This window comes from Marinobacter sp. G5_S1_61_S3 (assembly GCF_054968585.1).
The window spans coordinates 56,932-113,412 of record NZ_JBQKUK010000005.1; the positions used below are offsets into that span (position 1 = coordinate 56,932).

A 56,481-nucleotide genomic window follows, 5' to 3' on the forward strand; every position below is an offset into this window, starting at 1 on the left:
GGCGATTCTCGGTGGAAACCTGCTGGAAGGTGGCGCCATCAGCTCGCTGTTCAATGGCCCGGCCGCGCTGATCGTGATTGGTGGTACGCTTGCAGCCACTATTCTCCAGACCTCCTGGCCGCTGTTAAAGCGGGCCTTTTCCCAGGTGCGCTGGGTGTTCTTTCCCCCCTACATCAGCCTGGAAGATGGTATCGGCAAAGTCATCGACTGGAGCGTCAAGGCCCGTAAGCAGGGTTTGCTGGGGCTGGAAGGGTTGGCTGAGAAGGAATCTGAGCGCTTTGCCCGTAAAGGGCTGCAACTGCTGGTGGACGGCGCTGAGACAGAAACCATCCGTAGCATTATGGAGGTGGACCTTGAGTCCCGTGAACAGCGGGATCTGGAGTCCGCCCGGGTGTTTGAGGCCATGGGTGGCTATTCGCCGACCATTGGCATCATTGGCGCGGTGATGGGGCTTATTCAGGTGATGACCAACCTCGAAGACCCCCAGTCACTTGGCAGCGGTATCGCCACTGCGTTCGTGGCCACCATCTACGGTGTTGCTCTGGCGAACCTGCTGTTCTTCCCGGTTGCCAACAAGTTGCGAGGCATTCTGCGGGAACGCACCCGTTATGAAGACATGATGATCGACGGCATCATCGCCATTGCCGATGGCGAGAACCCTAAATCCATCGAGCTGCGCCTGCGGGGCTTCCTGTAGTGCCGGCACCTGGCTGAGGGGTAAGCTGATGAGACGACGCAGGCAGCAGGATGACGATCTTCACAACAAGGAACGCTGGCTGATTTCCTACGCCGACTTCATCACCTTGTTGTTCGCGTTCTTTGTCGTGATGTATTCCGTGTCGTCGGTGAACGAGGGCAAGTACAAGGTGCTCTCTGAAACTCTGACTGGCGTCTTCAATGCCCCCCAGCGCTCCTTTCAGCCTATCGAAGTGGGTGATCAGCCCCGACGTTCGACGCCGCAGGCGGCCGAGGATGTGATTAACCCGCCGGTGACCGAAGCTCCGCAAAATCCCTCCATGAGTGCAGAAGGGCGCACCGAGGCGCTGCGTGCCATGGCGGACCAGTTGGCTTTGGAGTTTGACGAACTGATCAATCAGGGTGTGGTTACACTGGAAACCAGCGACGAGTGGTTGGAGCTCAGTCTCCGCAACAGCCTGCTATTTGGTAGTGGTGATGCCGAGCCCCATTACGATGCCTTCGACGTGGTGGAGAAAATCGCTGCTGTACTCCGCAACCGGGATAACGCGATCCGGGTTGAGGGCTTCACGGATAACCGCCCGATAAACACCGGTGCCTTCCCCTCCAACTGGGAGCTGTCCGCTGCGCGATCAGCGGCGGTTGTGCGCATGTTGTCGATGGAGGGTGTTGAGGCCGAACGGCTGGCCGCTGTTGGTTACGGTGAGCACCAACCGGTGGCCCGCAACGATACCGAGGAAGGCCGCCATCGCAATCGACGCGTGGTCCTGCTGATCTCCCGCGACGCCAGTATCCGTGGCGCGATGCGATAACACCTTTCTGATCATCACGTTGCGGAGTCATGGCGGAAGGTGCCTATAGGCGAGTTGGCACAATATCTGTATTAACGTCTGTACATCTTTAGATCCCGGCAAGCGCTTGCCGGATTGTTTTCAAGTTGAACGGATCGTGGCCGATAACTCGTTATGCGTGCGACGTTTCCGGAACGGGTATTTCTGGAGAATCAGTGTGGTGACGAGGTTGGCGATGAATTTGGTGACGGATATGGAGTGCACAGCGTGCGCATCTGGGCAGTAGCCAATCAAAAAGGCGGTGTGGGCAAAACCACATCGGTTGTCGCCCTGGGTGGCCTCTTGGCCGAGAGCGGCAAGCGCGTTCTGGTGGTCGACCTGGACCCTCACGGATCATTGACCAGCTGGTTCGGGTACGACCCGGATACCATTGCCCACAGTGTGTTCGATCTGTTCCAGCACCAGGGTAAAGTACCGGATGGTTTGCCGGCCCAGTTGATTACCGAAACCAGCTGTCCGGGGCTATCCCTGTTGCCGGCCAGCACAGCGCTGGCAACTCTCGAACGGAGAATGGTCGGTGTTGAAGGCATGGGACTGATTGTATCCCGGGCCCTGACCCAGTTGTGGGACGATTTCGACTACGTCCTGCTGGACAACACCCCATCGCTCGGCGTGCTGATGGTGAACGCGCTTGCCGCCGCACAACACCTGATCATTCCGGTTCAGACCGAGTTTCTTGCCATCAAAGGCCTTGAGCGAATGCTGCACACGCTCACCATGATCATGCGCTCCCAGAAGAACCAGCTTTCCTACACCATTGTACCGACGCTGTTTGACCGGCGAACGCAGGCATCGGTAAAAAGTCTTAACCAGTTGAGAAAGACCCACAGCGATACGCTATGGCGCTTCGCCATTCCAGTGGACACCAAGTTCCGCGATGCCAGCCAGGCCGGGATTACCCCATCATCCATGGATGCTGAAACCCATGGTGTTCGGGGATATGCCCGCCTGCTGAGTGATCTACAGGAAATAACACGCTCGGTGGCGGAGCGTCGGCATGGCTGACAAAAAAATGACACAGGTGGCGGACCCTGGCTCCGCCATTGCCAGCTATCTGGACGAACTGCTGCATACGGCGACAGATAGCGCTCTGCGAGAGGAACCGGAACCGCCAAAACCGGTGGCTCGTGAACGCACTCGCATCGCGCCGAAGCCTGCGCCCATTGTGGCCCGTCCGGTCGCGGAGGCGAAGTCTGAGTTGCGAAAGCCGGTAACACCGGCCCCGGTGGCGGAAAAAGCACCGGAGGTGGAGTCGCCCCCGGTTGAGCACAAACAGGCCGCCGATATTCCGTCGCCTCCTGAGGTGGAGCCGCCGGGGCGGCCGGAATGGTCAGACAAACCGTTCGAATGCCTGATCTTCACGGTGGCAGGGCTGCAGCTGGCGGTGCCGTTGATACTGCTCGGCGCCATTCATCGAATAGAAGAGCCGGTGAAGCCGATCCCCGGCAGCCCCCGCTGGTATATGGGCATGCGCCCGGACCGGGAACGTAATCTCAGAGTGGTGGATACGGCGGAATGGATTATGGCGGGCCGGGCACCGGAGGACGCACGGGACAACTATCGCTTCGTGATCCGGCTGGACAGCAGTGAGTGGGGGTTGGCCTGTGACGATGTCGCGCAGTCGTTTACCCTGAAACCGGATGAAGTACGCTGGCGGACGGCCCGCAGCAAGCGACCTTGGCTGGCGGGCACGGTCATCGACCACATGTGCGCACTGATTGATGTTAAAACCATGGCGGACTTGCTGGTCCGGGCTGAGCGGGAACACCACCTCGACCTGAGTTAGCAATTTCCGGTTACCGAATGAAACCGTGCTCTGCTGGCACGGTTTGTGCCCTGAACTATAGTATTGGGCACTGATGATGAATTTTTGACGATCAGGCTGCCCGCCGGGCAGCCGAACAGGAGATACAAGGCTATGGCATCCCCGAGCGGACAGCAAAATCAGGCCCAGGATGATCAGGTACTGCAGTACGTGACCTTCAGGCTGGATGACGAAACCTATGGCATTGACGTCATGCAGATTCAGGAAGTGTTGCGATACACCGAGATTGCGCCGGTTCCAGGTGCCCCGGATTACGTTCTGGGCATCATCAACCTGCGGGGCAATGTGGTCACCGTTATCGACACCCGCCGTCGCTTTGGCCTGGCGGATGCGGAAGTCACTGACGCGACACGCATTGTGGTCATGGAGTCGTCCAACCAGGTGATGGGTATCCTGGTGGATTCGGTTGCCGAGGTGGTGTACCTGAAAGCCAGTGAAATTGAGACCGCGCCCAATGTGGGGAACGAGGAAAGCGCCAAGTTCATCCAGGGGGTGTGTAACAAGAACGGCGAACTGATCATATTGGTCGAGTTCGACAAGATGTTGTCAGACCACGAATGGGCTGAAATCTCCTCACTGTAATGCCGGCTTTGGCCGGACAGCAGGCTGGATGGACGCCCCGTGGTTTCAACTAACCGAGGACGTCCATCATGTTTGCAGAAATCTCTTCCCTGGCCCCGTGGCTTCTGACAGCCGCTGCCCTGTGCCTACTGTTCGCCCAGGGTATGATGCTACGCCGTGAAAACCGAAAACTTCGGGAGCAAATGAAAGAGCGCTGCGAAACCCTTGGCCGCGAGCTCCACGCAACAGCCAGTGGCAGTATGGGGGTTGGGCAGCGAGTGGTCACCTGCGAGCGCCAGCTTCATGAATTGCGGGGTATGCTTGACGAAATGCGCCAGAACGATCCGTTAAGGATTTCCTACGATGAGGCCTCAAGGTTAGTGGACCTGGGGGCGGATATCGACGACCTGATGAATACCTGTGGCATTTCACGGCCGGAAGCCGAACTGGTATCAGCGCTCCGCAAGCGCCAGGCGGCCTGACCTAAGGGTTTATCTGTCTAATCTTCACGGGGCCGTCCGGCGTCCTCTGGCGTACGGCCCTGAAGATTGAAGGCAAAGGCAAGAATTTCAGCCACCACCCGGTAGAGTGTCTCCGGGATCTCGTCGTTCAGTTCCAGTCGCGCCAGTATGCTGGCCAGCTCCGGATTTTCGTACAGCGGCACATTATGCTCACGGGCAATGCGGATGATTTCCTCCGCCAGTTCGTGGGTACCGCTCGCCGCAATGACTGGAGCCCGTTCGCCATCGTATTTCAGTGCCACCGCCGCCGGTGAATCTGTGTTCTGATGATCTTTGCTCATACCCGCGTGTCCACCAGCCGGTGCTCAAGACGGGTGTTTGCACCCCTTGGTGTCCCTCTCCGGCACTCCAGGTCCACCACATCCAGGCCGATATCCGAAAGGCCCTTTCGTAATTGCGGCAGATCTTCCCGCACCTGACGCAGCGTGGACTGCTTCTCCGCCCACACCTGCGCAGACACCTGATCCTGCCGCAGCGATACATCAAAATGCAAAGGCCCGGCCTCATCCAGATCCATGGCCAGTGAAAGACGCCATTCCGTTGCCCGGGGGGTGCCAGAGGTTTTCTGGCCGCTGTCTGCCGGATCCTGTTCGATTCGCAACTGGGCGATCCGTGGTTCGTTGTTGGGGTTCAGCCAGGGGAGCTCAAGCAGCATGGTTGATACCGGTGTTGGCGCCTCGGCGGTGGTCCGTGTGGAGAGTATCTGGCTGTGTAACTGATTCACGGTAATACGATTGAGCATGCCAGCCAGCAGCCTGAGCATTTGCCCAGCTGTGGGTTCGGCAGACCCCTGTGGTGGCGGAGGTGGAAACGTATTGGGGAACTGAAGCGGTGCCTGCACCAGTTCCGGACTTGCCAGCGGTGTAAAGCGGTTGAAGGCGTCGGGGCCGCTCCCCTGTTGTGCGAGCAAGGCGGTAATCACCCGGCCGATAGCCAGCTTGAGATCGGGTAGGGCGGCCTGGGGCGCCCTCGCCAGCCGCGATTCGGCGAACAGCCCGCTTTCCTCGACCCACTGCCGCAACTGGCCGGCCGCACCGGGTTGAGTTCCGGCACCTGGCGTCAGTGACTGGCTGGACGGCAGCCGTGATATCAGTTGTTCAATAGCCTGCCTCACCGGTTGGGGAAGTGGCTGTGGTGGATTGTTGATGAGGGTTCCAGTGGGCGCAACGCTGTCGGGTCTCGCACCGCCGGTCAGCGTTGTCAGAATTCTGGCAAGGCCGGCATCAACGGACTGTTGCCAGGGCAGGCGCTGCGCCAGCGCCCGGGAGATCGTGGTTTCCGGCGCCTGGGCCAGCTTCCCCATCAGTTGCAGTTCATTGCCCGCACGCATGATCTTGACCCAGTCACCGGTTTCCAGGGATGTGTCTCCAATAGCCGCCTGAACGGTCAGCGACTGGCCGCGAACTTCCAGCAACAACTGCGCGCCGGCAGAGGATTGTCGGTTGATCACGTCTGCCACCCGAGCGAGTGTTGCCTCGCGATTGGCAAGCTTGAGCTGGTCGAGCTGCACACGGGCAGAGGCCGCGTCCAGTACCGCCGAAGGTTGTCCGCTGGCTGGCCGCTGAGCGATCGGCACCGGTGACTCGGTTTTGGGTGGTGGTGTGGGGTTACCGTTTGGTAATTTCATTGCCACTGATTTGATGTCAGACAAGAGTATTCCTGAGGCGCTTTCGCTATAATACGCCCCGCCGGTAAGTATTGCCTTTCCGAACGTCTGAACCCTCCGGGTCAGTAAAGTGTACACCAGCTCTGGGGCCCCGATGTCTGAGCCGTTACTACAGGCTGTCAATCTGCAATGTGAGCGTGATGACCGGATACTGTTCCGGGATCTCTCTGTCTCCATACTGCCCGGTACTCTGACCCGTGTCGAGGGGCCTAACGGCTCTGGCAAGACTACGTTGCTTAGAATTCTTGCCGGACTGAACGACAGTTACAGTGGTGACCTGCTCTGGCGAGGAAGGCCTCGTCATACCTACCGGGAGGAATTCCTCCGCAATATGCTCTACCTTGGCCATCGCCCGGGTATCAAACCGTTGCTTACCCCCATGGAAAATCTCCGCGCCCTGATGGCCGGGCGTCGGTATGTGACCGATAAGGTGCTCTGGCAGGCATTGGAAGGCACCGGCCTGGGTGGTTTCCAGAACGTACCCAGTCGTAACCTTTCCGCCGGGCAGCAACGTCGGGTGGCACTCGCCAGATTACTGGTTGCAGATGAACCCCTGTGGATTCTGGATGAGATATTTACCGCCATTGATGCCCACGGTGTGGCTGCTCTCGAGCGATTGCTGGTGGACCGGGTCGCAAGTGGTGGCGCGATCGTAGTGACCACACACCACGACCTTAATCTGCCCTCGATGCACCGAATTACCCTGGGGGGCAGTCATGACCATGGTCTCTGAAGCCGGGCTTCCTGTTCGTACCCCAGATGAGTCAGTAAGCGTATTGTCGGCCATGAAAGCCGTATTCTCGCGGGATCTGAAAACCGCCTTTCGCCAGCCTCAGGATCTGCTCAATCCGCTACTGTTTTTCGTCATGGTCGTAACGCTGTTCCCCCTCGGGGTTAGCCCCGAAGTATCATTCCTGCGGGAGGCGGGTAGCGGTATCCTGTGGGTTGCGGCCTTGCTGTCCGTGTTATTGTCACTGGATCATCTTTTCCGTCATGATTTCGACGACGGCACGCTTGAGCAACTGGTACTGCAGCCCCAGCCGCTGTTTTTGCTGGTACTGGCGAAGTCACTGGCCCATTGGGTACTCACTGGCCTGCCACTGGTGGTGCTGGCGCCTGTTCTGGGGGTGATGGTGCATCTTGAGGGGAACTCTGTTGCCATTCTGTGTCTAACGCTGCTGATCGGAACACCGGTCCTCAGCTTGATCGGTTCCATTGGTGCGGCATTGACCCTCGGACTGAGATCGGCAGGCGTGCTCTTGTCCCTGCTGATCATTCCGCTGTACATTCCGGTGCTGATTTTTGGCACAGGCACGGTAATGGCTGCGTCTGAGAGCGCGCCGGTGGGTGGACAGCTCGCGTTGATGGGGGCGTTTCTGGTGTTGGCGCTGACACTGGCGCCGTTTGCATCGGCGGCGGCCCTGAGGATCAGTCTGTCCAACAGTTAAAGGTAAAAAGGTAACAACCTGATGTGGCAAATCTTTCACAAGCTGGGGTCGCCAAAATGGTTCTTCGGCATTGCCTCAACACTGATGCCCTGGCTGCTTGTGGTGGGGGCAGCCCTGTTGTTGACCGGTATTGTCTGGGGGTTGGGGTTTGCGCCACAGGATTACCTGCAGGGTAATAGTTATCGCATCATTTTCATTCACGTACCGTCTGCGTTTCTGGCCCAGTCGGTGTATATCATGATGGCCGTTGCGGCGTTGGTTACGCTGGTTTGGCGTATGAAACTGGCCGATGTTTTCGTCAAGGCCGTGGCACCGGTTGGTGCAGTGTTGACCTTCCTGGCCCTGTTTACCGGTGCGGTTTGGGGTAAGCCCACCTGGGGAACCTGGTGGATCTGGGATGCCCGGCTTACCTCGATGCTGATCCTGCTGTTTCTTTATTTTGGGGTGATGGCGTTGGGAGCGGCCATCTCCGATGAGAAATCCTCGGCACGTGCCGTTGCCGTGCTGGTACTGGTGGGAGTGGTCAATATACCGATCATCAAGTATTCCGTGGAGTGGTGGAATACCCTGCACCAGCCAGCGACGTTCAAGCTCACGGAAAAGCCCAGTATGCCCGCGGAAATGTGGGTGCCCCTGTTGCTCTCGGTATTGGGGCTTTATCTGATATTTGGCTGGCTCGCCTGTCTGCGTATGCAGACCAACATTTTGGCGCGTGAAGGCCGCACCCGCTGGGTAAAAGAACTGGTTCAGGCACGGGAGAACTGACGCAATGGCCTTCGACTCTTTTGGTGCTTTTCTGGCGATGGGCGGCCACGGCCCGTATGTCTGGGCATGCTATGCGGTGTTTTTCCTGCTGATGGGAGTCATGACGTGGTGGTCGCTGCGTCAGCGGCGGGTCGTAATTGCGCAACAGCGACGCCGTATGGCCCCCGCTCCGTCGGTGGACGAGCGCCCGGCGGCGGCCAGCTTTACCCGAATCGAATCTTCTCAAGACTGACTGGTAGATCAAACATGCACCCGATCCGAAAAAAACGGCTTACCATTGTCCTTTTTCTCCTTGTCGGGGTGTCGGTGGCCGTGGCCCTGACGACCTACGCGCTGCGGCAGAATATCAACCTGTTTTACGACCCAAGCCAGATTGCCGCTGGCGAAGCGCCGGTGGACGTCCGCATCCGTGCCGGGGGCATGGTGGAAGAAGGGACTGTGCAGCGTGATCCGGAAAGCCTGAAAGTGGAGTTCAAGGTGACGGACTTTACCTCATCGGTATTGGTGGAATACACCGGGATCCTGCCGGACCTGTTTGCCGAAGGGCAGGGCGTTGTCGCCATGGGGCGCATGGACGGCAATGGCCGTTTTGTCGCGGACCAGGTGCTGGCAAAGCACGACGAGAATTATATGCCACCGGAAGTGAACGACGCCCTGGAAAAGGCCGCCGGCAAGCGGGCCGCCATGCCTGCGACAGCCGGTGAATCCAGCGCCGGTTACTAGCGTTGCTGGCCCACGTTTAAGAGAGTTGGAGAATCCTGATGTATCCGGAACTCGGACAGATCGCCCTGATACTCGCGCTGTTGCTGGCAGTGCTCCTTTCCGTGGTCCCCCTGGTGGGCTCGGTGACGGGTCGTGACCAGTTGCTGGCCTTCGCCCGGCCGCTGTCAGCGGGCCTGTTCGTCTTCGTTGCCCTGGCCTTTGGTCTTCTGACTCACGCGTTTGTGACCGATGACTTTTCCGTGGCCTATGTCGCCAACAACAGCAATAGCATGCTGCCCTGGTACTACAAATTCAGCGCGGTGTGGGGCGGCCATGAAGGCTCGCTGCTGCTCTGGGTGCTGATGCTTGTTGGCTGGACGCTGGCGGTCGCCATATTCAGCCGGCGCCTGCCGTCGGTGATGGTGTCCCAGGTGTTGTCGGTGCTTGGTATGGTCACGGTGGGCTTCCTGTTGTTTACCATCATGACCTCCAATCCTTTCGATCGTACGCTCCCCAATGTGCCGGCCGATGGCGCCGACCTGAACCCGCTGTTGCAGGATTTCGGGCTGATCGTGCATCCACCCATGTTGTACATGGGGTATGTGGGCTTCTCCGTGGCTTTTGCCTTTGCCATTGCCGCGCTGATCAATGGCAAACTGGATGCGGCCTGGGCTCGTTGGTCCCGCCCCTGGACCACAGTGGCCTGGGCTTTCCTTTCCCTGGGCATTGCCCTGGGTAGCTGGTGGGCCTATTACGAACTGGGTTGGGGCGGCTGGTGGTTCTGGGATCCGGTCGAGAACGCCTCGCTGCTGCCCTGGTTGTCCGGAACGGCGCTGATGCACAGTCTGGCCGTCACCGAGAAGCGCGGCGTATTCAAGAGTTGGACCGTGCTGCTGGCCATCGTAACCTTCGCCCTGAGCCTGCTGGGAACCTTCCTGGTGCGTTCCGGGGTGCTGACCTCTGTCCACGCCTTCGCCTCAGACCCCGACCGGGGGACATTCCTGCTGGCGCTACTGGCGATTACGATTGTTTCGAGCTTGACCCTGTACGCGTTCAGGGCGCCGGTGGTGCATGTGCGCTCCCGTTACGGCAGCCTGTCCCGTGAAATCTTCCTGCTGATGAACAATGTGTTGTTGGTTGCCGCAACCCTGTTGGTGTTGGTGGGGACTCTTTATCCATTGGTTCTGGACTACCTGGACATGGGGCGGCTATCCATCGGTGAACCCTTCTTCAACCTGACCTTCAGCCCCCTGGGAATTGCCGCCGGCTTGCTGTTGGGGGCAGGTATATTCTCCCGCTGGAAGAAAACCGACGGCGGCTGGCTGGGCCGCAAACTGCTGTGGCCGTTGGCTGTCAGTATGATCGGGACCAGTGCTGTGCTGGTTGGGTACGGCAAGTTTGAGCCCTGGGCGTTTGGGGGCCTGTTCTCAGCGATGTGGATTACGGTGGCCACCTTTTGGGATCTCTGGGAAAAGTCCGGGTCACGGAAGGGGCGCCTCCATGGCCTCAGGCGTCAATCCCGCAGTTACTACGGCATGGTGTTCGGGCATCTGGGGCTGGCCATCACCATGGCGGGTGCGACGGTCGCGTCCAACTACGGTATCGAGCGGGACGTACGCATGTCGCCCGGGGACACCGCGATGGTGGGTGATTATCGGGTTGCGTTTGCCGAAATTGGCAACCGAAGAGGGCAGAACTTCACCGCGGAGTACGGTCGTTTTGACGTTTACGATTCGGATGGCGGTCTGATATCCACGCTATACCCGGAGAAGCGCCGATACATGGTTCAACGTAACACCATGACCGAGGCTGGTATTGACGGCGGTCTGTTCCGGGATATTTTTGTCGCCATCGGTGAGCGGGTGTCTGACGATGCCTGGGCGATCCGGCTTCAATACAAACCGCTGGTCCGCTGGTTGTGGTTGGGGGCGCTGTTTATGGCCGCTGGTGGCTTCCTGGCCATTTCGGACCGCCGCTATCGCATTCGCGACAAGGTTGCGGAAAACGGTAAGGCCAAGGCACCGAACGCAGGCGGTGAGCGCGGAGCAGACCCAGTAGGAGCGGCGTCATGAAGCGGCTGCTGCTGTTCACGCCGTTGATCCTCGCTGTGGTACTCGGAGTGGTCCTGTTCGCCGGTATTGGCAAAGACCCCAACAAACTCGAGTCGGCGTTGATCGGCAAACCGGTGCCCGAGTTTTTGTTGACGGATCTCCACAACGAAAGTCGCGAGCTGACTCGTGAGGTTTTTGAAGGGCATGTGTCCCTGCTGAATGTCTGGGGTACCTGGTGCCCGGCCTGCCGGGATGAGCATGGTGATCTGGTCTGGCTGGCGGAAGAGAAAGGCGTGCGTATCGTTGGCCTTAACTATAAGGACAACCGGGATGATGCCCTGGTCTGGCTTGATCGGTTGGGCGACCCGTATCAGGTGTCGATCTACGACCCCCGTGGCAGCCTCGGGTTTGACCTGGGGGTTTATGGCGCGCCGGAAACCTATGTCATTGATGCCGAAGGTATTGTGCGTTACCGCCATGTTGGCGTGGTCAACGAAAAAGTATGGGAGCAGGACATCAAGCCCATCGTCGACCGGTTCAGGGGGAAGATCTGATGTGGCGCCCGGTGTTTGCATGGCTGCTACTGATGACAATTGCGCCGATGTCGGTAGCGGATGCCCGCGACGTTTACGGGTTTGATACTCAGGCGCAGGAGCAGAGGTTCCAGACCCTGATTTCGGAGTTGCGTTGCCCGAAGTGCCAGAACCAGAACATCGCCGATTCCAATGCGCCGATTTCCAAGGACATGCGCGACGAGGTGTACCGGATGATGTCTGATGGCGCCAGCAACGAGGAAATTGTCGGAGCACTGGTCGACCGCTTTGGTGAATTCGTGCGATACAAGCCGGAGGTGGATAGCCGCACCATCCTGCTGTGGGCAACGCCAGCCATTGTGGTCCTGGGTGGCCTGATGGTGGTGGCCGGGATTGTCATCCGTTCCCGCAGGGCCGGCCAGGACGAGCCAGCCCTGACCGACGAAGAGCGTGCACGGGCATCCAGAATGCTCGATGGCGATGACTCCAGCCGCACCTGACTTCAAACAACACTCTTTCTCAACCGGATTAATGACCGTTCTATGACACAGACCTTCTGGCTGACGGCCGCTGTATTAATCGTACTTGCCCTGGCGTTTGTGGTGGCGCCGTTGTTCCTGCACCGTTCCGGCCGGCGCGCGGAAATGGATCTGCGCAACCAGAACCTGTTGGCATATCGCAGCCGAATGGCGGAACTGGATCGCGAGTTTGAAGCCGGCGCGCTGGACGAGGAAAGCTATCAACAGCTCCGGGAAGAGCTGGCCGGCAGTATGCTTGATGATGTCCCGGATGCTGAGCGTGGTGTTATTGCTTCACCGGATCGGGCCAGGGGCGGGAAAAGCGCCATCGTCATTGCGATTGCCAGCCTCGCGGTTATTCCCGCCGCTGCGGTATACCTGTACGGACAGTGGGGCGCCATGGACGACGTCGAGCAGTTCCGCGCCATGCAGGAAATGATGGCAGCCGACAGCGATCGCCTGGGCCAGATGCAGGAACTGACGGCCCAGCTTCGCGAGCGGTTGGAGGACAATCCGGAGAACACCGAGGGCTGGGCCATGCTGGGGCGTAGCTATATGCGCATCGAGCAGTATGAGGATGCGGCGTGGGCCTTTGAACGGCTGGCAGAGAGTATTGAGGACGATGAGAGCGGTAAAGCTGTCGCCTGGGGATTGTCAGCCCAGGCCGCATTTTTCCTGAGTGAGGGTGACCTCAACCCAGAGGTGTCGAACGCCATTGAAAAAGCCAGGTCGCTGAATCCCGACGAGGTCAATTCCCTCGGCCTGCTCGGCATCCATGCCTTCAGCCAGCAGAACTTTGAGGAGGCGATCCGGTACTGGGAGCGCATTGTGTCGGTGGCGCCCAATCATCCCCAGATTGCGTCCATCCGCCAGGGCATTGAACAGGCCTATCAGCGCCTGGGTCGGGAGATGCCGCAGGAGCAGCCGTCAGAGGTATCCGGGGCCGGCGTAACCGTCCAGGTGGAAATAGACGAAGCATTCCAGGGCGAGATTCCTGACGATACCACCCTGTTTGTTCTGGCGCGTCGCGCGAATGTTCAGGGCGGGCCACCTCTGGCTGTGGCACGGCTGAGTGCGGGCCAGTTACCGATGGAGATCCGATTGGACGACCGCTTCAATATGTCCGCGAATGCAAAGCTGTCGGAGGCGGGTGAAGTGCGCCTGCAAGCGCGCCTGTCGCGCTCTGGCAACGCCAGGCCCCAGGCGGGTGACTGGCAGGGCGAGGTGGATCAGCCGGTGCCAGTGGGTGAAGGCGAAAACGAGCCTGTCACCCTGGTAATTGACACCCAACTGGTGCAGTAATCTGTCACCGGCTGGTGCTCAGGCCCTGCGGGTAGAGCGGCGGCAGCTGATCCCCGGGAGCTGACTCACTGGCGGTTCCGCGCACGCGGATCAGCGCTGCCACAAGCCGTTCTCCCTGCCAGGGCTCCGACGTAGCCGATTCACCGGGTGTCCCGAATAATCGCTGCTGAAGCTGTTCGATCTCGGCGGCCAGTTCCGTGTCGTCCAGAAACCGGTTCACATCCGTTACGCTTTGGAAAGTGCGTTCCGGATGCCTTTGAGACATCCAGCGTACAAGCAGGTCGGTCGTTTTGGGCGATCCCGCCTGCGCTGCCTCGCACAAATCCCGGAATAGCACCTTTTCCCGGTTGTCTCCCTGACTCGCCACGACCTTGCCAGCACTGGTGCGACGCCTGCTGTACCACCAGGCCGCCAGTGTGATCAGCCAACCCACCAGAGCGGCCAGTGTGGCCAACGGCCAGAAGCCAGCGCCGGATTCCCCGTCAGTCTCACCTGATACCGGGTCATTGTTGGTCCTGGTGTCCGTTTCCGATGCGTCTTCCGGATTACTGGGCACCGAGTCGATCTGGCCGGGTATCCCCTCAACGACCAGAGTATGCGCTGGAATAACCGCTACTTTTTCGCTGTCGCTTTCAGTATCCCACCAGGGGATCCGGATCTCGGGCAAGGTTAATTTTCCAGGCTGCACTGGCACCAGTGCCGTGGTCTGGGTCAGTGTCGAAGTCAACCCTTCTGTGCCGGGTGTGGTCGTGCGCTCGGGCTTTTCCGGGTAAGCCCGTATGCTATCGGGCGTCTGTTCCGGGAACGGAGGCAGCGATTCGGCAGGCAGGCCCTCCGTCCTCATGGTGAGGCTTCTGGTAAGGTTCTGACCCGCTGTCAGGTTCTGGTTTCGTGGCAGTCCGGACTGGGTCAGCTCCAGCGTGCGGGCGGGCAACCAGGTGTCTCCGCTGAATTCCGCTGGCACACCCTTGACGGTGATATCAAACAGGTTGGCGCTGTCGCGGAGAAACTTCAATTGGCCCTGTTCATTCCGGGCCTGGCCCTCAAAGCGGATGGGCTGCAGACTGAGTTGTCCTTCTCTTTGGGGAAACAATGCGTAACGGCGCTCAACCACACGATAGCGAACACCGTCCCGGTAGCGGGTGTACTCGTTCTGCTTGCCCAGCGATTCGACAATGGCATTCGGGTGCTCCGGTTCGGAGAGCTCGCCGCGAATGAGGTTGCCGGTGAAAAACAGCTTGATGGTGAGCACCAGCTGTTCCTGAACGTACACTTCGTCCTTGTCTGCGGCCAGCTCGATGAAGCTGTCTCTTTGGGCCTCGGTCTCCTGATCGGGTGGGGTGCCGCTGATAACCTCAATGGTGACGGGGGTTGAACGGGAATCTCGGAAGCTCAGGGGCGGAATGGTCAATTCACCGGTCTTTTTGGGCGCGAGCTGGTACGTCCATGTGATCTCGCCCACCATCTCATTGTTGACGGTGCGAATGGAGTATTGCTGGTTGCGGGCGAGAATTTCGAAGTCGTCTTCTACCTTTTCGATGTCCGGTTTTGGCAGACTCGACAAGTCGAAATCGAACAGGTTTCCCAAATTGATATCGATTTTGGTGCTGCCCTTGACGCTCAGGGTAAGCACTTCGCCCTCGTAGAGACGGGTTCTGTCGGGTTCGACGGTCAGATCGTTGGCTGCCATGGCCGGTCCTGCCATGGTGACAAGCAGCAGTATCAGAATAAACGGACCGGTCAGCCGGCTTACCATGGTGTATCGCCCTCGTCAGATGGTGTTTCTCGTTCCTGGTATTGTTGCAGGAATTTGCGCCTCAACAGTCCGCCCGGATTATCGGGCACGCGCCGGAGCCATTGTTCCTGTCCCTGGGTCAGCGGGGAAGTATCAAGCTCCGCCGGTGCCCTGGATGTTTGTCCGTCGCTCTCTGAAGCGTCGGCATCACGCTGGCGTTGTTGAGCGCTCTCCTCCTGCTTTTCCTGTTGGTCGCTTTGGCCGTTCTGTTGGCTATCCTCTGGCTCGTTCTTTTGCTGTCCATTGTGTTGATTATCCGGCTGGTTCTGCCCGGCCTGATCTGACGGGTCGCCGTCCTGGTTCTGAGTATCCGACCCATTCTGTGAGTTCTGCTGGTTACCCTGCTGCTGTTGATTGCCGTCCTGATCTGACGATTCACTGCCGTCCCCGCTGGATTGGTTCTGTTGCTGCTCCAGCAGCTGTTTCACCAGGTCACGGTTGAACAAGGCGTCTTCATGTCCAGGTTGCTTCGCCAGCACATTCTCGTAGGCCTCGAGGGCTTCTTCCAGCTTGCCGGCACGGGCCAGGGCGTTGCCGCGGTTGTAGCTTGCCCTGGGTGTGTCTTCGCTGGCGAACGCGCCCGCTGCGGACTCATAGTCACCTGAGCGATAGAGTGCGCTACCACGCCACTGGGGATTGTCGAGAATCCTGGCTGCCTGTTCCGGGTCCTCTTCGATCAGCGCGGGCGCACGCTGATCCTCCCGGGACCAAAGGGCGTCCCAGTCCATGGCCATTGCGGGACGTGGGGTGAGGGGCAAAAGTGTTAGCAGTATCGCCACCATGGCACCGCGACGCCAGCCGAGCAATGCCAGTGGCGCGGCCAGCCACAATAGCCAGTAGCCATCATCCTGCCAGCGGTTGACCGTCAGGTCGCGCTCGCTGTCTTGCCAGTTGTCCGAGTCAATGGGGCGCAGCTCCAGGCTGCGGATGTCCTCGTCCGTAATGGTCAGGCTATGGCTGTCTCCACCATTGCTTTTCGCCAGTTCCGCCATGCCTGCGGGGTCCGCACGGGTAATCACGATGTCGCCGCCATCACGAATGAATCCTTGGCGTGCCAGCGGTATTGGACCACCCTCTGAAGTACCAACGGTCAGGGTGCTGAGCGCGAACCGACTGCCCGTCAGGGTATCGCTGATGCGAGGAAGGTAACGCTCGTCCACATTGTCTGCAATCAGTAACAGGCGCCCCGTCCCCGGGGCGCCCTGTTCCAGCAGGTCAAGGCCACGTTGTATGCCGAGATCGGTTCGGTTTCCTGCAGCTGGCATGATCACCGGTTCGAGAACCTCCAGCATGCCCTCGATGGTATTGCTGTCATCCGTCAGCGGTGTGACCGCATGAGCGTCCGCGGCATAGACCACCAGGGCGGTCAGGCTTCCCTCCCGTGCTTTCAGAATATCGCGAATCTTGCGCTTGGCCACGGTCAGGCGGTCGGGCGTTACATCGGTAGAAAGCATTGACAGCGACAGGTCCAGCACGATAACGAGGCTGTCATTCTGTTGTTGCAGTGGCGTGGGCGCCTTGCGCCACGACGGGCCGGCGAGGGCAACGGCAAGCACCACGAGGGCGGCAACGACCGGCAATACGGGCGAGCGTTTTTGACCGCCCGCTGCGCCAGACTGACTGATCAGTGGGCGCAGCAGTTGCGGCGGTATCACGCGGCTCCAGCCACTGTCGCTCTGGCGGACGCGTTTGAATACCAGCGGCAGGACAAGGGCGACAAGAAGTAACAGCAGCCACAGTGGTCGCAGGAAGTGAAAATCAGCCATGGCTCCCTCCCCGTGCGTTGTTTCTGCTCTCAAGCCGGTTGCTGGCCACTCTGGCGCCCTGGAGTAGCAGCCAGATCAGGACGGCAATCCCGGCGGGCCAGACGTACAGTTCAGTCACCGGTCGATAGTGCTTGCCTTCCAGTTCGATGGGTTCGAGCTGGTTGATGCTTTCGTAGATCAGTTCCAGCTCGGGCAGACTGCGGGCCCGGAAGTACTCACCGCCGGTCTGCTGGGCAATTCGCGTCAGCAAACCTTCATCGAGGTCGCGGGATGGGTTGACCCGGCGCGAGCCGAGCAGCCCACGCTGAACCATGGTTTCGGCACCAATCCCGATGGTGTAGATGCGTACGCCAGCGGCTTTTGCAATCTCCGCCGCCTTGTCCGGCGCGATCTCACCAGCGGTGTTGGCGCCATCGGTCAGCAGGATCACCACGCGTTGTTCCTGGGGGCGATCACGAAGGCGTTTGACCGCCAGACCAAGGGCGTCGCCGATGGCCGTGGCCCGCCCGGCCATGCCGATACCGGCTTCATGCAGCAGCGTGCGAACGGTGGCGAGGTCAAAGGTCAGCGGCGCCTGGATATAGGGTTCCGTACCGAACAACAGCAGCCCCAGGCGGTCACCTTCACGGCGCTGGATAAAGTCATCCAGCACGCGCTTCACCGCCTGTAGTCGGTTTATGCTGCGGCCCTGGATGACCATGTCCTGTTCGTCCATTGACGGGGAAATATCCACTGCCAGAAGCAGGTCACGACCGCTGACCGGCAACTGTACCTGTTCGCCGACGTGTTGGGGGCGCGCCAGGGCCACGACCAGCAGCAGCCAGATCAGCAACAGTGCCAGTTGCTGCCAAAGGGGGGCGTGGCTGCCGCTACGGCTGACACCCGGCAGGTCCGACAACCAATGCCCGACCGGAAAAACAGGTGCCTCCACAGCCTGAGCACTGCGTTTGCGTAAACGGATTATCAGGGGCACCAGAGCCAGTAACAGGGCCCATGGAAACGCAAGGCTCAGCATTTTTGGCCTCCCAGCCAGACACGGGCGAACGCGACAGCATCACTGGTATGGCACTCGGGGGTTGGTTGCCAACTGCTGTTCACCATGGCTTCCACCACCGGGCGTGAGGCAATGCGATCCTTCGGGCTGGTTTCCAGAAGAAAGCGAACCCAGGGTTCGCCGGACAGGGATTCCGGGAGGCGTTCAGGGTAGCGGATACGCGCGGCTTGTTTCAGTAGAGCGTTCAGCGCGCCGAACCATTGGCTGTTGGGTGTTGCGGCCTGCTCCAGTCGGTTCAATTCTGTAATGGCGGTTTTCAGCCAGCGGTTTTTGCGCCGTTTTCGTCGGATCAGCACAAACGCCAGAATGCCCAGGGCAATTGCGATAGCTATCAGCAACCACCAGCCGGGCGCCGGTGGCCAGAAGCCTCCGGATTGTGGCAGGTGAATGTCTCTGAGCTGGCTCAGTGGGTCCTGTTGCATCATGGGGTCTTTGCGGTTCCTGTCATCCGATGTGCCCCCGGGGGCCAAGCAGTGCCTGCAACGCCAACGCTGGCTGATCGCCGGTCATGACGCTGGCGGGCTGTACACCCGCCGTTCGAAAGCACTCCTCAAGGGCCTCTGTATGCTGGCGAACCTTGTCTGCATAGGCCCTCTGGAAGCGGGGGTTGCTGCTATCGAACCACACCGGTCCGTCCTCGCCGGCAATGGCGAAACGACCGCTTTCAGGTAACTTCAGCTCCAATGGGTCAACAACTCTCAGTGCGCTGACCGTGTTGTGACGTGCCAGTGAACCGAGTAGCCGCGACGTTTCTGAGGTAATGGTCAGGAAGTCACTGATGACGAAAATGCGGCTACCGGTGTGGGCCACACGGCGAGCTTCCCGCAGGGCGGTATCCAGGGTGGCGTTTTCCACGCCGGCGGCCGCAACGGCGCTTGAGTCGCGCGTGCTTCTTTGCTGCCTTGCCACGGTGTCGAGGAACTGCAGTACCGATTTCTTGCGCCGCGCCGGGCGCTGTACGGTGAGTTCGTTGCCGTTGAAAACGATTCCTCCCACCTGATCGCCAGACCAAAGGGCAAGCCAGGCCAGGATACCGGCAATCTGGGCGCCGCGGACCTGTTTGTAGGCACCGGTGCTGGCGAAAAACAGTGAAGGCCCGAGGTCGCAAAGCAGGAGCACGGGGCGCTCGCGCTCTTCCTCGTAGAGCTTTGTGTGCGGCGACTGCCGTCGGGCGGTCACCCGCCAGTCGATGCTGCGGATATCGTCCCCGGGCTGATACTGGCGCACTTCAGCAAAGGCCATGCCCCGCCCGCGCCGGGGAGAGCGTTGCAGGCCGGCCTGCCGGGATCTTACCGGGCGCGCAGCAGGCAACTTCAATGCGCGGGCATCTGCCTGCAGGCGAATGAGACCGGAAAGGGGAATATGAGTCGCTGGCTCTTCGGGCGTCATGGTCACGGTGTCAGGCTGTTACCGGAACGCGGTCTATCAGGCGCTGGATAATAGCATCTGCAGTCAGGCCTTCGGCTTCGGCTTCGAAGGTCAGCAAAATACGATGGCGAAGAACGTCGAAGGCAATGTTCCTCACATCGTCCGGGCTGACGTAGTCCCGTCCTTCCAGCCACGCCATGGCTCTGGCGCAGCGGTCCAGCGCGATGGTGCCTCGTGGGCTGGCTCCGAAGGCAGTCCAGCGGGCCAGTTCCGGGTCGAGTGACGCCGGGTCACGGGTGGCCAGCACCAAAGCCAGCAGGTATTGCTCGACGGGCTCTGACATATAGATGTCGGAAACCGCATGCCGGGCTTCGAAAACCTGGTCGGCCGTCAGGCGGACTTCAGCGGCCACCTGCCCACGGCGGTAGTCGTTGCGCGCCAGGTGAAGAATCTCTTTTTCGGCCACGGCGGACGGATAGTCAATCACTACATGCATCAGGAACCGGTCGAGCTGGGCTTCAGGCAGGGGGTAGGTGCCTTCCTGTTCGATGGGGTTCTGGGTGGCCATTACCATGAACAGGCGATCCAGCGGGAAGGTGCGCATGCCGACACTGACCTGGCGTTCGCCCATGGCTTCGAGTAACGCTGACTGTACCTTGGCCGGAGCCCGGTTAATTTCATCAGCCAGCACCAGGTTATGGAAGATCGGGCCATGCTGGAACTCGAATTGCCCGGTTTCGGCTCGGTAGATCTCACTGCCGGTGACGTCGGATGGCAGCAGGTCCGGGGTGAACTGGATACGGTGAAAGTCGCCTTCGAGGTGGTCGGCGAGGGCCTTGATGGCGGTGGTTTTTGCCAGGCCGGGAGCGCCCTCAACCAGCAGGTGGCCATCGGCCAACAGGGCAATCAGCAAACGGTCCACCAGTTTTTCCTGGCCAATAATCCTTTTTGCTAACTGAGACCTGAGCTCTCCAAACGTATGCTGTAATGCCATGGGGGGTGTCCACTCCTACTGCAGAGACGGTTCGCGTAAGTAGATGCCGCAGTTTTCGCATCTGTGGGGCAAAAATCAAGGCTTTGACTATGCTTATGTGACGGTACACCGATTACGTTTATTTCACACTCACAGAGGTCGACTATGAATGCGCTGACGATCGCCAGCAAGGAACAGTTTTTCCAACAGCTGGACGAAGCTTTCGCTGAAAAAATAGCGAAAACCGAAGCGAAAAAGATCAGTGAATTCGCGAAGCAGCATTATGCTCACATTCCTCTTGAAGAACTTATAAGTCGACGATTTTCCGATACCTATGGGGCTATCCTCGCGGCCTGGCAATTTCTTCAGAAACGGTCCGCCGAGGAAACCCCTGTGTCCGTGTTCAATCCGGACCTCGAAAGTGATGGCTGGCAGTCAACGCATACTGTCATTTTTATTCTTCATCCGAACATGCCGTTTCTAATCGATTCCCTGCGAATTGCCATCAACCAGCGGGAAATCGGTACCCACTCGATTCAGCACTCCATACTTCAGGTGGAGCGGGACACTCAGGGCAAACTGAAAAAACTGCATCCTCCGAAAAAGAAGTCCGCCAATGCCAGCTACGAGGCGTTCATTGTGCTGGAGATTGACCGGCATAGCAGCCCGGAAGACCTGAGATCGCTTGAAGAGGTGCTGCAAACCATTCTTCATGAAGTCCGAATAGCGGTCAGTGACTTCCCGATTGTGACTGAAAAAGTCAATGAAATCAGCCGGGAGCTGGATAATACCACGGCCGGTATCGACGAGGAGGAAAAGGAAGAGGCGAAGGCCTTCCTGACGTGGCTGGTCAAGGACCACTTCACCTTCCTTGGCTACGACGAATACGATTTCGCCAAGGACAAGAGCGGGTTGGTGGTCCGCCGTGTGGAGAATTCCGAACTGGGCATCCTGCGGGTGAACAACGAGCGCCCGGATCGCGTTCGGCTCAATGAATTGCCACAGCGCACCCGGCATGAAATGACCCGCACCGATGATATCTTCATTTTCGCGAAGTCGGCCCAGCGTTCACGGGTTCACCGTCCGGCCTATCCGGACTACATCGCCGTCAAGAAGTTCAACAGCAAGGGCGAGGTGGTCGGCGAGCGCCGTTTCCTGGGGTTGTATACCTCACGGGTCTACAACGAGCGCCCGGATGAAATTCCCCTGCTGCGCCGCAAGTTCCAGACGGTCATGCGGCGGTCGGGGTTCCTGCGTGATGACTACGCGGGCAAGGAACTGGATCAGATCCTCACGGTGTATCCCCGGGACGAACTGTTCCAGATAGAGCCGGGCGAGCTGCTGTCCGTCGCCAAGAGCATTCTCTATATTCAGGAACGTCGTCGTATCGAGCTGTTCATGCGGGAAGACGTGTATGGCCAGTTCGTGACCTGCCTGGCGTTCTTCCCCCGGGATATCTACAACACCGAGTTGCGCCTGAAGGTCGAACAGGAGTTGCTGGAGACCCTGGGTGCCGAAGACATCGAATTTGTGACCCACTTTTCCGAATCGGTTCTGGCGCGGGTGCAGTTCACGATACGGGTGCCCCAGGTGGAAAACCGGCAGCTTCCGATTTCCGAGATTCGTGACAAGGTGATCGGGCTGGCACAGTCCTGGCGTGATGGCCTGCTGGAAGCGCTGACCGAGGCCTATGGCGAAGAGCAGGGTAACGAGATGTTCCGTGTGTACTCTGGCGGTTTCCCTGCCAGTTACAAAGACATGTTCTCGCCCCGGCGTGCTGCCATTGATCTTGAGCATATCTCCGGCGCAGCTGAGGAAAAGCATCTCACCATGAGCTTCTATCGGGCTCTGGAAGAGGATGAGAGTACGCTTCACTTTAAGCTTTTCTACCCGGATGAGCCGCTACCGCTGTCCGATGTGATGCCCATATTCGACAATCTGGGTTTCCGGGTGATCGGCGAGCACCCCTTTGAAGTCAGTGACCGGAAAGGCAAGACCGTATGGATACACGACTTCACCCTGCAGGCGCACAGTGGGAAAGTGGTGGATATCCATCGTATCCGGCCTATTTTCGAGGATCTGTTCCGTCGCGTGTGGTACGGCGATGCCGAGAATGACGCCTTCAACAGGCTGCTGCTGTCCTCCTACATGAGCTGGCGGGAGATCGCCTTGCTGCGGACCTTCGCCCGTTACATGCGTCAGATCCGCTTTTCCAACAGCCAGACCTTTATCTCCAACACCCTGGTCAACCATGTGGACCTGACGCGGTTGTTGCTGGAATTCTTTGAGGTGCGCTTCAATCCGGAGCGTTACCAGAGCGAGGGCAAAAGTGCGGCTGCGCAACAGAAGCTTGAGATCGAGTTCAACGCCGGGCTGGATGAGGTAGAGAACCTGAGTGAAGACCGGGTCCTGCGCCTGTTCCTGGAACTGATGCAGGCTACCCTGCGTACCAACTATTACCAGCCCGACGGCGAAGGTAAGACAAAGCCCTATATCAGTGTGAAATTCGACCCCTCCCGCATTCCGGATATGCCGCTGCCCATGCCCATGTTCGAGATTTTCGTCTACTCACCGCGGGTTGAGGGCGTGCATCTGCGTGGTGGCAAGGTGGCCCGAGGGGGCTTGCGCTGGTCCGACCGTTTCGAGGACTATCGCACCGAGATTCTCGGGCTGGTGAAAGCCCAGCAGGTCAAGAACGCGGTGATCGTGCCAGTCGGTGCCAAGGGCGGTTTCGTGGCTAAACGCCTTCCGGACATGTCGGATCGCGAGGCCTTCCAGGCCGAGGGTATCGAGGCCTATAAAACGTTCATCCGTGGCCTGCTGGACATTACCGACAACCTGGTGGACGCCGGTATCCAGCCGCCAGCGTCGGTGATTCGTCACGATGAGGATGACCATTACCTGGTTGTGGCTGCGGACAAGGGGACTGCAACCTTCTCGGACATCGCCAATGGTCTGGCGGCAGAGTATGGCTTCTGGATGGGGGATGCTTTTGCCTCCGGTGGCAGCAACGGTTATGACCACAAGAAAATGGGCATAACCGCCCGTGGTGCCTGGGTGTCCGTGGAACGCCATTTCCGCGAGCTGGGCATCAACCCGGCCCTGGATGAGTTCACCGCCATCGGTATCGGTGATATGGCGGGAGACGTGTTCGGCAACGGCCTGCTTTCATCGGAAAAGACAAAGTTGGTCGCCGCCTTCAACCATGTGCATATTTTTATCGATCCGGCGCCGGACGCGGCGAAAAGCTACAAAGAGCGTAAGCGTTTGTTCGAGCTACCACGCTCGTCCTGGACTGATTACGACACCAGCCTGATTTCCAAAGGTGGTGGCATCTTTAATCGCAGCGCCAAATCCATTCCAGTCAGCCCGGAAATGAAGAAACTACTGGGGATTAAATCCGACCGGGTGCCGCCCAACATGTTGATTACCCACATTCTGAAGGCCCAGGCTGACCTGCTTTGGGTGGGTGGCATTGGAACCTACGTCAAGGGTCAGGGCGAGTCCCACGGGGACGTTGGGGACAAGGCCAACGATGCGGTTCGTATCAACGGTTCTGAGCTGCGCTGCAAGATTGTGGGCGAAGGTGGGAACCTGGGCCTGACGCAGTTCGGGCGTATCGAGTTCGCGCTACGCGGCGGCCGGCTCAATACCGACTTCATCGACAACTCCGGCGGTGTGGATTGCTCCGACCACGAAGTGAACATGAAGATCCTCCTGAACCAGGCGGTTGCGATGGGGGATCTAACGGATAAACAGCGCAACATCATGCTGGAGGAAATGACGGATGATGTGGCCGCCCTGGTGCTCAAGAACAATTATCGGCAGACCCAGGCCATCAGTATTGCCAGTGTGGGGGCCATTACCCGGCTCGAAGAATACCGCCGGCTGATGAACACCATGGAAAGCGAGGGCAAGCTGAATCGCAGTCTGGAATTCCTGCCTGACGACGAAACCCTGTCCGAGCGTAAGCTGGACAAGAAAGGGTTAACCCGTCCGGAACTGTCCGTGCTGATTTCCTACGTCAAGGGGGATCTGAAGCAGACCCTGATCGACAGCAGTTTGCCGGATGAGCCCCTGTTGGCTGGGGAAATGTACAAGGTGTTTCCTCAGGACCTGACCCGCAAGTTCTCCAAAGAGCTGGGTGAGCACCAATTGCGCCGTGAGATCATTGCGACGCAGATTGCCAACGACATGGTCAACCACATGGGGATCACCTTCGTGGAGCGGTTGAAGCAGTCAACCGGGGCCGACGCGGCGTCGATTGCGTTGGCCTGGATCATCGCTCGTGATGTCTTCCGGCTGGACACTTGGTGGGACAAGGTGGAATACCTGGATTACTTTATCCCGGCCAAGGTTCAGATGGATCTGATGGGTGACCTGATGCGACTGATTCGCCGAGCTGTTCGCTGGCTGCTGCGCAACCGCCGGGCAGAACTTGGTATTCAGAGCCATATGGAGCGTTTCGCCGACAGCGTCTGGAAGATCACGGCCGACCTGCCGGATTATCTCGGCGAACAGGCTTGTGCTGATTGGAAAAAACGCCATAACGAACTGGTCGAGTTTGGCTTGCCGGAAGATCTGGCCTCTGTGGCGGCAGGTACCAGCTACCTCTATTCGTCTCTCGGCATCATCGAGGCCCGCGAGGCAACGGGCATGCCTCTGAAAACCGTCGCCAACCTCTATTACGATCTCGGCGACAAGCTGGACCTGAACTGGTTTGCCAACGCCATTGCTGCCCTGGTGCCCGCGTCTCACTGGCAGGCCCTTGCGAGGGAGAGTTTCCGTGAGGACCTGGATTGGCAACAGAGGGCGTTGACCACGGGTGTACTCAGGCTGGCTGCCAAGCCTGGGGATGTCAGCGGTGCTGTTGATAACTGGATGGCGCGGCACAGCACCATGATAAGCCGCTGGAAGTCCATGCTGACGGAACTCAAAGGGGTGCGTGAACCGGAATATGCGATGTTTTCCGTGGCGTTGCGAGAGCTACTGGATCTGGCTCAGAGCACCATGCACGAACATCACGACTCCGACCTGACTCAGACCAGTTGATGATTGATTTATGTCGCGGATTGCCGTTCAATTCTGGGCAATGTTGATCATTAGGAGGAGGTTTGATGGGGCAGCTTGATCATTTGCTGGACAATAACAAGGCCTGGGCCGATGGCATCAAGAGCCAGGACCCCCAGTTTTTTGACCGCCTGTCCAACCAGCAGGCACCAGAGTACCTCTGGATTGGCTGCGCGGACAGTCGGGTACCGGCCAATCAGATTGTTGACCTGATGCCTGGTGAGCTGTTTGTGCACCGAAACGTGGCCAATGTGGTGGTACACACAGACTTCAATTGCCTATCGGTACTTCAGTTCGCCGTTGACGTGCTTAAGGTCAAGCATGTCCTCGTCGTTGGTCATTATGGCTGCGGGGGAGTTAAGGCGGCCCTGAACAATGAGGGCTTTGGCGTGATTTCGAACTGGTTGCGGCATGTTCAGGACGTTCGAGACAAACACCAGGGCATTCTTGATGGCCTGGCGACCGATCAGGACCGCGTGGACCGCCTGTGCGAGTTGAACGTGGTGGAGCAGGTTGGCCATGTCTGTCAAAACAACATTGTGCAGGAGGCCTGGCGTCGTGGGCAGGCGTTGACCGTGCACGGATTCGTCTACGACGTGGCCGACGGCATCCTTCGGGATATGGGGCTGTCCATTAGCTCCGAGGCCGATCACGAGGCAGTCAAACAAAACAGCATTGATGAACTGGTGTTGAGGCCGGTCCGTGCGGGTCGCCATAAAAATTGACGCAAAAAATGTCAAATTGTGTCAATTATTCGTGACAGGCGTCACTTTCTGACCCGGCACGTCATCACAGTTAACCTCCTGAAGGATTGTTACACTGAATTCGTAACATATCAGGAGGTTAACCATGCGAGAGATCGTTCAAAAAGCGCTCAGTGCCATGAGTCAGCGCAAAACGACGCAGTCCACCCAGGCTCGTCGCCGCACCAGTGAAACGACGCCGCAGCCGGAATCAGTGGAAGATTGGGGTATGTCGCCAGAAGACGCTTTGCGAGCCAACACGGTTGCCCGCTACAAGTAGGAGGCCGGAGTTGTAATCTGCCGGTTTCTGACCGCCCGGGCCAAGACTCAGGGCTCAATTCCGGTTAGAGTATCCCGCCTGATACGAACGCCGGGATACGCTGATCAATGTCTGCACTGCCTAATTCCCACGAAGTCCTGCTCAAGAACCAGAATCTGTTGCGTGGTCGCCTGGCCATTATTGGCATGGTCGATCCCGCGTTGCTTCCCCGGTTGCCGGACCGGGGACTGACGATTTCCGAACACTTTGGCAATTACCAACAACTGCTGGCCGTCAGTGGCTGGACGGCGGCTTTTGGCTATGATGCGCCGGAGTTGTCATCGGGCATGGCCGATACCCTGGTGGTGTTCCTCCCCAAGGCCCGAGTTGAGTTGTCGGTAAGGCTTGAGTTGGCACTTTGGCTGGCGGCCGAAGGTGCTCGACTGGTCTTGGTGGGCGAAAAGAAAGAAGGTATTGCAGGCGCTGTGAAGCAGCTGAAGGAGTTTGCACCGCAAGCATCGAAGGCAGACAGTGCCCGCCACTGCCAGGTCTGGCAAGCCGATAGCCTGCCCAGGCGCCCAGTGTTTGACCTTCAACGTTGGCTTCAGTGGCATCCGGTTGAGTGCGAGGGAGTTGGCTTCAGGATGGCCGGCTTGCCGGGTATATTCAGTGACGGTGAGCTGGATGATGGTACCGCCATGCTGTTGCAAACCCTTGCTGACTCACCGCTGGAAAAAGGACCCGTGCTGGATTTTGCCTGCGGCGCAGGTGTTATCGGCACCTGGTTGCAGTTGCACCAACGAGCCACGGAGCAGGGCGTTTTTCCGGTCGACGGCGTAGACGTGCAGTTCCAGGCCGTTGCCTGTGCTCGTGCGACCTACCGGGAGGCGGGCGTGGATGGCTTGATTCACGCCTCCGACGGGTTGTCCGGCGTCGACGGCCGCTACGCTGCAGTTGTCACTAATCCGCCATTCCATACCGGTATCCGTACCGATACATCCATGACTGAGCGGTTCCTGCAGGGTGTGGCAAAGCACCTGGAGCCCGGCGGTGAGTTGCGCCTGGTGGCGAACACGTTTCTTCCCTATGAAGCACTGATCCGTCGTCACGTCGGGCCGGTCAAGACGATCGCCGGCGACCGACGCTTCACGGTGTGGAGCGCCCGCCGTCACTGAATTGTCGTCTGGCTGTCATACGGTCGTCATTGCCATCGGACAAGGTATGAATAATCCTTGAGCAGGCCGGTGGGGGAAGCCGATGCATCAGTACCGGAGCGTTTTCATTTCCGATGTTCACCTGGGATCCGCCGATTGTCAGGCGGACTACCTTCTGGATTTTCTCGACAACGTCAGCTGCGAGACCCTGTACCTGGTCGGGGATATCGTTGATCTGATCGCTATGCAACGGCGGGTGCACTTCCCGGAAAGCCATCAGGCGGTTGTGAGGCGGTTTATGGCTATTGCCGCTGCCGGCACGCGGGTGGTTTATGTGCCTGGCAATCACGATGAATTTCTGCGGCACTTCTGCGGCCAGACGTTGGCAGGTATCGAGTTGAAGCAAAAAGCCATTCACACGACGGCGGACGGTCGCCGGTTCGTGGTCTGCCATGGCGACCAGTTTGATCAGGTGGTGCGCTGCAGCCCCTTGATGCTGCTGGTAGGCGATAGGGCTCATGGCCTTCTGCTGCGCCTGAACCGCTGGTTCAATGCCTGGCGGCGCTTACGCCGCAAGCCATACTGGTCCCTGGCGGCCTGGGTCAAAAGCCGTATCGGCAAGGCGCGGTCATTCATTCGACGCTTCGAACTGGCTGCTCTGACGGCGGCAGAACGCGGACACTATGACGGTTTTATCTGTGGTCACATCCACTCAGCAGGCTTTCTGCGCAGCCAGGAAGGACTCTACTGCAACGACGGTGACTGGGTAGAGCACTGCACGGCGCTGGTGGAGCGGCACGATGGTAAGCTGGATATCCTGCACTGGTCCGAACAGCCGGGCATCCTTGCTTCGGAGCCTGCACAGCCCGCCCCTGAGTTCAGCGGCGGCCAACGCCCCGTCATCGACGTTCTGTCGCCTGCGTTTATCGAAAGCATCAATGCGACGCCAAAATAGCGGTTTTTTTCGGGCATAAAAAAGCCCCTGGGGTGAGGGGCAAGAAGGTTTGCTACCACAACAAACGGAGCAACCTGAAATCGTTCTTTCAGAGTAGGGTTAATTTCTAGAGTAATCAGCCTAGAATGTCCGCAGTTTTCTGAATGACGATGCGGATGCCTAAAATGACAAGTGAGGTTCTAACATTCAGTGGCGGGCGCTTGCCCCTGAAACGCCCCGGTGGAGGCCACACCCTTCGGGCCTGGGACGCCGCTGATGAGCAGTTGCTGGAGCAGGTTCTGGAGCGTTGCACGCCGCAGAGCCACCCACGGGTGTTGATCATTGACGACCAGTTTGGGGCTTTGACCCTGGGTCTGGCGCCTTTCTTCCCTGTTTCCTTTGCCGATAGCTGTCTCCTCTCTGAATCCCTGGTTATTAATGCTCCGGCCGATCTGTCTATTCCGGCACCAAAGAGCTGGCTGGAGCTGCCGGAAGGGCCCTTCGATCTTGTTGTTATGAGGATTCCCCGGCAACTGGACTACCTGGCGTGCCTGTTGCGGTGGGTGAACAGCGTTCTGTCACCCGAAGGCAAGCTGATTGCCGGTGGCATGATCAAGCACCTGCCGTCACACAGCGCTGATGTGTTTGGGGAACTGGTCAACACCCGGGAAGTCTGTCCCGCGCGCAAAAAAGCGAGGGTGGTGGTTGCCGCCCGGGGTGAGGATACGTTGCGGGAGTGGCCGAATTTCTGGCGGGGATACAGGTTGTCGTCCCGGTACGAGCTATCGGGTATGCCAGCGGTGTTCGCCAGAGCAAAGCTGGATATCGGTTCGCGGTTGCTGCTGCCGGTCATTGAGCGGAAGATTGCGGATCTCGCCCCTGGAGCACGGGTACTGGATCTGGCTTGCGGAAACGGTGTGCTTGGGCTGACGGCCCTGGCCCGCAATCCGGCGCTTGAGATTGCGTTCGCGGACGTTTCCAGTCAGGCGGTTGCCAGCGCACGTCAAAATATCCTGACGGCTTTCCCGGACGCTGTCGCGAGCTTTTATCACAGTGATGGTATTCCGGAGGCGGCTGACCGTTATGATCTGGTGCTGTTAAACCCGCCATTTCATGAAGGCGGTGTGGTCGGTGACCATATTGCCCTTCGTCTCTTCAGTCAGGTGGCTCGGCACCTGTCCCCTGGCGGATGTATGTTGCTGGTGGGGAATCGGCACCTGGGTTACCACCGCAGTCTCCGTCACTACTTTGGCCAGGTGCGACAACTCGATGCAGACCCAAAGTTTGTGGTGTTCGAAGCCTCTGTTCAGGAGGGTGGCCGGTCGTAACCCATGCGTGCCAGCGTATCAACGATGGTCTGGGTCTGACTGTCGATCTCGATGTTAACCCGGTCGCCGACCGTCATATCGGCAAAGGTGGTTGCCCGCAGGGTCTCGGGGATCAGGTGAACGTTGAAGCGATTATCATTGACGTCGCCAATGGTCAGGCTGGCGCCGTTGATGGCGATGTAGCCTTTGGGAAAGATATAGCGAGCCCATGCCTGCGGCACCTCGAATTCGATGGTGCAATTGTTCTCGGGGCGGTCGATCGCGACGATATCGGCCGTGGTGTGCACGTGGCCGGAGAGGAGGTGCCCGCCGATTTCGTCGCCTATCCGGGCCGCACGTTCGAAATTGATGCGATCCCCTGGCTTCAGCTTTCCCAGGGTGGTCAGGCGCAGCGTTTCCTGCATGGCATCGAAATAAAGATTCTGGCCTTCCTGTCGCGTTACCGTCAGGCAGGTGCCGTCGATGGACACTGACGCACCAATGGTCACGTTGTGAGCCTGATTTTCCGGAAAGCGGATGCTGAAGGTGCTCAGACCGGGCACGGCAGAAATCTCGTCAACGATGGCAATACCCTGAACAATGCCTGTAAACATGTCTCAACCTCGACGACTGGTGTCTGTAGCCGTATAGGGCCACACTTGATGGTCGCAAGGATAGCGATCCTGTGGGTCGGTGCCAAGCCATCGTGACCATCTCAGGTATGCTCAGGCACGCTCAGGCATGTCTCTGTGACTCAAGGATCCGGGCCGTTGGCCGATAAACGGTAAGGGCAGGGTGTCGACGACAGCTATTGGCCCGGTGATCCATGACGGACAATCAACCATGGCAGAGAACGAAAACGTACGTCAGAGAACCAGCGATACCGCGCGTGGAGGAGAGCCCTTGCTGCGTAGGGGGCGGCCCGCGGACCCTCATCCGGAAACGGGTGATGCGGGGCGGGTGGCCGGTGCTGCTACTGCTACTGGTGCTGAAGTTCCTGCCAACCGCCCCGAGCGGGGTGCAACGGCCTCTGCTGGCCGGCTTGAGACTGACGACATTCCAGCGAGCGATGAGTCTGTTAAGGAATCGTCGACGGGTGAGAGCCCTCAGAACATCGAAAAAACCCTGGCGGAGTCGCGTCAACGTAAGCTTCGTTTGATGCTGCGCCAGTGCGACCGTGTGTTGCTGCTGGATTTCGACTTGTTGGCTCTGCCTGACTGGCCGGATAATTACACGCTTGCTGCGGCCCGGCGAAATCGTGACATCTGGCTGTTTGGTGCGTTGTTGGCGGCGGTGGTTTTTCTCAGCGGTATGACCGGCTTTGTGCCAGCGTGGATTGCCGGCGGTGGTTTTGGTGCCTTTGTCATCATCCTGCTACTGGGAGTGCCAGGTGTTCGCCGCCTTTATACGTCGCGGCCCTCGTATCTGGATCTGGTCATCCGCCGTCAGAGGATGATTCGCGACGCACGCAAGCACATCGAACACCTGGAAGGGAAAGAGGGGCTGGTGTGGCAGTGTGCTCGTATGGCCGAGTTTAACTCGGCTCTGAAAGCGACCCGGTTCAGTGAACTGCTGGCATTATCCGAACGGCGGGTATTGGCTCGGAACCTGACCCGGCGGGAACATATTCGTCTTTATCTGATCTATCTTCTGGAGGCTGAGAAAGCTTACGGACGGGCACAGCAGGCTTTTTTCGAGGGGCACCAGCAGGCCATTGACCGGGGCTGGTCATCGGTAGCTGCAGAGCCGGGGGACAGAGCTTGACATAGCTGCCGGTCAAACGTATGTTTCAAACAGACGTTTGCTTAGAGGCACTGATAATAAAATGGCTCAGTCTGATACGGTTGACCGAATTCTTGATGCAGCGGAAGAGCTCTTCGCCGAGCGGGGGTTCTCCGAAACTTCCCTTCGCATGATTACCAGTAAGGCTAAGGTAAATCTCGCTGCTGTCAATTACCACTTTGGTTCTAAAAACGCCCTGATCCATGCGGTGTTTGCCCGCTTCCTGACGCCATTCTCCGCCACGCTGGAGGATGCGTTCGATGATCTGGAGGCGAAATGCGACGGCGAACCGCCAACGTTGAACCAGACTCTATGGGCGCTAACTGAAAGCGCAGTACGCATGCCGCAGCGCAATGAAAAAGGTATTTCCATATTCATGCGTTTGCTCGGCCTGGCCTATACGCAGTCCCAAGGCCATCTTCGGAAATTTCTTGAGCAGGAATATAGCCAGCCGTTCAGCCGCTTTATGCGCCTGCTCAAGGAAGCGACGCCGCAATTGTCCGCGGTCGACCGCTACTGGCGCATTCAGTTCATGCTTGGTGCGACAGCGTTTACCATGTCCAGCAGTGATGCCCTGCGGGATATTCTGCAGAACAAGCTGGGTGTGGAAACCACGGTCCAGGAAATTGCAGCACGACTTGTGCCCTTCCTGGCGGCAGGTATGCAGGCTGATGACGCCATGCTGGTGCCACCTGCCCATAAAACCTCGGTTGCCTGAGTCGCTCGCTCTCGGTTAGGCTTCCGGTTGGTTTGTTCACCGGGAGCCTGACGCCGCATGCCACGTAATCCTGTTTCCATACCTGTTCCCGGAATCGAGATCAGTCTCAATGCGCAAACGCTGACACTGTTTCCTGGCGACACATCAAAGCCTCTCTCCTATCCCGTTTCGACGGCACTTAATGGCCCCGGTGAGCGCCAGAGCAGTGGGTGCACGCCCACGGGCCGGCATTACGTGCGCGCGATGGTGGGTGATGGCCTTCCCCTGAATACCGTATTCATCGCCCGCCGGCCCACCGGGGAGGTTTATTCCGAACAATTGGCGCGTCAGTTTCCCGAACGTGACTGGATACTGTCCAGAATTATCTGGTTATGTGGGCTTGAGTCGGGGAGAAATCGGGGCTCCGGGGTCGATAGTTTTCGTCGGTTCATATACATTCACGGCACACCGGATACCGAACCCATGGGCGTTCCGCGCTCCCATGGTTGCATACGCATGAGGAATGCCGACGTTGCTGACCTATACGACCGTGTCTCGCCGGGCCTGCCCGTCACGATACGATAGCGCCGGCGGTTGTCACTAAACCGGTTGTCATCAAACCGAGGGAAACGATGATCGAAGAAGCACCTTCCATACTCAATACCTGGATTCAGGACTGGAATCTGCTGTCAGAGAGCTGGCGAGTGGGGCTCGTGGTTTTCGCTCTGGTGGCTGGCACCGCGGTGGTTGCCTACATTGCGAGTTTCATCGTGGGCGCCGTCGAACGACGTTTCCAGAAAACCGACAACCTCTGGGACGACGCACTGCTTCACGCTGCGCGGAAGCCAGTGGTCGCGTTCGTCTGGCTGCAGGGTGTGTATTGGGCGGCAGAGGTTGCTCACCACTACTCGGAAGCCGAAATCTTTTCAGTCAATCAAACCATTTTGCAGATTGGCTTTGTTTTCCTGCTGGTCTGGACGCTGCTTCGGCTGATCAAACAGGGGGAACAGATTCTCGCTTCTCCGCTGAAGATGAAAAAGCCGATGGATTACACCACGGTCAATGCGGTGAGCAAGCTGTCCCGGACCGTTGTTATCATCACCGCGGTATTGATTGCCATGCAATCCCTTGGTTACAGCATATCCGGGGTGCTGGCCTTTGGTGGTGTTGGTGGTATCGCTGTGGGCTTTGCCGCCAAGGATCTGCTGGCCAACTTTTTTGGCGGGTTCATTATCCATCTGGACAGGCCATTCAAGGTCGGCGACTGGGTTCGCTCTCCCGATCGTAATATCGAGGGCGTGGTGGAGCACATCGGCTGGCGGCTGACTACGATTCGCACCTTTGACAAGCGCCCGCTCTACGTGCCGAATGCTGCCTTTACGACCATTGCCGTAGAAAACCCCTCGCGCATGCACAACCGCCGTATCTCTGAAACCATTGGTATACGCTACGTGGATGTCAGTGGCATGGCTGAGGTTGTGGCGGACATCCGGTCCATGCTGGAGAACCACGAGGACATCGACCAGGACCAGACCCTGATCGTGAATTTCCTGGCCTTTAACGACTCGTCGCTGGATATCATGGTTTATACCTTTACCAAGACCATCGAATGGGTGAGGTTTCATGAGGTCAAGCAGGACGTACTGCTGAGGATTAGCGAGATCATTGAAAGCCATGGTGCCGAAGTTGCCTTTCCGACCCGCACGCTTCACCTGCCTGACGGGGTGCGTGTCGCGTCGAACGGCAAGCCGGCAAAAGGTCGTAGCGATTCGGATTCGTCAGATGAGGCCGTTGACGAAGATGTTGAACAGGGACGTGCGCCTGTTTCCGGAAGCGAACACTCTTCGGAAACACGTGGCGATAGTAACCAGGCGGACGGGGACTGATCATGGGTGTGAATAACCAAGTTGCCCCCGTGGGAATCATCGGGGGAACCGGGCTCACGACGTTGTCTGGGCTGGAAATCACGGGTGAGCGGGTTGTCGACACGCCCTGGGGTGAGCCGTCGTCGGTTTTGGTGGACGGCCTGCTCGGGGATCAGCCGGTGGTGTTCCTGTCTCGCCACGGAAACCCTCACCGTATTCCTCCGCATCAGGTGAACTATCGCGCCAATCTCCATGCGCTCCAGCAGGCGGGAGTACGTACGGTGGTCGGTGTTAATGCTGTTGGCGGGATCCATGCCGATATGGGGCCTGCCCATATCGTGATTCCCGATCAGATCATTGACTACACCTGGGGCAGGGCGAGTACGTTCTTTGAGGGCGAGTTGGAGGAAACCACGCACATTGACTTCACCTTCCCATATTCAGAGTTGGCCCGGGCGCTGTTGATTGATGCAGCTCGTACAGTGGGTTGTTCGTTCTCGGATTTCGGTGTTTACGGTGCAACACAGGGGCCCAGACTGGAGACCGCAGCGGAAGTACGTCGCCTTGAGCGGGACGGCTGTGACCTTGTCGGTATGACGGGAATGCCGGAAGCGGCTCTGGCGGCTGAACTGAAGATGAATTACGTGTGCCTGGCGCTGGTGGTTAACCGCGCGGCAGGGAAGTCGGATCACATCATAACGATGACTGAGATCGAGGTCGCTATCGACCAGGGCATGTCCGGCGTCAAGCGGATCCTCGAAATCGCCATTGGCGGGCTTGGAGCCCTTACTCCTCAACCTTCTTGAAAAACACCAGCACGCCAATGGTGGGGGAGTCGAGGAAATGGACTTCCTCGCTGCGCATGCGGCGTGTTTCCCGTATCCAGGTGATTAACTCCGCCTTTGGCTGACTGGCGCTGGAAACCTGCGTCTGATCTGCTCTTGCAATGTCGCCACCCGTTGCCATTGAGGCCAGCGAGTCCCGGGCTTCATCGTTTTCGAGGGCAGGCTGGTCATTGCCCGTAGCTTCCTGCCCAGCACCGTCGTCCATTGGCTGATTGTTACCGCTTGCCGTCGCTGCTTCGTCTGAACTCTGGCTGAGCGTGGTCTGTTGCAATGACAGGGGCTGCCAGTGGTTGAGGTGGACATCCACGTGGAGATAGCGTTGTCGATCGATGGTGATATGGCCTTCCACTTCCCGGAGCCCGGCATCGGCCAGCCAATCGCCAATAGCGACCTTCAGGGGTTCTCCGTCAAAGTCAGGGGGGAAAGACTGGTACCACCCTGTGGCCAGGAGTATCCGGAAGCGGCCACTGTTTTCCAGTCGGTTGGCGGCTGTCCGCAGGTGAAGCTGGCTTCGCGGGACCAACTGTCGGGTGGTTTCCGCGGTTCCGTTGCGATCCACGGCTCGAAGTATTTCGGTGATGTCCAGGTTGGTCGGCTCTGGAATTCGGTTGGCCATTTTCTCGTTGACATCGGCCGGATCGACGATCCTTTCGAGGATTACGAACTCAGCCCGGTAGTAGTCTTCACGGGGAGGCTGGGCCTGTGACGCAGCGTTGTCGCGTCCCTGTTCTTCGGATGTTGCGCCTGCGGCGGGCCCGGATGATTCCTGGGCTGACACCCAGGGTGACAGGGCCAGCAGGGCCGCCAGAAATAGGGCGCGTGTTCCGTACAACGGTTTACCGGGCGTTCGCAAGGGCATTGCTCCAATGTTCCTGTGATCATCAGGGGGCGCTGAACCGGTTGTTTCAGGAGGCCAGCTGCCCCAGCATGTCGGAAATGCCGTCGAGTTTACCACTGGTTGAGGCATCCTTCAGCCGGAAACGGAAACTGTTGGCGCCTTCCAGCCGATACTGGTCTGGCGAGGATTGCACTTTTTTAACCAGAACCAGCGGATCCACTGGCGTAGAACTGCCGAATTCCAGCCTGGCCCATTCTTTTCCGGCGTCCACCTTCACGATTCCCAGGGCTTCCGCGTGGATTCGGAGCTCGGACTGTCGAATCAGGTTTTTTGCCGGTTCCGGTAATAGTCCGAAGCGGTCGATCATTTCAACCTGAAGTTCTTTTAATCCATCTTTGTCGTTCACGCTGGCGATTCGCTTGTAAAGCATGAGCCGGTTGTGGACATCGGGCAGGTAATCCTCGGGGATCAGCGCTGGTATGCGAAGGTTCATTTCCGTGCCGTGGCTCAGCGGCAACTCGGCATTAGGCGTTCTGCCGTCGCGTATTGCTTCCACGGCTTCGTCCAGTAGCTGCATGTAAAGCGTAAAACCAATGCTTTCGATCTGGCCGCTTTGCTCTTCTCCCAGCAACTCCCCGGCGCCGCGAATTTCGAGGTCGTGGGTGGCCAGCATGAAGCCGGCACCCAGGTCCTGCGCTTCCGAGATGGCTTCAAGGCGCTTTTTCGCGTCGGCGGTGATGGACCGGGGTGGTGGTGTCAGCAGATAGGCGTAGGCCTGATGGTGAGAGCGCCCGACACGGCCGCGGAGCTGGTGCAGCTGTGCCAGCCCGAACTTGTCCGCGCGCTCGATGATAATGGTGTTGGCGCTGGGAATGTCGATGCCGGTTTCGATAATGGTGGTGCACACCAGCACGTTGAAGCGCTTGTGATAGAAGTCCGACATGATCTGTTCCAGCTCGCGCTCGCGCATCTGGCCATGGGCAACGCCCACGCGTGCTTCCGGGATCAGTTGGCGCAGATCCTCGGCGGTTTTCTCGATGGTGGCCACATCGTTGTGCAGGAAGTACACCTGGCCGCCCCGCAGCACCTCCCGCAGGATGGCTTCCTTGACCATGGCCTCGTCCCGCTGTCGCACAAAGGTTTTTACCGACAGGCGTCGCGCGGGGGGCGTGGCGATGATCGACAGATCCCGCAGGTGCCCCATGGCCATGTTGAGGGTGCGGGGGATCGGTGTGGCGGTCAGGTTCAGCATGTCCACCTCGGCACGCAGGGCCTTCAGACGTTCTTTCTGCTGGACGCCGAACCGGTGTTCTTCATCGATGATCACCAGGCCCAGGTTCTTGAACTTGATGTCACCCTGGAGCAGCTTGTGTGTGCCGATAACAATATCGGCTTTGCCGGCTTCGATGGCGGCCATCGCTTTGGTGGTTTGCCCGCCGCTCCGGAAACGGCTGAGTAGCTCGACATGGACGGCGGTATCCGAGAAGCGGTCGCGGAAGGATTCGTAATGCTGCTGCGCCAGCAGGGTGGTAGGCACCAGCACAGCGACCTGCTTGCCGGAGTATGTCGCCATGAAGGCAGCGCGCATGGCCACTTCGGTCTTGCCGAAGCCAACATCGCCACAGACCAGGCGGTCCATGGGTTTTTCACTGACCATGTCCTCGAACACAGCCTCAATGGCCGCCTGCTGGTCCGGGGTTTCCTCAAAGGGGAAACCGGCGGCGAAGGCACGGTAGGCTTCTTTGGGGTCTTCAAAGGCAAAGCCCTTGCGGGCCTCCCGGCGCGCGTAGACATCCAGTAGTTCCGCTGCAGTATCGCGGATTTTCTCCAGAGCCTTTTGTTTGGCGTTGCTCCAGCGATCCGTGCCCAGCTTGTGCAAAGGCGCGTGATCAGTATCCGAACCGGTATAGCGGGAAATCAGATGCAGGCTGGAAACTGGTACATAGAGTTTCGAGCCGCCGGCGTATTCCAGCATCAGGAATTCGCTGGCTTCGCCTTCAACGGTAATGGTTTCCAGGCCCTGATAGCGGCCAACGCCATGGTCTATATGAACCACCGGCGCGCCAATGCGTAGCTCGGACAGGTCCCGGTAGCCGGCATCGTCGGCCTCGGTTGGTTTCTCCCGGCGCCGCCGCTGCAGCACCCGTTCACCGAAGAGGGCTGTTTCCGTGATCAGAGCGAGGTGATGGTCAGGCAATAGCAACCCATATTCCATGGGTGCGACGGTAATGCCGAGGGTGGCGGGCGGGTCGCTGACAAAGGCCTGCCAGTTTTCCAGAGTCGACAGTTTGAGGCCATGGTCAGCCAGGTTCTCAATCAGCGCCTCACGTCGGCCAGAGGACTCCGCACAGATCAGGACCCGACCGTGGAACTCACTGATAAAGCGCTTGAGGCGCCCAGCCGGGTCTGCGGCACGGCCATCCATCGCAACATCGGGCATGACGTCGGTCTGGCAATTGCGGCCGCCGCTGGACTCAGTGGCTTCCGTGGTCATTGTTACCCGGGGAAATCCCTTGAGCAGGCCGAACAGCTCGTCCTTCTGGAGGAAAAGTTCTGCTGGCGGCAGGATAGGACGCATCCGGTCGTGGCGACGGTCCTCGTAGCGTGCACGGGTGTCGGCGTCGAAGGCGCTGGCGGCCTCGTTAAGTCCGGATGCTGTGAATACCAGGGTTTCGCCGGGCAGGTAGTCAAAGAGCGTTGCCGTCTGGTCGAAGAACAGGGGTAGATAGTACTCGATCCCCGGCGGTGTAATGCCGTGGGTGACGTCCTGGTAGATCGGGGCGTCTTTATCGGCATGGGGAAACTGCTCAAACCACCGGTTACGGAACCCTGAGCGGGCTTCTTTGTGCCAGGGAAATTCGTTGGCGGGCAACAGCTCAATGCGTTCAATTCGGTCGATCGAGCGCTGGGTTTCCGGATCAAAGGTTCGCAGTGTTTCAATTTCGTCATCGAACAGGTCGATGCGGTAGGGGCGGGTGGCGCCCATGGGAAAAATGTCCAGGATAGCTCCGCGCACTGCGTATTCGCCGTGTTCATAGACATTATCGGCGTGCCGGTAGCCGGCTGATTCCAGCTGCATTCGCCAGTTGTCGATATCCAGTGACTGCCCAACCTCAAGAAGCAGAGTGTTGCCCTGCAGGTAACTGACCGGCGGCAGCCGGTGCATCAGGGTGCGGGCGGGCACCACCAGGACGCCGTGGTTTGTGGTTGGCAACCGGTGTAGAGCCCGGATTCGACGGGAGGTAATGTCCTGGTGTGGTGAAAACAGATCGTAGGGCAGGGTTTCCCAGTCGGGCAGCGACAGTAGCTCGAGTCCATCCGGTGTGATGGCCGGTTGGTCTTCATCGGTGGGCAGGCCCAGATAGAATCGCATGGACTGCTCGAGGCGGATGGACTCCTCGGTGCTGCAGGTTATTACCAGTGTCAGGCCCTGATGGGCCCTGGCGCTCTCGCAGATGGCCAGGGCGTCGCTGCTGCCATGCAGTTGCCCCCAGATGCGGTGATCCGCAGCCTTGACAGGTGCGACCGGCGCAACCAGTGCGGTGTGTCTGTCGGAGTGGGCGGCGGCTTGCGTCATGGGCTGGTTCTTTCTCCTGGATGCATTGGGAGCCGGGGAGTGGCGAGGCGCGTATTCTACCGGCCAGAAGTGTCGCTGTCATGACAGCGGTCCAACAGTTACGAAAGGATTAACGGGGTGTATTTGCTGTCTGAGAAATAACGTTGGATAATACTGCCCCAATTTTCCAGGTTCCAACTGCAGAGGTTCAAGCGTGAGTCACGAACAGATCAACCAGCACCTGTCTAACTGGACGGAAAGAGAATCCACTGCGGAAGCCATGATTCCGCTGATCGGTCGCCTCTACCGTAAAAACAATGTGGTCACGTCCGTGTACGGCCGGTCCATTATCAACCAGTCGGTCATCGACATCATCCGCGCACACCGCTTCGTGCGTCAGGTTGAAGACAGCGAACTGTCCGTTCACAACACCCTGCCTATTCTGCAGGCGATGGACAAGATGGATCTCGGGCGTGGCCATGTCGATATTGGCAAGCTTGCGGTGAAGTTCAAGGAAGAAGGTGGGTCTCTTGACGACTTCCTCAAACGTGAGATTGGCCCGATTATCGGCGAGTACCAGACCCAGTCTCAGGAAGATGCCGAAAACGACACCAAGGATGTGGTGCTGTACGGTTTCGGGCGGATCGGGCGGCTGCTGGCGCGGATCATGATCGAAAAGGCCGGTGGCGGCAACAACCTGCGCCTGCGCGCCATCGTGGTCCGTCAGGGTGGGGCAAGCAATGACCTCGAAAAGCGTGCCAGCCTGCTGCGCCGTGATTCGGTTCACGGTCCTTTCAACGGTACGATTACCGTGGATGAAGAGAACTCTGCGCTGATCGCCAATGGCAACTTTATCAAGGTGATCTACTCGCCGGGCCCTGATCAGGTGGATTACACCCAGTACGGTATCAACAATGCGATCGTCATTGATAACACGGGTATCTGGCGTGACGAGGCTGGTCTTGGGCTGCACCTGAAATCCAAGGGCGTCAGCCGGGTTTTGCTGACTGCGCCGGGCAAGGGCGACATCAAGAATATTGTTCACGGCATTAACAACGACTGGATCACCCGTGAAGACAGGATCCTGTCAGCGGCGTCCTGTACCACCAACGCCATTACGCCGGTGCTCAAGGCCATTTATGATGAGTATGGTGTTGAGGACGGTCATGTCGAGACGGTTCACTCCTACACTAACGACCAGAACCTGATCGATAACTACCACAAGGGTAGCCGTCGTGGTCGCAGTGCCCCACTAAACATGGTTATTACCGAAACCGGTGCTGCGAAGGCCGTCGCCAAGGCGCTTCCGGAGTTGAAGGGCAAGCTTTCCGGTAACGCCATTCGCGTTCCCACTCCGAACGTGTCCATGGCAATCCTCAATCTCAACCTGGAAAAAGACGTAACGGTGGAGGGTGTTAACGAATACCTTCGCGATATGGCGCTGCACTCCGAGCTGCAGAAGCAGATTGACTTCGTCAACTCGCCGGAAGTGGTTTCCACCGATTTTGTCGGTTCCCGCCATGCCGGCATTGTGGATGCGCAGGCCACCATCGCCAATGGCAAGCGCCTGATCCTCTACGTTTGGTATGACAATGAGGCTGGTTACAGCGCCCAGGTGATTCGCGTGGTTAATCAGATGGCGGGTGTTACCTATCCGATCTTCCCGAAGCGGGTTAGAGGCTGACGAGCCCAAAAGTGCTCTGAGGCAATTAAGAAACCCCGGTCGTTTTCGCGACCGGGGTTTCTTTTTGGGCCCATGTAAACCACTCTCTGATTACGTTAAGGCACAAACTCCGTAGGGTTTCTGGTGGAAATAGTATTCCTTAATCTCTATAATTGGCGCGATTTTGGGTACGTCTGACACCCGCTTCCCATCGCTTTTCCTTAACCGGATGCCTGGCTGTGATTAACGCCGGTGGATCCGTTGCCCTGGCGCCATCATTCGGTTCAGGCCGGATTGGCACAACTGGGCGGCACGCGTCGGGCGTTACAAATCCATCGAATAGTTTCTGATGATTGGATGAGGCTAATGATCAAGATCAAAAAAGGCCTGGATCTTCCCATCAGCGGCGCTCCTGAACAGACCATTACAGACGGCAAACCCGTTCGCCATGTGGCGTTGATCGGTTTTGACTACGTAGGCATGAAGCCAACGATGGCTGTGAAAGAAGGTGACCGTGTAAAGCGCGGCACGCTGCTGTTTACGGACAAGAAGACCGAAGGCGTTCGTTATACTTCACCGGCAGCCGGTGTGGTCAAGGAAATCAACCGCGGCGAGCGCCGTGTGTTTCAGTCGGTTGTCGTTGAAATCGACGGCGACGAAGCTGAGACCTTTGCGCGTTACGATGCGTCTGATGTTGCCGGTCTGGAGCGTCAGCAAGTCGTCGATAACCTGGTCGAGTCCGGGTTGTGGACAACCTTCAAGACCCGTCCCTACAGTAAGGTGCCTGCCATTGATACGGCGCCGCATTCCATCTTCGTGTCCGTCATGGACACTAACCCGCTGGCAGCAGATCCCACAGTGATCATCCGTGAAAACGGTGCGGCCTTCGAACAGGGGCTGAAGATTCTCTCCAAGCTGACCACCGGTAAGGTGTTTGTGACCGGCAAGCCGGGCTCTGATGTGCCGGTTCCGTCTGACGACAGCGTGGAAGTTCAGCAGTTTGAGGGTGTTCATCCGGCGGGTAACGTAGGTACTCATATTCATTACCTCGATCCCATTGCCGGGGACAAAGTGGTATGGAGTATCGGCTACCAGGACGTCATTGATATCGCAAAACTGTTCGAGACCGGCGAGCTGTCGGTGAACCGTATTGTTGCGGTCGGTGGTCCGAAGGCCCTCAAGCCGCGCCTGATTCGTACCCGTGTCGGCGCCAACCTTGATGAACTTCTTGATGGTGAAATCGCCACGGACTGCGAGGTTCGCAAAATTTCCGGCTCTGTGTTCGGTGGTCGTCGTGGTGACGGGCCCTGTAACTACCTTGGTCGTTTCGCCAACCAGATCTCGGTTCTGGAAGAGGGCAACAAACGAGAGTTTATGGGCTGGCTGTCGCCGGGAGCCAACAAGTTCTCGGTTATGAACATCTACCTGTCCAAACTGGTCGGCGGAAAGCGGTTTGATATGACGACCACGACCAACGGCAGTGAGCGGGCGATGGTGCCAGTAGGGATGTACGAAAAGGTCATGCCTCTGGACATTCTGCCTACCCAGTTGTTGCGGTCTTTGATCGTGGGCGACACTGAAATGGCACAAAAACTGGGTGCGTTGGAGCTGGATGAAGAAGATCTGGCGCTGTGTACCTTCGTGTGCCCGGGTAAATACGAGTACGGTCCGATTCTCCGTGAGAACCTGACCAGAATCGAGATCGAGGGCTAAAACGATGGCAATCCGACAGTTTCTCGATGGTATCGAGCATCATTTCGAAAAAGGTGGCAAGTACGAGCGCTGGTATGCGCTTTACGAAGCGGTGGATACGATTTTCTATTCACCGGCTAGCGTGACATCCACAACCTCTCATGTGCGTGATGGTATCGACCTTAAGCGCATCATGATTACGGTATGGCTGTGTACCTTCCCCGCTATGTTCTTCGGTATGTGGAACATTGGCTTCCAGGCCAACAGCTTCCTGGCTGAGAATCCAGACGCGCTGATGGGTGATGGTGGTCTGCGTACTGCCTTTATCAGTGCCTTGGCCGGCAATAACGCCGCCAGCATCTGGGACAACTTTGTCTACGGCATGGCGTACTTCGTACCCATTTACTTCGTCACCTTCGTGGTGGGCGGCTTCTGGGAAGTGTTGTTTGCCACGGTACGTCGTCACGAAGTAAACGAAGGCTTCTTTGTGACTTCCGTGCTGTTCGCACTGATTTGCCCTCCGACCATTCCGCTGTGGCAGGTTGCCCTTGGTATCACCTTCGGTGTGGTCATTGGCAAGGAAGTGTTTGGCGGCACCGGTAAGAACTTCCTGAACCCGGCCCTCACCGGTCGTGCGTTCCTGTATTTTGCCTATCCGGCCCAGATTTCCGGTGACACGGTTTGGACGGCGGTCGACGGTTTCAGTGGTGCGACTGCGCTGAGCTGGGCTGCAAGCGGTGGCCTGGAAGCACTGGAAACCCAGATTGGCTGGATGTCAGCCTTTATGGGTTCGATTCAGGGCTCTATGGGTGAGACCTCAACGCTGGCCGTGTTGATCGGCGGCATTATCCTGCTGGGTATGAAAATCGCGTCCTATCGCATCGTCGGGGGCGTGTTGATCGGCATGATTGCCATGTCGCTGCTGCTGAACGTGATTGGCTCGGATACCAATCCGATGTTTGACGTGCCGGCACACTGGCATCTGGTGATGGGCGGCTTTGCCTTCGGCATGATGTTCATGGCGACCGACCCGGTGTCGGCGGCGATGACCAACACGGGGCGTTGGTGCTTCGGTATCCTGGTTGGCGTGATGACCGTACTGATTCGCGTCATTAACCCGGCGTTCCCGGAAGGCATCATGCTGGCAATCCTGTTTGCCAACCTCTTTGCACCGCTGATGGACCATTATGTGGTTCAGGCCAACATCAAACGGAGGCTTGCCCGTGGCTAAAGCTAAAGAAACTGTCTCCAGAACACTGATGGTTGCGCTGGTGCTGAGCGTTGCGTTTTCTGTCGTGGTGTCGACAGCGGCGGTAATGCTTCGGCCGGCGCAGATCCAGAACCAGAATCTGGACATTCGTTCCAACATCCTGGCGGCGGCCGGAATGCTGAAAGAGGGCGCAACGGCGGAAGAAATTGAGGAAACCTTCTCTCGCTTCGACGTTAGACTGGTTGACCTCGAATCCGGTGATTACGTTGATCCCGGGGCCGTTGGTGTGAAGGAGCCGATGAAGTACGACATGTACAAGGCGGCTTCTGATCCGTCCATGTCGGTCAATATTCCTGCATCGGAAGACAAGGCCGGCATCAAGCGCCGTCCGAACGTTGCCAAGATCTACACCCTGAGTGAAAACGGTGAACTGGTCAGGGTAGTCCTTCCGATTCATGGCTACGGTCTGTGGTCCACCCTTTACGGGTTCGTATCGCTTGAGGGCGATGCCAACACCATTGAGGGCCTGGGCTTCTATGACCACGCTGAAACTCCGGGGCTTGGTGGCGAGGTGGATAACCCCCGCTGGAAAAGCCAATGGGTCGGCAAGGAAGTGTACGGCGATGAGTTGGAAGAGCCGCAGATTCGCCTGGTCAAGGGTGGCGTGGGCGCCGGTGCATCCGACAAGGAGCACAAGGTAGATGCCCTGTCCGGTGCGACCCTGACGAGCCGAGGTGTTGAGCAGTTGGTCAACTACTGGATGGGTGACCGGGGCTTCGCACCGTACCTGAAAAAACTTCGTGAAGGGGAGGTCTGATCATGGCAGACGCTTCAGCCAAACAGGTTCTCTTCGAGCCGATATTCAGTAACAACCCTATTGCCTTGCAGATTCTCGGTATCTGCTCGGCACTGGCGGTGACCACCAGCATGAACGTAACTCTGGTTATGTGCATGGCGGTTATCGCGGTAACGGCCTTCTCTAACCTGGCCGTGTCGCTGGTTCGCACGCAGATTCCCGGTAGTATCCGGATTATCGTGCAAATGACCATTATCGCCTCCCTGGTTATCGTTGTTGATCAGGTCCTCAAGGCGTATGCCTACGAAATCAGTAAGCAGCTGTCGGTATTCGTTGGTTTGATCATCACCAACTGTATCGTCATGGGCCGTGCTGAGGGTTTCGCCATGAAGAACGGCCCCTGGCTGAGCTTCCTGGATGGCGTTGGTAACGGCATGGGCTATTCCGTTCTGCTTATTTTCGTGGCGTTCTTCCGGGAGCTGCTGGGCGCGGGATCGCTGTTCGGCGTGTCTCTGATGCCGGTCGTCAACGAGGGTGGTTGGTACATTCCCAACGGTCTGTTGCTGCTGCCGCCGAGTGCGTTCTTTATCATCGGCCTGGCGATCTGGGGTCTGCGTACCTGGAAGCCTGAGCAGGTAGAAGAAGCGGACTTCAAAATGTCCCGCCACACCGTTAAGGAGGCCTTCTGATGGAGCATTATATCAGCCTGATCCTGAAGGCCATTTTTGTTGAAAACATGGCGTTGGCCTTCTTCCTGGGGATGTGTACCTTCCTGGCGATCTCCAAGAAGATTGAAGCGGCCGCTGGCCTCGGTATTGCCGTTGTCGTGGTACTGACGATCACGGTGCCGGTGAACAACCTGCTCTACAACACTATCCTCAGGGAAGGTGCGTTGGACTGGGCGGGTCTACCGAATGTTGACCTGAGCTTTTTGGGCCTTATTACGTACATTGGTGTCATTGCGGCACTTATCCAGATCATGGAGATGGTTCTGGACAAGTATATGCCGGCTTTGTATGCCGCTCTTGGGGTGTTTTTGCCGCTGATTACCGTGAACTGCGCCATCCTGGGTGCATCACTGTTCATGGTCGAGCGGGACTACACCTTCAGTGAAAGCGTGGTTTACGGATTTGGTGCCGGTGTCGGCTGGGCGTTGGCCATACTCGCATTGGCCGGTATCCGCGAAAAGCTCAAATACAGCGATGTTCCCGAAGGGCTACGAGGCCTGGGTATCACCTTCATTACGGTTGGTTTGATGTCCCTCGGTTTTATGTCGTTCTCAGGTATTTCACTGTAATCAACCCGGTGATTCGGTTTAACGAAAAGGCGAGACCATGAATACAGAAATTATTCTCGGCGTGGTCATGTTCACCGTTATCGTGCTGGCCCTTGTCGCGGTCATTCTCGCGGCACGGTCCAGACTCGTAAGCACCGGTGATGTGACCATTGAAGTCAACGACGACCCAGAGCATACGCTGACAACGGAAGCCGGCGGCAAGTTGCTCGGAACCCTGGCCGGAAGTGGCATCTTCCTGTCCTCCGCCTGTGGCGGCGGCGGTACTTGCGCCCAGTGTAAGTGCAAGGTCCTGGAGGGTGGCGGTGCCATGTTGCCCACCGAAAAGACCCACTTCACCAATCGCGAGGAAAAGGAAGGCTGGCGCCTGTCCTGTCAGGTTCCGGTGAAGCAGGACATGAAAGTGGAAGTGCCAGAGGAGTTCTTTGGCGTCAAGAAGTGGGAATGTGAGGTTATCTCCAACCATAACGTGGCCACGTTCATCAAGGAACTGGTACTGAAGCTTCCCGAAGGTGAAGAAGTCGACTTCCGTGCCGGTGGTTACGTGCAGCTTGAGTGCCCCCCCTACGAAATCCCGTTCAAGGATTTCAAGATTGAGGAGGAGTTCCATGAAGATTGGGACAAGCACGATATCTGGCGTTACAAGGCCATCAACAAGGAGGAGACCATTCGCGCCTACTCCATGGCCAACTACCCGGAAGAGAAGGGTGTTCTCAAGTTCAACATCCGTATTGCCACGCCGCCTCCGGGCACGGATCATCCGCCGGGCATCATGTCATCCTACGTCTTCAACCTGAAGGCCGGTGACAAGGTGACGGTTATGGGGCCATTCGGTGAGTTCTTCGCCAAGAAGACCGAAGCTGAAATGGTGTTCATCGGCGGCGGTGCCGGTATGGCGCCCATGCGGTCCCATATCTTTGATCAGCTCAAGCGCTTGGAGTCCAAGCGTAAGATCAGTTTCTGGTACGGCGCACGAAGCGTCCGGGAGATGTTCTACGTCGAGGATTTCGACCAGCTGTCGGAAGAAAACGACAACTTCGAGTGGCATGTGGCTCTATCAGACCCGCAGCCAACCGATAACTGGGAAGGCGAGACCGGCTTCATCCATAACGTGCTCTATGAAAAATACCTGAAGGAGCACCCGGCTCCGGAGGACTGCGAGTACTATATGTGTGGGCCCCCAATCATGAACGCCTCGTGCATCAAGATGCTCAAGGATCTGGGTGTTGAGGACGAAAACATCATGCTGGATGACTTCGGGGGTTAATTAGCTCACATGACATTCAGCATGTTCCGACCCGTCAGGGTGGTTGCGGCCGGCGCCTTACTGGTGCTGGCCCTGGCCGCGCTGGCGGGTTGTTCGTTTGAGGAAGAGGAAAAAGTCTGGGAAATCGCCGGGCCGGTGTTTGGTACGCGTTATCATATCAACGTCGTATTGACGGACAATCCGGAGCGGCTGGAGAATCTGGCGCAAGGCATTGAAAAGGTTCTTGAAGGCGTGGACGCGTCGATGTCCACATGGCGTGAAGATTCCGAGCTTTCGCGCTTTAACCGTCTGGACGATCAGTCTGAGTGGGTGGAGATCTCAACGCCGCTCTACGAAGTGCTTGCAACAGCTGATCAGGTTTCCGAACTGACCGGTGGCGCTTTCGATGTCACCATTGGCCCGGTGGTCAATCTGTGGGGTTTTGGGCCGGATGCCCGTCCGGAGACGATCCCCAGCGACGATGAGCTCGCGGCCAGGATGGCAGCCACCGGTTACGGTAAACTGGACCTTCAGGCGGATCCTCCGGCACTGAGAGCGAGTCCCAATCAATACATCGATTTGTCAGCCATTGCCAAGGGCTACGGCGTGGACGCGGTGGCCCGTTACCTGAAAGATGAAGGTATCGCCGCGTATCTTGTCGAAATAGGTGGCGAAGTTCAGGCTCATGGGCATAAGCCGGATGGTGAAGCATGGCGCCTGGCCATTGAGCAGCCGGTGTCGGAAATGCGTGAAATCAACCGTGTGGTTGCCCTTGACCGACATGCAATGGCAACCTCGGGTGACTATCGTAACTACTACGAATCGGATGGCCGCCGGTTTTCGCATACAATAGACCCGAAAGACGGTCGACCGATCAGCCATACATTGGCATCGGTAACGGTCATTTCGGATGACTGCATGACGGCAGATGCCCTCGCCACGGCCTTTAATGTGATGGGGCATGATCGGGCAAAGGCGCTTGCCACGCGTGAGAACATAGCCGCGTATTTTATTGTGCGGGGTGACAACGGGTTTGAAACGGATTACACGCCTGCGTTTTCCTCGTTCCTGACACATTGACGGAGAGACCTTATGGGTACTTTTCTGCTGGTCCTGATGATTGTCGTGCTGCTGGTTGCAGCGATGTCCGTCGGGGTAATTTTCGGCCGCAAGCCGATCAGTGGCACTTGCGGTGGCATTGGTGCCATGGGTATCAGCAAGTCCTGTGATATCTGTGGCGGCAACACCCAGAAGTGTGAAGACGAAAACGAACGCCTTGCCAACGACGGCAAGTCCGCGGAGGCACTGACGTATGACGCCTCCCGCTCAGACGACCGCTGATCCGGCGTCCACCAACCTATAAAAATTCCGGGAGCTTCTGAAAAGCGCCTGCGCCCTGCCAGTGCGTGCCTGCAGGGTCTTTTCAGAGGCTCCCTCACGACGTAGATAAGGAGTCACTGCAGAATGGCAGAACATCATTACGACGTCGTCGTTATCGGCGCAGGCCCTTCGGGAGAAGGTGCAGCGATGAATGCGACGAAACACGGCAAGCGTGTCGCAATCATCGAAGATAAACCCACGGTTGGCGGTAACTGCACCCACTGGGGCACTATTCCTTCCAAAGCGTTGCGTCACTCGGTCAAGCAGATCATCACCTTTAATACCAACCAGATGTTCCGTGATATCGGCGAGCCACGCTGGTTTTCTTTTCCCCGTGTTTTGCAGAACGCACAGAAGGTGATCGGCAAGCAGGTCAAGTTGAGAACCCAGTTCTATGCACGGAACCGCGTGGATCTGATTAACGGCCGTGCCAGTTTTATCGATAGCAACCGGCTCGAGATACGGGGTAATAAATCCCATGAAGTCCTGCATTTCAAGCAGGCGATTATTGCAACGGGCTCTCGTCCGTACCTTCCGCCGGATGTAGACTTCCGTCACCATCGCATCTACAACTCAGATACCATTCTGAATCTGTCCCACACGCCCCGCACGCTGATTATTTATGGAGCGGGCGTCATTGGTTCGGAATACGCCTCGATTTTCGCCGGCCTGGGTGTGAAGGTGGACCTGATCAACCCGGGAAGCCGCTTGCTCACGTTCCTGGACGATGAGATTTCGGATGCTCTGAGTTATCACCTGCGCAATAACGGTGTGCTGGTTCGACACAACGAGGAGTATGAATCGGTCGATGGTGATGATCACGGGGTCGTGCTGTCGCTGAAGTCCGGCAAGAAAATCCGTGCGGATGCGTTTCTCTGGTGCAATGGCCGTAGCGGCAACACCGAAAAGCTGGGCCTGGACAACATCGGTCTGACGCCCAACGGCCGTGGACAGTTGGCGGTTGACGACCATTATCGGACTGAAGTGGAGAATGTCTACGCGGCCGGTGATGTGATTGGCTGGCCAAGCCTCGCCAGCGCCGCCTACGATCAGGGGCGCTCTGCATCCTCCGACATCGTGAAGGACGACTATTTCCGGCTGGTATCGGATGTGCCGACGGGTATCTATACCCTGCCGGAGATCAGCTCGGTGGGTAAAACCGAGCGGGAACTAACCGAAGCCAAGGTTCCCTACGAAGTGGGGCAGGCGTTCTTCAAGGACCTGGCGCGGGCCCAGATCACCGGGGACCCGGTGGGCATGCTCAAGATCCTGTTTCACCGCGAATCCCGTCAACTGCTGGGGATTCACTGTTTTGGCGACCAGGCCGCAGAAATCGTTCACATCGGCCAGGCCATCATGAATCAGGAAGGCGAGGCCAACTCCCTGAACTATTTCATCAATACGACCTTTAACTACCCGACCATGGCTGAGGCTTATCGGGTAGCGGCGCTCAACGGTCTCAATCGGATTTTCTAGCTGCTGATTGCGGGCCGAGTGCTGTCCGTGCTTTCCGCGCTCTCTTGGGGCGTTGGAAGGTGGAGAGCTGCTTTCGCGCGGTTGTCGAAGAACATCCGCGTGCTTGTCGGATAGTCGGTGATGATGCTATCGACGCCCTTGGCTTCAAGCTGAACCATGTCGTGAATGCGGTTTACCGTCCAGGTGGATACGTGCATGCCGCGCCTGTGGGCATCGTCAACGATGGCGCTGGTGCAGATACGCCAGCCGATACAGAGAAAATCGCAGTGCAAACGGGCTGCGGTATTGACCGGTCTCGGAAACTTCCGGTCCGTTACGAGTCCGATCCGCACCTTGCGGTCCCGGCGGCGGGCTTCCTGCAGGAACCAGCTGTCGGAGGAGGTAATGACCACCCGCTTGTAAAGATCGCGACGTTGAATGATTTCTGTCAGGCGATTGCACAGAATATTCAGTCGGTGACGGTTGTCTTTCTTTACCTCCAGTTGCAGGTGCTCGAAATCCGGGAATTCGTTGAGCAACGCCTCCAGAGTGGGAATGCCTGCTTTCCGCGGCCAGGCTGTGGTGTTGCGCCGGGCGTCCATGTCTGCCAGTTCGGATGCCGTGTAGTTGGCAACGTTGCCTTCCTGTCCGGTTGTGCGATCAACGGTCAGGTCGTGAATGACCATTGGCATACCATCTTTTGATAGAACCAGGTCAAGCTCAAAGTGCCGAACCCCGTGGCGGTAGGCGTGGGTAAAACCGGCCAGGGTATTTTCGGGGGCTTCCCCCTTAGCGCCCCTGTGTCCATACACGATCATTCTGGAGAAGATTCCTTCAGACGGTTATAGATTTGCTGGCGTTGCTTCCAGGTGTCGTGGCACAGCTGAATGTCTTCCAGATACGCCGGTAGTTCCCGCATCAGCAGGGCCTGAGGGCCATCCACCAAGGCTTTCTCCGGCTTCGGGTGGAAGTCCACCAGTACCATGTTGGCGCCCGCTATCACGCCCTGTGCGGTTGCGTGCATGACATCCAGGACGCCGTCGGGTGCGCGTTCGCGGCTGCCGACTGAGTGGGATGGATCAACGCATACCGGCATGCGGGTAAGGCGCTTTACCGCCGGGACATGGGCGAAGTCCACCATGTTGCGGTGGGGTTGCCCAGCCTCGGTCTTCATACCACGCAGGCAGAAAATCACATTGGCGTTGCCTTCGCTGGCCAGGTATTCGGCCGCGTTCAGAGATTCATTCAGGGTGATGCCGAAGCCGCGTTTAAGCAGCACCGGGTAAGTGCTCTGGCGGCCAATGGCTTTGAGCAACTCAAAGTTTTGCGTGTTGCGCGTGCCTACCTGCAGCATGACACCGGTAGGGCGCCCCAGTTGCTCCAGGCAATGGTCGATCTCTTCAATGTGGCTCTCGTGGGTGATCTCCATGGCAATCACCTTGATGCCATGTTTGCCGGCTTTCTCAAACACCCAGGGCAGGCAACCCTTGCCGTGGCCCTGAAAGGAATACGGGTTGGTCCGGGGCTTGTAGGCGCCCATGCGGGTGCAAACCTGGCCATTGTCCTCAAGGGCCTGCATCATCTGCTCCACGTGCTCTGGCACGTCGACGGCGCACAGGCCGGCGAAAATGTTCAGGTTGGACTGGTCGAAGGTCACGCCGTTATAGGTAAAGCCACTCTGGCGCTTGTCGTCCTTGTGCCGCCCCAGAATCCGGTAGTCGTCGGAGATGCGTATCGCGCGCTCCACGGCAGGCAGGGCCTCGATCTCGTCCTTGTCCAGGGATTTGGTGTCGCCCAACAGGTACACCTCTGTCAGGCGTTGCTTGGCACCCTGGACTTCATGCACCCTGACCGATACCCCTGGCAGGTTCTCCAGAAAGTGCATGGTTTGGCGATAGGCTTCACTGTCCAGCGCGGTATCCGGGTGGAGAATGGCTAACATACTTGCTCCTTGAGGTTCAGTCAGCGCCTTCAGCGCGATGGCGGGCCTGCATGAACTCCCTGTGGTTAAGATGCAGCAGATCCGACATGCGGCGAATAAGGTGTTCCTCGTACTTGTCAATTCGGCCGTCAGCAAATGCAACCCGCCAGATGCTTTCAAGAAGTGCCTGTTTTTCTTCCTGACTCAACTGCTCGTTGATAAGGCCGGTAAACTCATAAAGGGAAGTGGCGTCGTCTGCCTGGTTGAGCGCATCCTGAAGGATCTCTTCGGCTTCGTCACGGGTGACCTGGTGCGCTTCAACCGCAAAGTTGACAATCGTCTTCAGTTCTTCGTCATCCTGATCGTTGTCGACCCTGGACAGCTGCACCATCAGCGCCGTGGCGGCCACCGCAAGCTGGTGGCTGTCAGGTTGTGTCGGTTCATCTTCGGGCGAGCCAAACAGGCTTTTCAGGCGCTCAATCATGGTGTCAGGAATCTCCTCCCGGTGGTGGCTGGCGTCAGGCGGCCTGGGACAGCCGGCGGACGCGGTTTTCAAGCTCTATCTGGTCGTTGGTAAAACGACGTATGCCATCGGCCAGTTTTTCCGTGGCCATGGCATCTTCATTGGACTCCCAGCGGAACAGGCGCTCATCAATGTCGCCTGGCCTGTCTGAGCTCTTTGCGCCCTCTGCGGACAACTGGCGTGTCAGCGCGCCGGAGTCGTTCTCCAGCTCCTGAAGCAGGGCCGGACTGATGGTCAGGCGGTCACAACCAGCCAGCATTTCGATTTCGCCGGTGTTGCGGAAACTGGCCCCCATCACCACCGTCTTGTAGCCATTGGCCTTGTAGTAGTTGTAGATGCGGGTTACCGACTGGACCCCGGGGTCTTCTGCCGCCGGGAAGGCATCACGCCCCGTGGCAGCCAGATGCCAGTCCAGGATACGGCCCACGAACGGCGAGATCAGGAAGGCGCCGGCATCGGCGCAGGCAGCGGCCTGGATATAAGAGAACAGCAGGGTGAGGTTGCAGTGTATACCCTCTTTCTCCAGCTGTTCAGCGGCGCGAATGCCTTCCCAGGTGGACGCAATCTTGATCAGCACCCGGCTGGTATCCATGCCGAGGTGGTCATACAGCTCGACCAGGCGACGTGCGCGGGTGAGGGTGGCATCGGTATCGAAGGACAACCGGGCATCCACTTCGGTTGAAACCACGCCAGGTATGCGCCCGAGAATCTGCTTGCCTGCGAGTACGGCCAGCATGTCAGTCGCGTAGGTCAGCTGCTCCGCATCGGAACCGCCGTGTTTGCGGGCGGCTGCCACGGCTTCGTCCAGCATCGGGCGGTAGGCCTCGGATGCCGCGGCCTTGAGAAGAAGCGACGGATTGGTGGTGGCGTCTTCCGGCTTCCACTGGGCAATGGCCTCCAGGTCCCCGGTGTCTGCAACCACCGTGGTCATGGCTTTCAGTTGTTCGAGCTTGCTGGTCATTCGTCCTGTCATCCTGATCGATTTGTTATTGATCGCCCGTTTGGCGGGCGCTTTGGGTCATACGCCTACAATAACGGGCCGCTCTGACAGGAACAAGGCAGTATTAAGGTAACAAGGTGCTCAGGCTGGCACTACCGTGGCCTCGGCAGGCTCGGGAACTTTCGCCATGGCCCGTTCGATGACTTCAATGCCGGACCCGGGCTTGTGGGCGTTCTCACTGATGTAGCGCCGGAACTGGCGACCCCCGGGCTGCCCGTGGAATAGGCCCATCAGGTGACGAGAGATGTGACTGAGGTAAACGCCACGGTCCAGTTCACTCTGAATGAATGGTAATACAGCTCGTAATGCTTCGTGCCGTGAAGAAATCGGCATGGGCTGCCCGAAAAACTCGGTATCCACGCCAGCCAGCAGCCAGGGGTTATGGTAGGCCTCGCGCCCCAGCATGACGCCGTCGGTGTGTTCGAGGTGCTCCCGGCATTCGGCAAAGGTCTTGATACCACCGTTAATGATGATCTCAAGATGCGGGTAGCGGGCTTTAAGGCGATAGACCCAGTCGTATTTCAGCGGGGGTATGTCCCGGTTCTCTTTTGGGCTTAGACCTTCGAGAACGGCAATCCGGGCATGCACGATAAAGGTACGACAACCGGCCTGGGATACCTTCTCGATAAACTCACAAAGGTCATCCCAGGATTCACGGCCATCAATCCCGATACGGTGTTTGACGGTTACCGGCAGGCTGGTGGCGGCGATCATTGCCTGCACGCCCTCAGCCACTTTATCGGGGTGTGCCATCAGGCAGGCACCGATCATGTTGTTCTGTACCCGGTCGCTGGGGCAGCCCACGTTCAGGTTTACTTCATCAAACCCGTACTGTTCAGCCAGTTTGGCGCAATGGGCCAGTTCCTGCGGATTGCTGCCACCCAGTTGCAGCGCCAGCGGGTATTCCGTCGGGTCGTGCCGCAGAAATCGAGCGGTATCACCGTGGATCAGTGCGCCGGTCGTGACCATTTCGGTGTAGAGCAGGGTGTGCCGGCTGAGTTGGCGCGCCAGATAGCGATAGTGGCTGGTGGTCCAGTCCATCATTGGCGCGATACAGAACCTTCTAGAAGGCTCCCTGCCAGCATTCCCGCCGATTCCCGCTGAATTAACACTGCTTTTTACGTCACTAATAATAGCCATTAATTGCCTGTTTTTCACCTTTTTCGTAGTATTGGTGCTCCAAAAGTGCTCCAAAAATTGGTTTGGAGCACCGCATACAGGGAGCGTGGAGCACCGTGCCTACCATTACAACCAGAACCCGTGCCGATGGTACCAAATCTTACCGGGCAGCGATCCGCCTCAAGCGTAAAGGACAGATAGTATATCGTGAAAGCCGCACCTTTGACCGTAAGGCTTTGGCGAAGGATTGGGCAACCCGCCGCGAGTTGGAGCTCCAGGAGCCCGGCGCCATCGATAAGGTTCGGCATCGTGGCGTCACGATCGGCGATCTGATCGTTCGGTACCAGAATGAGTTTGGCGCGGGTTTTGGGCGTAGCAAGGCCATGGATATGGAACGACTCCAGACTTATGATCTGGCGCAGCTGGATGCGATGGAGATCCGCAGTCAGGATTTCGTTTCGCACATTGCGGAACGGGTGAAAACCGTCAAGCCCCAGACTGCCGCCAACGATCTGATCTGGCTGCGGGGGGTGTTCAAGACTGCCCGGAGTGCATGGGGTATACCTGTGGCACTGGACGCGCTGAATGACGCGGCTGAAACCTGCCGGCGGGAGCGCCTGGTGGCAAAGCCCGGCAAACGGGATCGAAGGCCTACGCTTGGTGAGCTGGAGAAAATACTCGAGTACGGAAAGAGCACGGAGTCCAGGCGTACCGTTCGCACCGGTGATGTCATTCTATTTGCTCTATTCTCAGCTCGCCGTCAGGAGGAGATCACGCGAATCCGATGGGCTGATCTGGATGAGCGGACTCAGAGCGTGATCGTTCCTGATATGAAGCACCCCAGCCAGAAGATTGGAAACAACCGGCGTGTCTATCTCACCGACGAGGCCTGGTCCATCATCCATCAGCAGCCGGAGATTGATGACCGGATTTTTCCCTTCAACTCCAAATCCATCAGCGCCCGTTTCACCGAGTGGTGCAAGCTCCTCGGCATTTCTGACCTGCACTTCCATGACCTTCGGCACGAGTGCATCAGCTGGCTGTTTGAGCGTGGCTGGGATATTCCTCGTGTAGCTGGGGTGAGTGGGCACACCACCTGGTCCTCCCTTCAGAGATACACGCACCTGAGCCAGCATGAGCCGCATGATAAGTACGAAGGGTGGTCTTGGCGGCCTCGTTGAGACAATCTTAGTGTGCTATAGATATAACAAGAAATTCATCAGGGAAGGTAAGTTGTGGCAAATAATAATTTTTTCGATCGTGGATTCGACGATAAGACGAGTATCAAGCTAGGTCTGTATGAGAGCTATCTATTCGAGTTCTTGGGTGTCTGGATTGCTTCTTCGGTTAGAGAGCGAGCCCCAAAAGAGATAGATATTTACGACTTCTTTGCAGGCCCTGGTGTGGATAGCGATGGTGTACCAGGAAGTCCGATGGTCGCTTATGAGGTGATCGGGAAGTTTGCGGAAAGGCTTTCAGTTACCGGTCAAAAGGTGAGGTTGTGGCTTAGTGATATCGACGAGAAGCGAGTGGCTTCTTTAAAGGCGTTGTTTTCGAACAAGGCGGAGTGGCCAGCCAACACGTCGATCGAGATACATCAAATGGATTTCCGTGATGCTCTGAATGCCAATCGGGGCAGGCTCGGAAAGGTTCCTGCACTAATATTTGCTGATCAATTTGGTGTTAAGTTCATCACGCCGGATATCTTCCGAAAGCTGGTGGCTCTAAAGGCTACCG

Annotated in this window: 54 protein-coding genes (2 of these 54 cut by a window edge); 38 read left to right on the top strand and 16 right to left on the bottom strand. The window is 57.9% G+C overall.

Annotation, left to right across the window (positions count from 1 at the left end):
* From ACTRWH_RS05935 to ACTRWH_RS05960, 6 genes are all read left to right on the top strand, one after another.
* Window positions 1-697 carry the 3' portion of a flagellar motor protein gene (locus ACTRWH_RS05935; RefSeq protein WP_007153952.1) on the top strand. It extends 41 nt beyond the left edge of the window, so 697 of the gene's 738 nt are visible here — the last part of the coding sequence; its start codon lies off the left edge, out of view; it ends in the stop codon at window positions 695-697.
* Between the two features lie 28 nt (window positions 698-725).
* Entirely contained in the window at window positions 726-1,508 is a 783-nt protein-coding gene (gene motD, locus ACTRWH_RS05940) for a flagellar motor protein MotD (protein ID WP_085680040.1), read from the top strand.
* Between the two features lie 246 nt (window positions 1,509-1,754).
* Entirely contained in the window at window positions 1,755-2,552 is a 798-nt protein-coding gene (locus tag ACTRWH_RS05945) for a ParA family protein (RefSeq protein ID WP_041336586.1), read from the top strand.
* Entirely contained in the window at window positions 2,545-3,333 is a 789-nt protein-coding gene (locus ACTRWH_RS05950; RefSeq protein WP_085680042.1) for a chemotaxis protein CheW, read from the top strand. The genes ACTRWH_RS05945 and ACTRWH_RS05950 overlap by 8 nt, the downstream gene beginning before the upstream one ends.
* A gap of 132 nt (window positions 3,334-3,465) precedes the next feature.
* Entirely contained in the window at window positions 3,466-3,954 is a 489-nt protein-coding gene (locus ACTRWH_RS05955; RefSeq protein WP_007153948.1) for a chemotaxis protein CheW, read from the top strand.
* A gap of 68 nt (window positions 3,955-4,022) precedes the next feature.
* The gene (locus tag ACTRWH_RS05960) at window positions 4,023-4,415 is read left to right on the top strand and encodes a DUF2802 domain-containing protein (RefSeq protein WP_007153947.1); all 393 of its coding nucleotides are present in this window, start codon (window positions 4,023-4,025) and stop codon (window positions 4,413-4,415) included.
* A gap of 17 nt (window positions 4,416-4,432) precedes the next feature.
* On the opposite strand, the gene ACTRWH_RS05965 is transcribed toward ACTRWH_RS05960, so the two are convergent.
* Both ACTRWH_RS05965 and fliK read right to left on the bottom strand, forming a co-directional pair.
* On the bottom strand, window positions 4,433-4,735 hold the full coding sequence (locus ACTRWH_RS05965; protein WP_041333689.1) for an EscU/YscU/HrcU family type III secretion system export apparatus switch protein: 303 nt from the start codon (window positions 4,733-4,735) through the stop codon (window positions 4,433-4,435).
* Window positions 4,732-6,105: a flagellar hook-length control protein FliK gene (gene fliK, locus ACTRWH_RS05970; RefSeq protein WP_227517890.1), complete on the bottom strand. Its 1,374-nt coding sequence runs from the start codon at window positions 6,103-6,105 to the stop codon at window positions 4,732-4,734. Before fliK ends, ACTRWH_RS05965 begins: the two co-directional genes overlap by 4 nt.
* A 109-nt stretch (window positions 6,106-6,214) precedes the next feature.
* Between fliK and ccmA the strand changes: the two genes are divergently transcribed.
* The 9 genes from ccmA to ccmI are packed head-to-tail and all read left to right on the top strand — an operon-like array spanning window position 6,215 to window position 13,439.
* Window positions 6,215-6,853: a cytochrome c biogenesis heme-transporting ATPase CcmA gene (gene ccmA, locus ACTRWH_RS05975; protein WP_036204889.1), complete on the top strand. Its 639-nt coding sequence runs from the start codon at window positions 6,215-6,217 to the stop codon at window positions 6,851-6,853.
* A complete protein-coding gene (gene ccmB / locus ACTRWH_RS05980) occupies window positions 6,837-7,568 on the top strand; it encodes a heme exporter protein CcmB (RefSeq protein WP_406565017.1) in 732 nt (243 codons plus the stop codon). The genes ccmA and ccmB overlap by 17 nt, the downstream gene beginning before the upstream one ends.
* A gap of 21 nt (window positions 7,569-7,589) precedes the next feature.
* Entirely contained in the window at window positions 7,590-8,333 is a 744-nt protein-coding gene (locus ACTRWH_RS05985) for a heme ABC transporter permease (protein ID WP_085680044.1), read from the top strand.
* Between the two features lie 4 nt (window positions 8,334-8,337).
* A complete protein-coding gene (gene ccmD, locus ACTRWH_RS05990; RefSeq protein WP_036204894.1) occupies window positions 8,338-8,565 on the top strand; it encodes a heme exporter protein CcmD in 228 nt (75 codons plus the stop codon).
* 14 nt (window positions 8,566-8,579) lie between these two features.
* On the top strand, window positions 8,580-9,056 hold the full coding sequence (gene ccmE / locus ACTRWH_RS05995) for a cytochrome c maturation protein CcmE (protein ID WP_075194749.1): 477 nt from the start codon (window positions 8,580-8,582) through the stop codon (window positions 9,054-9,056).
* A gap of 38 nt (window positions 9,057-9,094) precedes the next feature.
* On the top strand, window positions 9,095-11,107 hold the full coding sequence (locus tag ACTRWH_RS06000; protein WP_036204901.1) for a heme lyase CcmF/NrfE family subunit: 2,013 nt from the start codon (window positions 9,095-9,097) through the stop codon (window positions 11,105-11,107).
* Window positions 11,104-11,640 carry a DsbE family thiol:disulfide interchange protein gene (locus ACTRWH_RS06005; protein ID WP_075194751.1) on the top strand — a complete coding sequence of 179 codons (537 nt, stop codon included), beginning with the start codon at window positions 11,104-11,106 and terminating at the stop codon, window positions 11,638-11,640. The genes ACTRWH_RS06000 and ACTRWH_RS06005 overlap by 4 nt, the downstream gene beginning before the upstream one ends.
* A complete protein-coding gene (locus ACTRWH_RS06010; protein ID WP_075194752.1) occupies window positions 11,640-12,119 on the top strand; it encodes a cytochrome c-type biogenesis protein in 480 nt (159 codons plus the stop codon). The genes ACTRWH_RS06005 and ACTRWH_RS06010 overlap by 1 nt, the downstream gene beginning before the upstream one ends.
* Before the next feature lie 42 nt (window positions 12,120-12,161).
* On the top strand, window positions 12,162-13,439 hold the full coding sequence (gene ccmI / locus ACTRWH_RS06015) for a c-type cytochrome biogenesis protein CcmI (protein WP_085680046.1): 1,278 nt from the start codon (window positions 12,162-12,164) through the stop codon (window positions 13,437-13,439).
* Window positions 13,440-13,443: 4 nt separating this feature from the next.
* Here ccmI and ACTRWH_RS06020 read toward each other — a convergent pair whose 3' ends face one another.
* The 6 genes from ACTRWH_RS06020 to ACTRWH_RS06045 are packed head-to-tail and all read right to left on the bottom strand — an operon-like array spanning window position 13,444 to window position 20,416.
* Window positions 13,444-15,195, bottom strand: coding sequence for a BatD family protein (locus tag ACTRWH_RS06020; RefSeq protein WP_085680048.1), 1,752 nt, complete (start codon window positions 15,193-15,195; stop codon window positions 13,444-13,446).
* The gene (locus ACTRWH_RS06025) at window positions 15,189-17,000 is read right to left on the bottom strand and encodes a vWA domain-containing protein (RefSeq protein WP_136633966.1); all 1,812 of its coding nucleotides are present in this window, start codon (window positions 16,998-17,000) and stop codon (window positions 15,189-15,191) included. Before ACTRWH_RS06025 ends, ACTRWH_RS06020 begins: the two co-directional genes overlap by 7 nt.
* Window positions 16,993-18,015, bottom strand: a complete 1,023-nt coding sequence (locus ACTRWH_RS06030) for a vWA domain-containing protein (RefSeq protein ID WP_085680052.1) — start codon at window positions 18,013-18,015, stop codon at window positions 16,993-16,995. The genes ACTRWH_RS06025 and ACTRWH_RS06030 overlap by 8 nt, the downstream gene beginning before the upstream one ends.
* The gene (locus tag ACTRWH_RS06035; RefSeq protein WP_075194755.1) at window positions 18,009-18,479 is read right to left on the bottom strand and encodes a DUF4381 domain-containing protein; all 471 of its coding nucleotides are present in this window, start codon (window positions 18,477-18,479) and stop codon (window positions 18,009-18,011) included. The genes ACTRWH_RS06030 and ACTRWH_RS06035 overlap by 7 nt, the downstream gene beginning before the upstream one ends.
* Before the next feature lie 19 nt (window positions 18,480-18,498).
* Window positions 18,499-19,443, bottom strand: coding sequence for a DUF58 domain-containing protein (locus ACTRWH_RS06040; RefSeq protein WP_041333713.1), 945 nt, complete (start codon window positions 19,441-19,443; stop codon window positions 18,499-18,501).
* Between the two features lie 10 nt (window positions 19,444-19,453).
* Window positions 19,454-20,416 (bottom strand): AAA family ATPase, encoded by a 963-nt coding sequence (locus ACTRWH_RS06045; RefSeq protein ID WP_036204929.1) that lies wholly within the window; start codon window positions 20,414-20,416, stop codon window positions 19,454-19,456.
* Window positions 20,417-20,560: 144 nt separating this feature from the next.
* Between ACTRWH_RS06045 and ACTRWH_RS06050 the strand changes: the two genes are divergently transcribed.
* From ACTRWH_RS06050 to ACTRWH_RS06075, 6 genes are all read left to right on the top strand, one after another.
* Window positions 20,561-25,447 carry an NAD-glutamate dehydrogenase domain-containing protein gene (locus tag ACTRWH_RS06050; protein WP_462826083.1) on the top strand — a complete coding sequence of 1,629 codons (4,887 nt, stop codon included), beginning with the start codon at window positions 20,561-20,563 and terminating at the stop codon, window positions 25,445-25,447.
* Window positions 25,448-25,512: 65 nt separating this feature from the next.
* A complete protein-coding gene (gene can / locus ACTRWH_RS06055) occupies window positions 25,513-26,190 on the top strand; it encodes a carbonate dehydratase (protein ID WP_036204933.1) in 678 nt (225 codons plus the stop codon).
* 124 nt (window positions 26,191-26,314) lie between these two features.
* Window positions 26,315-26,488 carry a hypothetical protein gene (locus ACTRWH_RS06060; protein ID WP_164732115.1) on the top strand — a complete coding sequence of 58 codons (174 nt, stop codon included), beginning with the start codon at window positions 26,315-26,317 and terminating at the stop codon, window positions 26,486-26,488.
* A 107-nt stretch (window positions 26,489-26,595) separates the two neighbouring features.
* A complete protein-coding gene (locus ACTRWH_RS06065; RefSeq protein ID WP_036204936.1) occupies window positions 26,596-27,642 on the top strand; it encodes a class I SAM-dependent methyltransferase in 1,047 nt (348 codons plus the stop codon).
* 82 nt (window positions 27,643-27,724) lie between these two features.
* Entirely contained in the window at window positions 27,725-28,576 is an 852-nt protein-coding gene (locus tag ACTRWH_RS06070; protein WP_041333720.1) for a UDP-2,3-diacylglucosamine diphosphatase, read from the top strand.
* Between the two features lie 164 nt (window positions 28,577-28,740).
* Window positions 28,741-29,883: a class I SAM-dependent methyltransferase gene (locus ACTRWH_RS06075; protein ID WP_085680054.1), complete on the top strand. Its 1,143-nt coding sequence runs from the start codon at window positions 28,741-28,743 to the stop codon at window positions 29,881-29,883.
* Here ACTRWH_RS06075 and ACTRWH_RS06080 read toward each other — a convergent pair.
* Window positions 29,862-30,476 (bottom strand): riboflavin synthase, encoded by a 615-nt coding sequence (locus ACTRWH_RS06080; protein WP_041333724.1) that lies wholly within the window; start codon window positions 30,474-30,476, stop codon window positions 29,862-29,864. The two genes, ACTRWH_RS06075 and ACTRWH_RS06080, sit on opposite strands and share 22 nt — an antisense overlap.
* 229 nt (window positions 30,477-30,705) lie before the next feature.
* Between ACTRWH_RS06080 and ACTRWH_RS06085 the strand changes: the two genes are divergently transcribed.
* The 5 genes from ACTRWH_RS06085 (at window position 30,706) to ACTRWH_RS06105 (ending at window position 35,012) form a co-directional block, all read left to right on the top strand.
* On the top strand, window positions 30,706-31,626 hold the full coding sequence (locus tag ACTRWH_RS06085) for a hypothetical protein (protein WP_085680056.1): 921 nt from the start codon (window positions 30,706-30,708) through the stop codon (window positions 31,624-31,626).
* A 61-nt stretch (window positions 31,627-31,687) separates the two neighbouring features.
* Complete coding sequence (locus ACTRWH_RS06090) at window positions 31,688-32,362, top strand: TetR/AcrR family transcriptional regulator (RefSeq protein WP_007153921.1); 675 nt, start codon at window positions 31,688-31,690, stop codon at window positions 32,360-32,362.
* Window positions 32,363-32,419: 57 nt separating this feature from the next.
* Window positions 32,420-32,926, top strand: a complete 507-nt coding sequence (locus ACTRWH_RS06095; protein ID WP_082040526.1) for a L,D-transpeptidase — start codon at window positions 32,420-32,422, stop codon at window positions 32,924-32,926.
* A gap of 47 nt (window positions 32,927-32,973) precedes the next feature.
* Window positions 32,974-34,227 (top strand): mechanosensitive ion channel family protein, encoded by a 1,254-nt coding sequence (locus tag ACTRWH_RS06100; protein WP_036204949.1) that lies wholly within the window; start codon window positions 32,974-32,976, stop codon window positions 34,225-34,227.
* Window positions 34,228-34,229: 2 nt separating this feature from the next.
* Window positions 34,230-35,012: an S-methyl-5'-thioinosine phosphorylase gene (locus tag ACTRWH_RS06105; RefSeq protein ID WP_036204951.1), complete on the top strand. Its 783-nt coding sequence runs from the start codon at window positions 34,230-34,232 to the stop codon at window positions 35,010-35,012.
* Here ACTRWH_RS06105 and ACTRWH_RS06110 read toward each other — a convergent pair.
* The gene (locus ACTRWH_RS06110) at window positions 34,993-35,910 is read right to left on the bottom strand and encodes a CsiV family protein (RefSeq protein ID WP_075194761.1); all 918 of its coding nucleotides are present in this window, start codon (window positions 35,908-35,910) and stop codon (window positions 34,993-34,995) included. The genes ACTRWH_RS06105 and ACTRWH_RS06110 overlap by 20 nt on opposite strands.
* Before the next feature lie 46 nt (window positions 35,911-35,956).
* Complete coding sequence (gene mfd / locus ACTRWH_RS06115; RefSeq protein ID WP_085680058.1) at window positions 35,957-39,466, bottom strand: transcription-repair coupling factor; 3,510 nt, start codon at window positions 39,464-39,466, stop codon at window positions 35,957-35,959.
* Window positions 39,467-39,725: 259 nt separating this feature from the next.
* On the opposite strand from mfd, the gene ACTRWH_RS06120 reads away from it, so the two are divergent.
* From ACTRWH_RS06120 to sthA, 10 genes are all read left to right on the top strand, one after another.
* The gene (locus ACTRWH_RS06120) at window positions 39,726-41,129 is read left to right on the top strand and encodes a glyceraldehyde-3-phosphate dehydrogenase (RefSeq protein WP_369810894.1); all 1,404 of its coding nucleotides are present in this window, start codon (window positions 39,726-39,728) and stop codon (window positions 41,127-41,129) included.
* A 345-nt stretch (window positions 41,130-41,474) separates the two neighbouring features.
* Window positions 41,475-42,821 (top strand): Na(+)-translocating NADH-quinone reductase subunit A, encoded by a 1,347-nt coding sequence (locus tag ACTRWH_RS06125; RefSeq protein ID WP_036204959.1) that lies wholly within the window; start codon window positions 41,475-41,477, stop codon window positions 42,819-42,821.
* 4 nt (window positions 42,822-42,825) lie between these two features.
* Window positions 42,826-44,031, top strand: a complete 1,206-nt coding sequence (locus tag ACTRWH_RS06130; RefSeq protein WP_350034546.1) for an NADH:ubiquinone reductase (Na(+)-transporting) subunit B — start codon at window positions 42,826-42,828, stop codon at window positions 44,029-44,031.
* On the top strand, window positions 44,024-44,827 hold the full coding sequence (locus ACTRWH_RS06135; RefSeq protein WP_036204962.1) for a Na(+)-translocating NADH-quinone reductase subunit C: 804 nt from the start codon (window positions 44,024-44,026) through the stop codon (window positions 44,825-44,827). Before ACTRWH_RS06130 ends, ACTRWH_RS06135 begins: the two co-directional genes overlap by 8 nt.
* Window positions 44,828-44,829: 2 nt before the next feature.
* Window positions 44,830-45,495 (top strand): NADH:ubiquinone reductase (Na(+)-transporting) subunit D, encoded by a 666-nt coding sequence (locus ACTRWH_RS06140; RefSeq protein WP_007153910.1) that lies wholly within the window; start codon window positions 44,830-44,832, stop codon window positions 45,493-45,495.
* Window positions 45,495-46,103, top strand: coding sequence for an NADH:ubiquinone reductase (Na(+)-transporting) subunit E (gene nqrE, locus ACTRWH_RS06145; RefSeq protein WP_007153909.1), 609 nt, complete (start codon window positions 45,495-45,497; stop codon window positions 46,101-46,103). Before ACTRWH_RS06140 ends, nqrE begins: the two co-directional genes overlap by 1 nt.
* Before the next feature lie 37 nt (window positions 46,104-46,140).
* Complete coding sequence (gene nqrF / locus ACTRWH_RS06150) at window positions 46,141-47,367, top strand: NADH:ubiquinone reductase (Na(+)-transporting) subunit F (RefSeq protein WP_036204964.1); 1,227 nt, start codon at window positions 46,141-46,143, stop codon at window positions 47,365-47,367.
* Between the two features lie 9 nt (window positions 47,368-47,376).
* The gene (locus ACTRWH_RS06155) at window positions 47,377-48,426 is read left to right on the top strand and encodes an FAD:protein FMN transferase (protein ID WP_036204966.1); all 1,050 of its coding nucleotides are present in this window, start codon (window positions 47,377-47,379) and stop codon (window positions 48,424-48,426) included.
* A gap of 12 nt (window positions 48,427-48,438) precedes the next feature.
* Window positions 48,439-48,687, top strand: a complete 249-nt coding sequence (gene nqrM, locus ACTRWH_RS06160) for a (Na+)-NQR maturation NqrM (protein ID WP_085680060.1) — start codon at window positions 48,439-48,441, stop codon at window positions 48,685-48,687.
* Between the two features lie 123 nt (window positions 48,688-48,810).
* Window positions 48,811-50,202, top strand: a complete 1,392-nt coding sequence (gene sthA / locus ACTRWH_RS06165; protein ID WP_036204970.1) for a Si-specific NAD(P)(+) transhydrogenase — start codon at window positions 48,811-48,813, stop codon at window positions 50,200-50,202.
* Here the strand turns inward: sthA and ACTRWH_RS06170 are convergent.
* The 5 genes from ACTRWH_RS06170 to dusA all read right to left on the bottom strand — a co-directional run bounded on the left by ACTRWH_RS06170 (window position 50,199) and on the right by dusA (window position 54,765).
* Complete coding sequence (locus ACTRWH_RS06170) at window positions 50,199-50,999, bottom strand: glycerophosphodiester phosphodiesterase (protein WP_075194764.1); 801 nt, start codon at window positions 50,997-50,999, stop codon at window positions 50,199-50,201. The genes sthA and ACTRWH_RS06170 overlap by 4 nt on opposite strands.
* Complete coding sequence (locus ACTRWH_RS06175) at window positions 50,996-52,123, bottom strand: 3-deoxy-7-phosphoheptulonate synthase (protein ID WP_007153903.1); 1,128 nt, start codon at window positions 52,121-52,123, stop codon at window positions 50,996-50,998. The genes ACTRWH_RS06170 and ACTRWH_RS06175 overlap by 4 nt, the downstream gene beginning before the upstream one ends.
* Window positions 52,124-52,139: 16 nt before the next feature.
* The gene (locus ACTRWH_RS06180; RefSeq protein ID WP_041333737.1) at window positions 52,140-52,586 is read right to left on the bottom strand and encodes a tellurite resistance TerB family protein; all 447 of its coding nucleotides are present in this window, start codon (window positions 52,584-52,586) and stop codon (window positions 52,140-52,142) included.
* Window positions 52,587-52,620: 34 nt separating this feature from the next.
* Window positions 52,621-53,586, bottom strand: a complete 966-nt coding sequence (tal, locus tag ACTRWH_RS06185; protein WP_126812216.1) for a transaldolase — start codon at window positions 53,584-53,586, stop codon at window positions 52,621-52,623.
* A 120-nt stretch (window positions 53,587-53,706) separates the two neighbouring features.
* Window positions 53,707-54,765 (bottom strand): tRNA dihydrouridine(20/20a) synthase DusA, encoded by a 1,059-nt coding sequence (gene dusA / locus ACTRWH_RS06190; RefSeq protein WP_462826086.1) that lies wholly within the window; start codon window positions 54,763-54,765, stop codon window positions 53,707-53,709.
* 95 nt (window positions 54,766-54,860) lie between these two features.
* Between dusA and ACTRWH_RS06195 the strand changes: the two genes are divergently transcribed.
* Together ACTRWH_RS06195 and tcmP are read left to right on the top strand one after the other, a co-directional pair.
* Entirely contained in the window at window positions 54,861-55,925 is a 1,065-nt protein-coding gene (locus tag ACTRWH_RS06195; protein ID WP_462826087.1) for a tyrosine-type recombinase/integrase, read from the top strand.
* A 54-nt stretch (window positions 55,926-55,979) separates the two neighbouring features.
* Window positions 55,980-56,481: the beginning of a three-Cys-motif partner protein TcmP gene (tcmP, locus tag ACTRWH_RS06200; RefSeq protein WP_462826088.1), read on the top strand. Its footprint extends 611 nt past the window's final position; the window shows 502 of its 1,113 coding nt (coding positions 1-502); it begins with the start codon at window positions 55,980-55,982; the stop codon falls past the right edge of the window.

What these genes read in the sequence shown, in the direction of transcription:
- ACTRWH_RS06035 (WP_075194755.1), bottom strand. Translation starts at nt 18,479, where the DNA reads ATGATGCAACAGGACCCACTGAGCCAGCTCAGAGACATTCACCTGCCA.
- ACTRWH_RS06120 (WP_369810894.1), top strand. Translation starts at nt 39,726, where the DNA reads ATGATTCCGCTGATCGGTCGCCTCTACCGTAAAAACAATGTGGTCACG.
- ACTRWH_RS06065 (WP_036204936.1), top strand. Translation starts at nt 26,596, where the DNA reads ATGTCTGCACTGCCTAATTCCCACGAAGTCCTGCTCAAGAACCAGAAT.
- ccmB (WP_406565017.1), top strand. Translation starts at nt 6,837, where the DNA reads ATGACCATGGTCTCTGAAGCCGGGCTTCCTGTTCGTACCCCAGATGAG.
- nqrM (WP_085680060.1), top strand. Translation starts at nt 48,439, where the DNA reads ATGGGTACTTTTCTGCTGGTCCTGATGATTGTCGTGCTGCTGGTTGCA.
- ACTRWH_RS06075 (WP_085680054.1), top strand. Translation starts at nt 28,741, where the DNA reads ATGACAAGTGAGGTTCTAACATTCAGTGGCGGGCGCTTGCCCCTGAAA.
- ACTRWH_RS06090 (WP_007153921.1), top strand. Translation starts at nt 31,688, where the DNA reads ATGGCTCAGTCTGATACGGTTGACCGAATTCTTGATGCAGCGGAAGAG.
- ACTRWH_RS06095 (WP_082040526.1), top strand. Translation starts at nt 32,420, where the DNA reads ATGCCACGTAATCCTGTTTCCATACCTGTTCCCGGAATCGAGATCAGT.
- ACTRWH_RS06180 (WP_041333737.1), bottom strand. Translation starts at nt 52,586, where the DNA reads ATGATTGAGCGCCTGAAAAGCCTGTTTGGCTCGCCCGAAGATGAACCG.
- ACTRWH_RS06000 (WP_036204901.1), top strand. Translation starts at nt 9,095, where the DNA reads ATGTATCCGGAACTCGGACAGATCGCCCTGATACTCGCGCTGTTGCTG.
- ACTRWH_RS06175 (WP_007153903.1), bottom strand. Translation starts at nt 52,123, where the DNA reads ATGTTAGCCATTCTCCACCCGGATACCGCGCTGGACAGTGAAGCCTAT.
- ACTRWH_RS06155 (WP_036204966.1), top strand. Translation starts at nt 47,377, where the DNA reads ATGACATTCAGCATGTTCCGACCCGTCAGGGTGGTTGCGGCCGGCGCC.
- ACTRWH_RS06130 (WP_350034546.1), top strand. Translation starts at nt 42,826, where the DNA reads ATGGCAATCCGACAGTTTCTCGATGGTATCGAGCATCATTTCGAAAAA.
- sthA (WP_036204970.1), top strand. Translation starts at nt 48,811, where the DNA reads ATGGCAGAACATCATTACGACGTCGTCGTTATCGGCGCAGGCCCTTCG.
- can (WP_036204933.1), top strand. Translation starts at nt 25,513, where the DNA reads ATGGGGCAGCTTGATCATTTGCTGGACAATAACAAGGCCTGGGCCGAT.
- ACTRWH_RS06025 (WP_136633966.1), bottom strand. Translation starts at nt 17,000, where the DNA reads ATGGCTGATTTTCACTTCCTGCGACCACTGTGGCTGCTGTTACTTCTT.
- ACTRWH_RS06110 (WP_075194761.1), bottom strand. Translation starts at nt 35,910, where the DNA reads ATGCCCTTGCGAACGCCCGGTAAACCGTTGTACGGAACACGCGCCCTA.
- ACTRWH_RS06005 (WP_075194751.1), top strand. Translation starts at nt 11,104, where the DNA reads ATGAAGCGGCTGCTGCTGTTCACGCCGTTGATCCTCGCTGTGGTACTC.
- motD (WP_085680040.1), top strand. Translation starts at nt 726, where the DNA reads ATGAGACGACGCAGGCAGCAGGATGACGATCTTCACAACAAGGAACGC.
- ACTRWH_RS06050 (WP_462826083.1), top strand. Translation starts at nt 20,561, where the DNA reads ATGAATGCGCTGACGATCGCCAGCAAGGAACAGTTTTTCCAACAGCTG.
- ACTRWH_RS06105 (WP_036204951.1), top strand. Translation starts at nt 34,230, where the DNA reads ATGGGTGTGAATAACCAAGTTGCCCCCGTGGGAATCATCGGGGGAACC.
- ACTRWH_RS06080 (WP_041333724.1), bottom strand. Translation starts at nt 30,476, where the DNA reads ATGTTTACAGGCATTGTTCAGGGTATTGCCATCGTTGACGAGATTTCT.
- ACTRWH_RS05955 (WP_007153948.1), top strand. Translation starts at nt 3,466, where the DNA reads ATGGCATCCCCGAGCGGACAGCAAAATCAGGCCCAGGATGATCAGGTA.
- ACTRWH_RS06040 (WP_041333713.1), bottom strand. Translation starts at nt 19,443, where the DNA reads ATGACGCCCGAAGAGCCAGCGACTCATATTCCCCTTTCCGGTCTCATT.
- dusA (WP_462826086.1), bottom strand. Translation starts at nt 54,765, where the DNA reads ATGGCTATTATTAGTGACGTAAAAAGCAGTGTTAATTCAGCGGGAATC.
- ACTRWH_RS05960 (WP_007153947.1), top strand. Translation starts at nt 4,023, where the DNA reads ATGTTTGCAGAAATCTCTTCCCTGGCCCCGTGGCTTCTGACAGCCGCT.
- mfd (WP_085680058.1), bottom strand. Translation starts at nt 39,466, where the DNA reads ATGACGCAAGCCGCCGCCCACTCCGACAGACACACCGCACTGGTTGCG.
- ACTRWH_RS06045 (WP_036204929.1), bottom strand. Translation starts at nt 20,416, where the DNA reads ATGGCATTACAGCATACGTTTGGAGAGCTCAGGTCTCAGTTAGCAAAA.
- ccmD (WP_036204894.1), top strand. Translation starts at nt 8,338, where the DNA reads ATGGCCTTCGACTCTTTTGGTGCTTTTCTGGCGATGGGCGGCCACGGC.
- ACTRWH_RS06170 (WP_075194764.1), bottom strand. Translation starts at nt 50,999, where the DNA reads ATGATCGTGTATGGACACAGGGGCGCTAAGGGGGAAGCCCCCGAAAAT.
- ACTRWH_RS05950 (WP_085680042.1), top strand. Translation starts at nt 2,545, where the DNA reads ATGGCTGACAAAAAAATGACACAGGTGGCGGACCCTGGCTCCGCCATT.
- ACTRWH_RS06085 (WP_085680056.1), top strand. Translation starts at nt 30,706, where the DNA reads ATGGCAGAGAACGAAAACGTACGTCAGAGAACCAGCGATACCGCGCGT.
- ACTRWH_RS06060 (WP_164732115.1), top strand. Translation starts at nt 26,315, where the DNA reads ATGCGAGAGATCGTTCAAAAAGCGCTCAGTGCCATGAGTCAGCGCAAA.
- ACTRWH_RS06125 (WP_036204959.1), top strand. Translation starts at nt 41,475, where the DNA reads ATGATCAAGATCAAAAAAGGCCTGGATCTTCCCATCAGCGGCGCTCCT.
- tal (WP_126812216.1), bottom strand. Translation starts at nt 53,586, where the DNA reads ATGACCAGCAAGCTCGAACAACTGAAAGCCATGACCACGGTGGTTGCA.
- ccmI (WP_085680046.1), top strand. Translation starts at nt 12,162, where the DNA reads ATGACACAGACCTTCTGGCTGACGGCCGCTGTATTAATCGTACTTGCC.
- ACTRWH_RS05965 (WP_041333689.1), bottom strand. Translation starts at nt 4,735, where the DNA reads ATGAGCAAAGATCATCAGAACACAGATTCACCGGCGGCGGTGGCACTG.
- nqrF (WP_036204964.1), top strand. Translation starts at nt 46,141, where the DNA reads ATGAATACAGAAATTATTCTCGGCGTGGTCATGTTCACCGTTATCGTG.
- ccmE (WP_075194749.1), top strand. Translation starts at nt 8,580, where the DNA reads ATGCACCCGATCCGAAAAAAACGGCTTACCATTGTCCTTTTTCTCCTT.
- ACTRWH_RS06030 (WP_085680052.1), bottom strand. Translation starts at nt 18,015, where the DNA reads ATGCTGAGCCTTGCGTTTCCATGGGCCCTGTTACTGGCTCTGGTGCCC.
- ACTRWH_RS06140 (WP_007153910.1), top strand. Translation starts at nt 44,830, where the DNA reads ATGGCAGACGCTTCAGCCAAACAGGTTCTCTTCGAGCCGATATTCAGT.
- ACTRWH_RS05985 (WP_085680044.1), top strand. Translation starts at nt 7,590, where the DNA reads ATGTGGCAAATCTTTCACAAGCTGGGGTCGCCAAAATGGTTCTTCGGC.
- ACTRWH_RS06010 (WP_075194752.1), top strand. Translation starts at nt 11,640, where the DNA reads ATGTGGCGCCCGGTGTTTGCATGGCTGCTACTGATGACAATTGCGCCG.
- nqrE (WP_007153909.1), top strand. Translation starts at nt 45,495, where the DNA reads ATGGAGCATTATATCAGCCTGATCCTGAAGGCCATTTTTGTTGAAAAC.
- ACTRWH_RS06020 (WP_085680048.1), bottom strand. Translation starts at nt 15,195, where the DNA reads ATGGTAAGCCGGCTGACCGGTCCGTTTATTCTGATACTGCTGCTTGTC.
- ACTRWH_RS06070 (WP_041333720.1), top strand. Translation starts at nt 27,725, where the DNA reads ATGCATCAGTACCGGAGCGTTTTCATTTCCGATGTTCACCTGGGATCC.
- ACTRWH_RS06100 (WP_036204949.1), top strand. Translation starts at nt 32,974, where the DNA reads ATGATCGAAGAAGCACCTTCCATACTCAATACCTGGATTCAGGACTGG.
- ccmA (WP_036204889.1), top strand. Translation starts at nt 6,215, where the DNA reads ATGTCTGAGCCGTTACTACAGGCTGTCAATCTGCAATGTGAGCGTGAT.